Source organism: Tychonema sp. LEGE 06208 (assembly GCF_015207505.1).
GTDB lineage: Bacteria > Cyanobacteriota > Cyanobacteriia > Cyanobacteriales > Microcoleaceae > Microcoleus.
Genome location: NZ_JADEWT010000018.1, coordinates 1 through 57,671 on the forward strand (window position 1 = coordinate 1; position 57,671 = coordinate 57,671).

A 57,671-nucleotide genomic window follows, 5' to 3' on the forward strand; every position below is an offset into this window, starting at 1 on the left:
CCTCTCCCCCTCCCCCACTCTCCCCCTCTCCCTCGATCGACCTTTGCCTTGGGATCACTTAGACACGGGGATCGATAAAAACTGGCTGAAAATTGACTTGCTTCATGCTTTGGAAGCGGCGACGGTTCCTGACTGTTCCTTTGAAGGGTGTTCGCGCTGCGGGGTTTGCGGCACGGATTTCGGACACAATGTGGTAGTTGATGCGCTGCCAATTCCTGAGTTTGCTGGGGAGTTTGTGCCGAATACAGAACGGAAACAGCGGGTTCGGGTTTGGTTCGGGAAGGTGGGCGATATGGCTTTGGTTGGTCATCTGGATTTGCTGCGATTGTTCGATCGAGTTGTCCGCAGGGCCGATTTGCCGATTTCGTTTACTGGCGGCTTTCACCCGAATCCTCGGATTTCTGTGGCAAACGCTCTGCCTCTGGGTGTCACTAGCACAGGGGAAATTGCGGATTTTGAGCTTTCTCGGCCGATCGATATTGAGGTTTTTCGGGAAAAAATGGTAGCGACTCTGCCAGAAAATATCCCGATTTACAAGGTGGAACAGATCGACCTCAAAGCTCCTTCTGCTAACCAGTTGTTAGAAGCCGCTGAGTATATCGTTACTGTGGCAGCAACAGGCCCGCTGGCAGAAAATGGCGATTTTGAAGGTGAAAATTTGGCTGCTGTCTCTGTCGCTGTTAGCCCTAACTGGGAAGCTTGGGTAGGGGCGATCGCCGAAACAGAGGCTTTTTGGCGGGTACACACTACTAAGTCGGGCAAAACTAAGGATGTCAATTTGCGCGATCGGCTGCACAAACTAGAACTTGTAGAGCAGCTACCAGCAATCCGCGCCTCTGACTGTGGCGGTACATCCGAAGGTAGAGCAGTCTTGCGCTATACCGGCAGTTGTCGCAGCGATGGCAACTTGCTCAAGCCCGAACATCTTGTGTTCATGCTCGAACAAGTCAGCGGGCAGGAAATTCAGCTTCTGCAAGTTCAGCGCAGTCAGCTAATCCTAGGTTATTGTTAAGATAGGGAAGCCCTGGTGAAATATTTCACTAGGGCTATCGATCGGGATGTGTCGCTTAAGCTATAATTGTTTGTTATGGAAGCCGCAGCGGCTCGAGCGCTTTAGTCGCTCGTCGCTAAGAGTCAACCAGCAACGCGGGCTGGGTGAAACTGCTTCTGTTCAAGACTTTAAGCCTTTTTGTACGTTGACCGGCTAAATCTAGTGCCAAACCCGCAGGAGCCGGGCCTGAACCAAATTTAGCGATTAATTTCGATCGATCGACTCATGGTCGATTGTCGGCTTACTCACAAATCTCACGGTTCAAGCCGCTCTGCTGGTATTCAACAATAGATATTTTTGACCTCGATCGGAAAACAGAGACAAGCTCTCGACAAACGTCGTAAAGAAGCAAAAATTTGAGATTTTAGATTCTAGCTCCTGCTCCCTGATTCATCTGTGGAGTAAATCTAAAACTTGTACGGCGAAGTCGAAGTATCTCAAACTTCTACAGCGAAGTCGAAGTATCTAAAATCGAATCAAGAGGTTTTAGGGTTGGCACAGGCAAAAGTCGCAGTCGAAGAATGTCAAGCTGGGGTAAGTTGACCGCTATCCCGCAAGAATTCAACAAAAGTCTACGCGCTTTCAATCCTACTTAACTTTTGCTCAAAACCAGCCCTCAACCACGCAAGCGGAGTTATCAGTTCGTAGTGTTAAGTTGTGTGTTAAGAAATTGGTACGGAGTCACTGAATTTATTCACGCTCGTTCAAAGGAAGAGTTGGAAGTGTTGAAGATTGAGTGAGAGAGTTTGCAATTCACCAATCAAAATTCAATATTTATAACTCGGTAAAAACGTCCTTATTTCTATCTTCCAGCTCAGTCTGCGAAGCATAACTCATAACTTGCGATCGGGTGGATTCAAACACTGTATCTGTAACAGTTAACAGTCAACAGTCAACAGTCAGTAGGGGCGGTGGATGGTGCGGGCCCGCCCTCTTAACTTAACAGTTAACAGTTAACAGTTAACAGTCAACAGTCAACAGTTAACAGTCATTCCACCCTGAACCAACTCACAGCTAATAACTCTTCCTGCTACTACTAATAATTACAGTCAAAGTAAGAGGCACTATGAGCGTGCGTAAGTGTCTCTAATTTGCTGCCATTTTTTTGAGGAAATTGAATGACAAAGCAGATAGTTATAGCAGAGCAGCATCGCATTGCTGCCGTTTTTTCCGAAGATCAAATTCAAGAACTCGTGGTAGCCACAGGCAGCCACCAAGTCAGCGATATTTACTTGGGAATTGTCGAGAATGTACTCCCTGGGATAGATGCGGCCTTCGTCAATATTGGCGACCCAGAACGCAACGGGTTCATGCACGTCACAGACCTCGGCCCGCTGCGGCTCAAACGATCGGCAGGAGCAATTACAGAACTCCTCACCCCCCAGCAAAAAGTGCTGGTACAGGTGATGAAAGAACCGACGGGCAGTAAAGGCCCCCGGCTGACAGGCAATATCACCCTGCCCGGCCGCTATTTGGTACTGATGCCCTACGGCCGGGGAGTCAATCTGTCCCGCCGGATCAAGTCGGAAGCCGAGCGCAACCGCCTCAGAGCCCTAGCTATTTTGGTGAAACCGGCCGGGATGGGGCTGCTGGTACGCACCGAAGCCGAAGGCATGACCGAAGAAGCCATCATGGAAGATTTGGAAGTGCTGCAAAAACAGTGGGAATCCGTTCAACTCGAAGGCGGTACTTCCCGAGCGCCAGCACTGCTAAACCGCGACGACGATTTTATCCAGCGGGTACTCCGGGATATGTTCAGCGGTGACGTGAATCGGATTGTGGTGGACTCGCAAAATGGCATTAAGCGTGTCAAACAGCAGTTGATGAGCTGGAACGGCGGTAAACTTCCTGCAGGAGTTTTGATCGACCACCACCGAGAGCGCGCCTCGATTTTAGAATTTTTCCGCGTCAACGCTGCGATTCGAGAAGCCCTCAGACCGAGGGTAGATTTGCCTTCGGGCGGTTACGCGATCATCGAGCCGACTGAAGCCCTGACGGTGATTGATGTCAACTCAGGCTCGTTTACTCGATCGGCCACAGCTCGCGAAACTGTACTCTGGACAAATTGCGAAGCAGCAACCGAAATTGCCAGACAACTGCGGCTGCGGAATATTGCCGGGGTAATTATTGTTGACTTTATCGACATGGAATCCCGCCGCGATCAATTGCAAGTGCTGGAACATTTCAATAAAGCTCTCAAAGCAGACAAATCTCGGCCGCAAATCGCTCAACTGTCGGAATTGGGACTGGTAGAACTCACTCGCAAGCGCCAAGGTCAAAATATTTACGAGTTATTCGGCCACAGTTGCCCGACTTGCAGCGGGTTGGGGCATTTGGTACACCTCCCCGGCGAAGACGATATCGCCGGTGCCGTGCGGGAATCGCCCGATCGCACTGTGGGTTCCTCCAACCGCCTTTTGTTGAATTTGCCAGAAGGATTGGAACGCCGCAGCCTGACACCTACGGCGGCTGCAACTCCTGCACCAGTAAGAGAAGAACGTTCCGTCGAACCAGCTCGGGCTGCTTGGGAACCGTCTAGCGAAAGTTTGGATTTTGAGACCGGCAGCAACGCCTCGTCTTTGGACTTGCTCAACCATCCCAGCTATCAGGATTTGGGGAACGGAACCAGACGCCGCCGCCGTCGCCGAATTGGCGAAGAGCCTTTTGCTGTAGCCGAGGAGGAACCGGTACGCAACAAGTTGCGACTGCCGAATACCAACAGCGCGCCCGTCGTGGAGACGCGCTCTGAGTATCTCGCACCCCCCGGCATCCGCGCCGCTTCCGAGGGCTTCGGGCTGGTGAATATGGCTGCTGTTGGCAGGCGCGAGGATTTCGATCGCGTGCGTCCAACTAAGTCTGAGTTGATGAAGCCGATGGTGGAGCCTCCTGAAATGATTTCGGTGGAAATGACAGCCGAGGAGCAGGATGTTTATGCTCTGATGGGAGTTTCTCCTTTGGTGATGACGGATCGCGGTGTAAAAAATCCTAAGAATGCGATCGTTTCGGTGACACTCCCCGGAGAGCCGCCGAACAAGTCGTCTTTCGAGCAGCTCGAATTTGAATTTGAACCCCCCGCGCCAGCAGAGAAGGCTGAGGAAGCCGATTATTATGCAGAAATATCGGCAGTTGAGCCTGTATTTTCTGAGGGTGATGAGGATGATGAGGACGATCTCGATCTTGATGATGAGGTTGAAATTTACGGTGCAAGTTCGATCGACCTCATGGATGATTTTGCTGGCGACGTGGAGGAAACCAGCGATGGGATGGACGAATCGAATGAATGGGGAGCATCGGAGCCGTCGATCGAATTCGAGCAGTCGATCGAATTCCATGAGTCAAGCGAGTTGAATCAGCCTTTGACATCCAATGACTCAAACGAGTCGAATGAATCAAGTGAATCCAGCGAATCCAGCGAATCCAGCGAACCCGAAGAGCCAGCGATCAACCGCCGCCGCCGCCGTCGCTCGTCTGCTGTTGTAGATGACTGATCTCCAGTCAGAGGGAGGAGGAAAGAAGGAAGAAGGAAGAACAAAGAACAAAAAAGTAGAAATTTTTACTCTCTTCCCATCTTTCCATCTTTCCCCCTCCCCCAATCTCCCCCTCTCTAGCCTGAGCGAAGCCGAAGGCCAATCCCCCTCTCGGACTCAGATAATAGCTGGTGTGGACGAAGTAGGAAGGGGAGCTTTGTTCGGGCCCGTGGTGGCGGCCGCCTGCATTCTGCCCGACGAAGTTATCGATGAATTAGCAAGTTGCGGGGTGCGCGACAGCAAGCAGTTGAGTGCCGCAGCCCGGAGTCGGTTAGCACTGAAAATCCGGGCTGTGGCTGTTGACTGTCAAATTGGTGTGGCTTCGGTGCGGGAAATCGATCGCCTCAATATTTTGCAAGCTTCTTTGTTGGCGATGAAGCGGGCGATTTTGAAGTTGAAGGTTACTCCGGATTTGTGTTTGGTTGACGGGAATCAAAGAATCCCCAATTTGGCGATCGCACAAGAGACGATGATTAAAGGTGATTCGCGATCGATTCAGATAGCCGCTGCTAGTATTGTCGCCAAAGTTTGGCGCGATGAATTAATCGTGCGCTTGGCTGTTAAGTATCCCGAATATGACTTGACAAATAACAAAGGATATGGAACAGCTAAACATAAATTGGCTTTGGAACGCTACGGTGCGTCTGTCTTTCACCGCTTATCATTTAGCCCTTGTCAAAAATTTAACAATAACAACGAAAAACCTCTCTAACTCCAGCGCGATTATATAAAATTTGAAAAATCAATAATTTCCAATTAATAGTCCTGGGCGCATAAACTCTATTCTAGAGGGTGCGCGATGAGCACCTTATCGCTTCAGCCTCCGGTAGCATCTATTAAATTTTTATTTAACCTCTTGACCAGGACTGATAATATGTTAAAAATTCCCGGCTATCGCATCAATGAGCAAATCTACAATGGCTCTAGAACCAAGGTTTATCGAGGACTTTCTGAGTCAAACCAAAAAGTAATTATCAAACTGCTATTGAGCGAGTATCCCACTTTTAGCGAACTCGTGCAGTTTCGGAATCAGTACACCATTACCAAAAATCTTGACCTTCCGGGAATTGTCAAACCCATTGCACTCTTAAACTACCGCAATGCTTTTGCTCTGGTAATGCAGGATGTTGGCGGTGTTTCCCTTGCTGAGTATACTGTTAATCCAGAGCAATTAGATAATATCCTATCAAGTAATTCTGAGGTTTCCTGCCCCGATACTTCGCCCCTACCGCTAGATGAATTTCTGCCGATCGCGATTCAGATTGTCCAAACCATAGAAGGATTATACCACAACCGAATTATTCACAAAGATATCAAGCCCCAGAATATTATCATTAACCCGGAAACCAAAGAAGTAAAAATAATTGACTTCAGTATTTCCTCTCTTTTACCCAGAGAAAACCAGCAAATCCAAAATCCCAACGTCTTAGAAGGAACCCTAGCTTATATGTCTCCCGAACAGACGGGACGAATGAATCGAGGTATCGACTACCGCACTGATTTTTACTCGCTGGGAGTTACATTTTACGAGCTACTAACAGGGCAATTACCCTTTTACTCAACTGACCCAATGGAGGTAGTTCACTGTCATATTGCCAAGATGCCAAATCCTCCAATCGAGCTAGTTCCAGCTATTGGAGTAATGACCAATAAAATCATCATGAAATTGATGGCAAAAACTCCAGAGTTACGCTATCAAAGTGCTGCTGGATTGCGCTACGACTTGGAAAAATGCTGGCAGGAATGGCAAGACAACGGGAAAATTAGCGAATTTGATTTGGGAAATAGGGATATTTGCGATCGCTTCACCATTCCCGAAAAACTTTACGGTAGAGAAAACGAACTTAAGACGCTATTAGAGGCATTCGATCGCATCAGCGAAGGTACTTCCGAAATCATGCTGGTGGCGGGCTTTTCCGGGATTGGCAAAACCGCCGTGGTTAACGAAGTTCACAAACCCATTGTCCGCCAACGGGGTTACTTCATCAAAGGAAAATTTGACCAATTTAAGCGCGATATTCCCTTCTCGTCGTGGGTGCAGGCATTCCAGAATCTGATGCAGCAATTACTCACCGAAAGTGCTACTGAGGTGCATAAATGGCAAGTCAAAATTTTAGAGGCTTTGGGCGAAAATAGTCAAGTCATTATTGATGTTATCCCAGAATTAGAACGACTAATTGGCAAGCAGCCAAAAGTGCCAGAACTAGAAGGAACTGCCGCTCAAAATCGCTTCAATCTATTATTTCAAAAATTCATCCGACTGTTTGCAACAAAAGAACATCCTTTAGTGATTTTCGTAGATGATTTGCAGTGGGCCGACTCCGCTTCATTGAAGCTAATGCAATTGTTGATGAGTGAAATAGATACCCGCTATCTGTTGTTAATGGGAGCGTATCGCGATAACGAAGTGTTTCCCGCCCATCCACTGATGCTGACATTGGATGAGATTCGCAAAGACTCGGCAACACTCAACCAAATTACGTTAGCACCCTTAGACCAACCTTCCCTGAATCGCCTGATTGCTGATACCCTGATTTGTCCACTAGAAAGGGCAATTCCTCTGACAGAACTGGTTTTCACCAAAACTCAAGGCAATCCTTTCTTTGCTACTCAATTTCTCAAATCTCTGTACGCAGATGGGTTAATATCCTTTGATTTTAGCCTCATTCCCTCCCCTTACCAAGGGGGGGGAATGGGGGGGTGGCAATGCGATATTGCTCAAGTTAAGACCCTAGCTTTTACCAATGATGTGGTCGAGTTTATGGCTATTCAGTTGCAAAAGTTGCCGATAAATACCCAGAATGTTCTGAAACTTGCAGCTTGTATTGGCAACGAGTTTGACTTAGCAACTCTAGCAATTGTTCACGAAAAATCTCAGAGTGAGACAGCGGCTGATTTGTGGAAAGCTTTGCAAGAAGGGTTAGTTATACCGATTACTGAAGTTTACAAGTTTTTTCAGGACTCGGAATCTGTTAAAGTTGCACCAGCGTCGGAGTTATCGGTTCCCTACAAGTTTTTACATGACCGAGTGCAGCAAGCAGCATATCTTCTGATTCCCGAATCCCAAAAACAGTCCACCCACCTCGAAATTGGACAACTGCTGTTGAGGAAGGGCGGGCACGGCGGCACCGCTCCTACAGAAGCAGAAAAAGAAGAGAAGATTTTTGATATTGTCAACCAGTTGAATATTGGGATGGAGTTAATTACCCATCAAACAGAACGGGACGAACTCGCTCAATTAAATTTAAGAGCCGGACATAAAGCTAAAACTTCCACGGCTTACGAGGCTGCTAAAAAGTATTTAAATATTGGTATAGAACTCCTAGATATTGAGTGTTGGCAGACCCATTACAAGCTGACTTTGCAACTATATGAACAAGCCGCCGAGGCGATGTATTTGAACGGTGATTTTGAGCAAATGGAGCAATTAGCAGAAATAGTTATCCAAAATTCAAAGACGCTCTTAGATAAAATTAAAATTTATCAAATTCAAATTCAAGCTTTGAAAGCGCAGAACCAAATCAAACAATCTTTAAATTTTGGGTTAGACATTCTCGAACTCTTGGGGATATATCTACCTAAAGATCCGGAACCGACAGAAATTCCCCGGGCTTTTGCAGAGACGCAATTGGCTTTACAAGGAAAATCTATTCAGGACTTAATTGATTTACCCGACATGAGTGACCCCCAAAAACTGGCAGCAACTCAGATGCTGTTACAACTCTGTCCTGCTGCCTACATGGTGACTCCAGTTTTGTTGCCACTGATTACTTTTAAACAGATTCAGTTAGCCATTGAATATGGTAATGCACCAACTCATACTCATGCCTATGCAAATTATGCGCTCATTCTGTGCGGAGTTATGGGAGAGTTAGAAACGGGCTATCAATTTGGAGAACTGGCACTAAATTTGCTCGAAAAACTCGATGCTAAGCCTTTTAGAGCTATGACGCTCTTTGTAGTAAATTACTTTACAAAGCATTGGAAACATCATATCAAAACAACATTAAAGCCTCTGTTATCTGCTTACTTTAGTGGTTTAGAAACCGGGGATTTAGAACACGCTGGCTATTCCGCACAAAGGTACTGTTACCTTTTGTACTTTAGCGGTTCTGCCGAGCTATCAAGCGTGGAACTAGAGCTTGAAACCTACAGTGATGCCTTGGCAAAGATCAATCAGGATAGCATTCTTCAATTACATCAAATTCACCATCAAGCTGTATTAAACTTGCTGGGAAAGACAGAAAATCCTTGCCTTTTAATCGGTTCAGCTTGTGATGAATCTCAAATGTTGCCGGTTTACATTGCAAATAATTACAGAATAGCGTGTTACTACTTCTATTTAAATAAGTTAATCCTTTGTTATCTTTTTGATGACTACCAACAAGCAATTGAGTATTCTGCTGGAGCCGAAGAGTATTTAGATGCAGGAGTAGCTTCGATATTAGTACCTATTTTTTATACCTACAATTCTCTTTCTAAGTTGGCTGTGTATCCCGATGTAGAGATTTTTGAACAACAACAAATCCTCAAAACTGTAATGACCAATCAGGAGAAAATGAAAATATGGGTACATCATGCCCCCATGAATTATCTACATAAATTTTATCTAGTAGAAGCAGAAAGACATCGAGTTTTAGCGAAAAAATTAGAGGCGATGGAAATGTACGATCGCGCCATTTCCATCGCCAAAGAAAACGGTTATCTCAACGAAGAAGCCCTAGCCCACGAACTCGCTGCCAAATTCTATCTCGGCTGGGGAAAAGACAAAATCGCCCAACTATACCTAACAGAAGCCTATTACGCTTACGCGCGGTGGGGAGCTAAGGCAAAAATTGACGATTTAGAAAAACGCTATCCCCAATTACTTGCTAAGATTCTCAGTCAAAAAATCAGCTTCAACACAAGTGATACAATTTCCCCAATGATGACTGGAACTGTTGTTACAAATAGCAGTTCAGGTGTTTCCGAAATTCTGGATTTGGCAACAGTAATCAAAGCATCTCAATCACTGTCAGGAGAAATCAACCTCGATAAGTTGCTCTCCACTTTGATGCAAGTGATGATGGAGAATGCGGGAGCCGAAAAGGGCTCTATGATTTTGATAGAAGGAGATTCATTTTTCGTCGCTGCTCAATGTGTTAGTGGTAAATTTTGCAACCTAAAATCAACTCACGTTCTTGACTCTAACGAAATTCCGATCGCAATTATTAACTATGTCTGGCGCACCCAAGAAACCTGCGTAATAAACGATGCGACTACTGAGGCTATATTTGCTGCTGACTATTATATCATCCAGCATCAACCAAAGTCGGTTTTGTGTCTGCCGATTCAACATCAAGGAAAGCCGATCGCAATTCTGTACCTAGAAAATAACCTGACAACGGGTGCATTTACTCCCGACAGATTAGCCGTCTTAAAAATCTTGTCCTCGCAAGCGGCAATTTCCATAGAAAATGCCCAACTCTATGCCAACTTAGAAGCAAAAGTAGCAGAGCGCACCCAAGAACTCCAGCAGTCAGAAGCTCGCTTTCGACAACTTTACGAACAATCTGCCGATGCTATTTTGCTGTTAGATGGCAACACTTTTATTGACTGCAACCCCGCCACAGTCAAAATGATGCGTTGCACGAACAAACAACAGGTTCTTTCTCTGCATCCGGCTCAAATTTCCCCCGAGTTTCAACCTGACGGTAGAAACTCTTTTGAAAAAGCTGAAGCCATGACAGCCCTGGCTTTCGATCGAGGAAATCACCGCTTTGAATGGATGCACCGCCGCACTGATGGAGAAGATTTTTGGGTAGAAGTATTGCTGACAGTAATTCCTTTAGATGGAAAAGAAATTCTGCACGCGGTGTGCCGAGAAATTGGCGATCGCAAACAGGCAGAATTAGCTCTGCACCAAAAAAATCAGGAACTCAGCGATACTCTCCAACAACTCAAAGCCACCCAAGAAGGATTGATTCAATCAGAAAAAATGGCAGCTTTAGGACAACTTGTAGCCGGAGTTGCCCACGAAGTTAATACACCCCTAGGTGCAATTCGTTCCAGTGCGGGCAATGTTTCTAAGTTCTTGGATCGAGCTCTCGAACAATTGCCCGCAGTTTTTCAATCTCTCTCCCCAGAAGCTGGACAGAATTTTTTAGAATTACTTCAGTATTCTCTCCAACAATCTACAAACTTATCAACCAAAGAAGAACGCAAATTAAAGAGAGCTTTAAGAAGCCAACTCGAAATATTAGAGATTGAGAGTGCCGATACTGTGGCCGATAGATTAGTCATGATGGGGGTCTACGAGCGAATCGAAACTTTTCTACCACTGCTGCAAAGACCGGACAGTTTGCATCTTGTAGAAGCTGCATACAAACTGTCAGAATTAAAAAGAGGTATTGCCATTATTAACACAGCCACAGATAGAGCATCAAAAGTTGTTTTTGCTTTGAAAACCTATGCCCGCTACGAACAGTCTGGTACCAAGACAAGCGCCAGCATTGCAGAAGGGATAGAAACTATCTTAACTCTCTATCAAAATCAATTAAAACAAGGTATTGAGGTGGTTAGAAAATATGCCGAAATTCCGCCGATACTGTGCTATCCCGACGAACTGAATCAAGTGTGGACAAATCTGGTGCACAATGCTTTGCAAGCAATGGATTATCGGGGGACGCTAACTATTGATGTGACAACACAAGACGAGCAGGCTAAGATTAGTGTTAGTGACAGCGGTAAGGGCATACCAGAGGAGATAAAAGAGAAAATATTTGACCCATTTTTTACTACTAAGCCTCCGGGAGAAGGCAGCGGTTTGGGACTAGATATTGTCAAGAAGATTGTTGAAAAACATCAGGGAAAGATTGAAGTGGAATCGATTCCCGGTCAAACTACATTTAATGTTTTTCTACCAATAAGTGGTGTATAGCCTTTCAAGCGAAAGATTAGGTGCCGCTGGCCAAACCGGCCAAACCGGCCAAACCGGCCAAACCGGGCATACCTCACGACGCTTGAGAACCGCTGTATAAGGAGGTAAAGTATGTGGCAAACGATATAACGCAGTAAGTAGGTGGGGTTTTATTTAGTTCCATCCCATCTGCAATCTACCCCATTGGGAGGATGGCAAAAGTTAAAGCGTTTTGAGAACAATAACTCGGATTCTACCGGGAATCGAGGTAAAATCGCTGTACGGTGCGTTATGCTCGGCTAAGCTGCTACGCATTTAGATTTCTTGGTTTCGGTGACTGGGGAGGGGAGAGAACTTGGAGATCTGTTGTTTCGTGGCATTTAATTGGCGATCGCACTTAAACCAAGAAACGGGGTTTTGAACTCTGCCAAGAGGATTGTCAGCAAGTATTTTGGTAAAAAACCAAGGTAACGGTCGCCAGCGCGATCGCCAAGTAGCATCTTAAAATGTGATCGGGCATACTAATACACTTTACTACTTTTCCTACTAATAAAAACTTACGAAGTAGAAAAAATAAATGTCTAAACCAGTTATTTTATGCGTTGACGATGAGAGAATGGTGTTAGATAGTCTCAGTACACAGCTAGCAGCAGAATTTGGGGATACCTACACCTATGAAGGAGCCGAAGATGCTGAAGAGGCGTTAGAGGTTATCGGCGAACTATATGACGAAGAAACTAGCGTTATTGTGATTATTTCTGATTGGTTGATGCCTGGTATCAAGGGAGATGAGTTACTGATACGCATTCACAAACAATACCCCCATATTATTACAATTATGCTGACCGGTCAAGCTGACGAAGTAGCAGTTGACAGAGTAAAAAAGCAGGCTAATCTCCATCGCTGCTTATCTAAACCTTGGTCGGAAGCCGATTTACTGGAAACTATAAAATCTGGTTTGTTGAAGTTATGAAACAACAGGTAATAATCTGTGTAGATGATGACAACACTGTACTCAAGAGCCTCAAAGTAGAACTCCAAGAAACTGTCGGCAATGCTTATCTGGTCGAAATTGCCGAGGGTGGGGAGGAAGCATTAGAGTTGCTTGAAGAATTATTGTTAGATGGGTATGAAGTACCGTTAATTATTTCCGATCACATCATGCCTGAGATGAAGGGAGATGAACTATTAAGACAAGTCCACCTACTTTCGCCCCAAACTATCAAAATTATGCTGACAGGGCAAGCAGATATTGAGGCGGTGGGCAATGCCATCAAAAATGCAAATTTATATCGTTATCTAGCCAAACCCTGGCAACAAGAAGACTTGAGTTTGACGGTAAAAGAAGCAGTAAATAGTTATCGGCAAAATCAACTTCTGGCATCACAAAACGCGCAGCTTCAGCAAATGAATCAGGAATTGGCTGATTTAAACCGCGAGCAATCGCTACTGATTGCGACACTCCACGAGAACGAAAATCGTTTGATGCAGTTTTTGGAAGCAATACCGATCGGCGTAGGAGTGCTGAATGCTGATGGCCAAGTTTACTATATCAATAAAAAAGCAAAAGAGATATTTAACAAAGGAGTCGTGTCTGAACTCCCAGCCGAAAAACTGTCAGAGGTTTATCAAGTTTATCCAGCAGGAAGTCTTGAACCTTGCCCTGTGGAAAACTTGCCCGTCATTCGGGCATTGAGGGGCGAAACTTCGATGGCTGACGATTTAGAAGTCCGGCACGGAAATAAGATTATTCCCCTAGAAATTCATGCTTCCCCGATTTACGAGCAGCAGAACAAAATTGTATATGCTATCAACACTCTTTTAGATATCACAGAACGCAAAGAAGCTGAGGCTGAGCGCAAAAAGTTCATGGAGGAGCTTTTTGAGGTCAATAGCAGTTTGCAACTTTCACTGGAGGCAGAATTAGATATCGTTGAGGCGACAAGTCGTTTTGTACCCAATCAGTTGTTATCTTTTTTGGGATGTGACAGTATTGTTGATGTTAAATTGGGAGATGCGGTGGAGTTGGAAATGTCGGTGCTGTTTTCTGACATTCGCGATTTCACGACTCTTTCGGAACAGATGACACCAGAAGAAAATTTCAAATTTATCAATTCATATTTGAGTTATATGGGACCGCTGATTCTAGAAAATCAGGGGTTTATTGATAAATATATTGGCGATGCAATTATGGCTTTGTTTAGTGAGGGTGCGGATGATGCTGTGAAAGCGGGAATTGCGATGCTGCACAGTCTTGCTGAATACAATCGACAGCGCGCTGCTGCGGACGATGTGGCGATTAAGATTGGGGTGGGAATTAATACTGGTTCTTTGATGTTGGGTACTGTTGGCGGAAACAGCCGGATGGACGGTACTGTTATTGGTGATGCGGTTAATTTGGCTTCTAGAATTGAAAGCTTGACGAAGAATTATGGGGTGTCGCTGTTAATTACTCAACAGACTTTCGATCGCTTGACAAATCCTGCTGATTATGCAATTCGGGTAATTGATAAGGTTCAGGTTAAGGGGAAGTCTGAATGGGTGACTGTTTATGAAGTTTTTGAGGCGGATTTGCCGGAAGTTAAGGCGGGAAAGTTGGCTAATTTGCGGTTGTTTGCTGAGGCTTTGTTTTTATACAATATGAATAATTTTAGGGAAGCTGGGGAACTTTTTGCGGATTGTTGGCGACAAAATCCGGGGGATAAGGTGGCTCAAATTTATTGGGATAGGTGTCTTAGTTAGTTGTTAGTTGTTAGTTGTTAGTTGTTAGTTGTTAGTTGTTAGTTGTTAGTTGTTAGTTGTTAGTAACATACCCCGTTTATGATTCGGCGGTTGAAACCGCGCCTTGTCAAACAAAGTCGGCCTGCACCGACTGGTTCATAAAGGATATCCAAAACCCGGATTTGGTATCAATAACCAATAACCAATAACCAATAACCAATAACTAATAACTAATAACTATTTTGCTCGATCGGCATTTCTATGATAAATTCGGCTCCTTGACCGAGTGCAGACACGCAACTCAGCGTGCCTCCGTGTTCTCGGACAACTTTATAGGAAATTGACAGGCCCAAACCAGTGCCTTTATCGGCGGGTTTGGTGGTAAAAAAGGCCTCGAATAACTGCTGGCAAACTTCTTCCGGCATCCCTGGGCCGTTGTCAGAAATCCGAATTACAGCGTTGGAGTTTTGGACTTCTGTCCTAATTTTAATTTTGCTGCGGTTAGCTTGGGCTTCCTCTACTGAACGCCCTGCGTTGTATTCCTCGATCGCATCGATCGCATTTCCGATCAAATTCATAAATACCTGATTTATTTTACCCGAATAGCACTCAACCAAAGGCAAATTTCCATAGTCCTTAATTACTGCAATTTCGGGATAGTTGCCGCGCGCCCTCAACCGGCTTTGCAGGATTAGCAGTGTTCCTTCAATGCCTTCGTGCAGGTTGACTTTGCTCATTTGAGAATCGTCTTTGCGAGAGAAATTTCTGAGAGAGCGCACGATTTCCCGAATGCGATCGGCCCCAATCTGCATCGAGGACATCGCTTTTGGCAAATCTTCTAACAGAAACTCTAGCTCGATTTCCTCAATTTTATTTTGAATTGGTGCGGGCGGCTGCGGGCAGTGCTGCTGGTACATATCGATCAAATTTAGCAAATCTTCGGTGTAGTGGCCGACGTGGACGAGATTGCCGCAGACGCTGCTAACGGGATTGTTGATTTCGTGAGCGACACCTGCTACCATTTGACCGAGTGTAGACATTTTTTCGGTGTGAATCAATACCGCTTGAGTTTGCTGCAATTCGTGCAAAGTATGTTCTAGCTGAAGTTTTTGTTGAGTTAACTCTGTTTGCGACTGCAGCAAAGCTTCTTCACTGCGTTTCTGCTCGGAAATATCAGTAATTAACCCTTCTAAAGCTATCAATTCTCCAGAGTCGGAATACACTCCCAAACCTTGCTCCCAAACCCATTTTAATTCGCCGTTTTTACAAGTTATTCGATAATTTAGCTGATAGGGGCGATTTTCTGCCAAGGCTATTTGAATGGCATTCCACAAAATATCGCGATCGTCCGGGTGTGTTAATTCCGATACAGAAATTTGCATGGTGCCGATAAATTCTTCAGGAGAATAGCCGGATAATTGATAGCAACCTTCGCTGACAAACTCCATACTGCGATCGGCATCATTGCGAAAACGATAGGCCATCCCGGGCAAATTGCTCATCAGCGTCGCCAGTGCCCGCTGGCTTTCCCGCAGGGCTTCTTCTGCACGTTTGCGATCGGTAATATCCGTCATCACCCCCAGCATACAAAGTTCGCCCTCCAAATCAATCAACTCTGCTGAGAGCAAACACACCACCACCGATCCCGACTTCACCCGAAATTCGCATTCCTGGTTGCGAACAATATATTTTTCTTGCAATATTTTCCTAAAATTAACTCGTTCTTCTGGCTTCACCCAAATATTTAAATCATCTACTGTATGGTAAATAGTTTCTGCTAAACTGTAGCCTGTCATCGCTAAAAAGCTATCATTAACTTCAATAAAATTGCCTGAGAAAGTAGTAATAGTCATCGGATCTGGACTAGATCGAAAAGCTTTAGAAAATTTTTCCTCCGACAAACGCAACTGTTTAATAGCTGCTTCTAACTGACTTGTCCGCTCTTTAACCCGGCATTCCAAAACCTCGTTAGCCCGCTGCAAATTTTCCTGGGCTTGCACCCGATAAGTGATATCGCGCACCACAGCTTGCAGCCCAATTTTGCCGCCGATATCCATAGAAGTTAGCAGCACTTCCGCCGGAAACTCGGAACCGTCCAAACGTCGGTGCAGCCAGTCAAAACGGCAACTTCCTGTGGTGATTGCCGTATTAATTTGCTCTTGAGACAGACTCATAGAATCTTCTCCACTCGGTTGTAAAGGTGGGCTAAATGCCGAAGGATGCTTGCCGCAAAACTCCGATTCTGTGCTGCAGCCAAACAACTTTAAAGTTGCTGGATTGCAATCCAAAAATCCCTGTTCGTCTAACAGCATTACCGCATCAGTTGTCGATTCGTAGAGAGTGCGAAACTTCCTTTCCGATTCTTGCAAAGAAGCAATCAACTGCATTTTTTCTTCTGCAGTCCGCTTTTGCTCGGTAATGTCCTGCATGATTTGAGAAAAGCCTTGCAACTCTCCGCTTTCATCCCGCAAAGGAGTCACAATAATCTTCGCCCAAAATCGAGAGCCATCTTTGCGGAACCGCCAGCTTTCACTTTCATATCTACCTGCTGCGGTAGCTGTGGCTAATTTTTCTTGCTGTTTGCCAATTTTAATATCTTCAGGCGTATAAAAGCACTCCGAGTTTTTGCCTACTATTTCGCTGGCTTCATACCCCAAAATTCTTTTAGCGCCGGAATTCCAGCTAGCTACATATCCCTTAGTATCTAACATGAATATAGCATAATCTTTAACGCCTTCTATTACCATTCGCAGGCGTTCTTCACTCTCTCGCAGTGCAGTTTCTGCATTTTTGCGCTGAGTAACATCTTCGACAAACCCTTCGTAATAAAGCAATTTGCCGTCGGAATCGCGGACTGCTCGCGCATTTTCCGAAATCCAAATTACTGCGCCATCTCGGCGATAAATCTGCGATTCAAAATCCGATACGATGCCGCGCGCTTGTAAAGCCGAAACAAACTCGCTGCGGCGATCGGGATTGACGTAAAGCTGATCGCTGATATCGGTCAGGTTCCCCATCAATTCTGCTGGGGAATTGTACCCGTAAATCCGAGCCAAAGCGGGATTAGCGCTGAGGTAACGCCCTTCGGGTGTGGTCTGGAAAATGCCGGAAACAGCATTTTCAAACATACTGTAATATTTTGCTTCCATTTGCTGCAGCGCCTCCTGGACATTCAGGCATTCTATTGCTTTATTTTGTAATTGTTGATTTGCCACTATTGAATCCCCTGCTCTCATATTTGAGTTGATTTTTTTTAGGATATTCCTGTTAAGTATGAACCGTTAACTAGGCAGGAGAATACTGTGCCGTCCGATGGAAAAAAAAAAGCGATCGCCCACACAGCTTGGCGATTGGTTTGTGTCCGGGGCTGCAATTATACAAGTATGTTGATTCATTTCTCCTGCAGGGCTGTTAGATGTTAGATGTTAGATGTTATTGAGGCAAGTTTAGTTGACTGGGTTTGTCTTTTTTTAAGATTTGGCTGGCCTTCAGACGGGCGAGTTCCTCGATTACCAACCTGCTCCTTGAAATCTGTCTGAATATATTAGCAGTTAAGTACCCTGAAATAAGTTAGTGGCGATGCTGTTTTACTATAATCAGAGGCAGCTACTTCTACAACCGCAAGAGTTTATTTTTAAGGTTTGGGTCAAAGTTCGATCGACTCTCTCTCCTGTGACTAACCTGCGGGTATCAACTGAACGGCTGTGGGTGCTGTGCTGTCGATTGGGAGATTGAAGATTTTGGATCGAATCATTGACTTGCGGCGCAGTGAATCTGTGACTGTCGCTCTGACCTAAAATTTTGGGGTATCCACAACTTTTGTCGGAAACTTGTATCCGTTGGTGCTCTCGGTTACTGTTAATTATTTTTAGTGAGATATAATACAGCGGACTGCTGGTAGTTGCACGATCGCGCGTTTCCCTTTAAAGTTGCCATAACAAGAGGGCAATTGTTGTATCAAAAACTTCATATTCGGCTGCTGCGGGCGGACAAATGATGTAACGCTGCTAATATCAGGGGCCAAAATCCGATCCCTGGGTGCAAAATAGCGTGAGATTTGGGCAGTTTCCCAAACAAGATGTAATTTTAAGGACGCTCTAAACCATTGTGCAGTAAGTCATTGCCAATTCTAAAATCTCCCGCGCAAAAATTGAACATGGTGTAAGTCTGGTAAAATGCCGATCGATTCTCGGTTTGGCCGCTAAGCTCGATCGGGCTAAATTTGACTAACACGATAAATGACAGATTCTCCCGTACTCGCAACACTAGATATAGCCACAGCTTCAACTTTGACAGCGGATTCTCCTCTGTGGCCAGCCCTGCTACAACAACTGTTAGACAGACAATCTCTCTCGCGCGCCCAAGCCACCGACTTAATGCAGGGATGGCTAGCAGAAGCTATACCCCCGGCACTTTCCGGCGCGATTTTAGCAGCTCTCCAAGCTAAAGGCATTTCTGCTCAAGAATTGGCGGGAATGGCTCAGGTATTGCAGTTTGAGTCCCTCGCAGGCGAGTCAGAAAGTGTTTTCGATCGCCAATCTCGGAGTTCAAATCTTAAATTAATTGATACTTGCGGCACCGGCGGTGATGGCGCTTCCACATTTAACATTTCCACGGCTGTAGCTTTTGTTGCCGCCGCAGGCCTAGTGCGAGTCGCCAAACACGGAAATCGATCGGCATCGAGCAAAGTCGGTTCTGCTGACGTGCTAGAAGCACTCGGAGTCAACCTCAACGCCGATATGGAGAAGGTAAAAGCTGCTTTAGACTCGGTAGGGATCACTTTTTTATTTGCGCCAGGGTGGCATCCAGCACTCAAGGCTGTAGCATCGCTCCGGCGCACTTTGAAGGTGCGGACTGTTTTTAACCTTTTAGGGCCTCTCGTCAATCCTCTGCGCCCGGATGGGCAGGTAATCGGGGTGTTCGATCCCAGGATGGTATCAACTGTGGCGCAAGCTTTGGGCGAGTTGGGGACTGAGTTGGCGATAGTGGTGCACGGCCGAGAAAAGTTGGATGAGGCGGGTTTGGGTGATGTGACTGATTTGGCGATTTTGTCGGGCGGCAAGGTGGAACTTACTACTTTAAACCCGGAACAGGTAGGATTGACACCAAGTGCGATCGGCTCCTTGAAAGGTGGAAATGTTGAGGAAAACGCCGAGATTTTGCGGAATGTTTTGCAAGGCAAAGGTACAGCAGCGCAAATGGATGTTGTAGCTTTGAATGCGTCTTTAGCTTTTCAAGTGGGGGGTGCAATTCCTATGGGTTCCCACGCTGCAGGAGTTGATTTGGCTAAGGAGATTTTATCGAGCGGCGAATCTTGGTTGAAATTGCAGCAGTTAATTGAGTTTTTGCGGTGAAGGAAGAAGTTCGGCATCTGATGCAATTGGCTGATTTAACAGATGTTGAAAAAAGAGGTTAGAGGCCAGAGGAGGGAAGAATGAGATGCACAATTTGCGATCGTCTCTCGCTTCTGGCGATCGAGCAAACTCGAACCATTACGCAGGGATCAACTGTTTGCAAAACCCAGCGAACTCTTAAGGTATTCGCACGCTCGGACTAATGACCAATGACTAATGACCAATGACCAATGACCAATGACTAATGACTAATGACTAATGACTCCACTTTAAGAGCGCGATCGAAATTCAATCACATCTTGCTTAATAGTCACATCTTTATTACCAAAAAAATCGTGACCCAGCAGCCCGATGTCTAGTGCGGGCGATATCGGTACAACTACATTTGTAATCGCCAAACCGCCAGCTTCGATCGAAGTAAGATTGCCCAGAGGAAAAGTAGCCACTCCGTTGGGAGTTTTGGCTTGCACGCTTCCTTGAGGAACTATCTTCAAAGCAGTAGCCATTGCTGGCGTAATTACTGTGCGGCTTGCTCCAGAATCCACCATCATTTCAAACTTTTGCGTGCCGTTAAACGTGACTTCTATCACTGGGATATTAGCTTCTCGGCGTTTAATTTTGACCAGAAATACTCCCGATTTAGTATTAGCCTTAGTATCAGACGAACCTGCAGGAGCCAATTCTTGGGGCATAAAACCGCAGACAGAGCGGCTCAAGCTAATTGTTTGGCCGCGGTCGTTACGCATGAAGCATCCCTCGCTCTCTTGAGCAGTCGCTGGCGACGAGTTGACTGCAGTGTCAAGTAAAATTGAACTGCTCAGAGAAATAACTGCTGTTAAAAGCAGTAAAGGTTTGCGGAGTTTTTCGCTCAGCAGAGGCTTTTTTGAGTTGGAGAGTAAAGGCAAGGGAGATTTGCTGACCATAGTTTGTTTAAACGCTTGTTTGTCGATCGTAACAACGACAACCACCTTTGAGTATAGATTTAGCGCTGACAGTTTGGGGATTTCAGCTTGTATTTTTGTCTGATGAGGGCGGTATGTCACAAAATGCTTGACAAATGACAAACAATTTGTTTCAGTAATTGAGACTGGAAGGTTCCTAAGTCAAAAGTACCAAAGCACGTAATATAAATTTTTACGAGATTGAGCTATAAACCGTAAAAAAAAATACAGCAGGAAATTACTGTATGAAAATAAAATGAGATTTTTATGAGACATCTGCCAAAAAGACTGTTTTGAACGTGCAGGATGCCTGTTCCACAATCATTGTGGGAGAGGTCTATTTGGTCGATCGGCCAAAAGCCCCCAGTCGGGATAAAAATGAAATGAAACTAAACGTAAAGTAATTAAGGATGCCATGTCACTTTCAACAGCAAAACCCGCTCTCCTAGTCCTGGCTGACGGTACTGCTTACCGCGGCTGGTCGTTTGGCGCTGACGCCACCGTCGTCGGCGAGGTAGTTTTCAATACGGGAATGACAGGCTACCAAGAAGTCTTGACCGATCCTAGCTATTGCGGTCAAATTGTCACTTTTACTTATCCAGAATTGGGTAATACCGGGGTAAATCTCGAAGACGAAGAATCCTCGCGGCCGCAAATTCGAGGTGCGATCGCCCGTAACCTATGCAGCCGCCCCAGCAACTGGCGCTGCTCGCAATCCCTGCAAGACTACCTAAAACAGCACAATATCCCCGGCCTTTACGGCATCGACACCCGCGCCCTCACCCGCAAAATTCGCACTGTGGGAGCGATTAACGGCGGCATCTCGACAGTGATTCTCGACCAGGCAGAGCTGTTGGAGCAAGTCCAAAACGCTCCCAGTATGGCCGGGCTGAATCTGGTTCGGGAAGTGACCACCCGCAAGGTTTACGAGTGGTCGGAAGCCACGGACTCGGTGTGGGAGTTCAGTCCGACAGTCCAACCGGCCAGCGGCGAAATGTGGACGGTGGTGGCGATCGATTTTGGGATCAAGCGCAATATTCTGCGGCGTTTGGCGAGTTACGGCTGTCGGGTAATTGTTGTACCCGCTGACACGTCGGCGGAGGAAATTCTCAAATACAACCCGGACGGCATTTTTCTGTCCAACGGCCCGGGAGATCCCTCGGCGGTAACTGAAGGAATCGCGACGGCTAGAGCTTTGTTGAAGTCAGACAAACCCGTGTTCGGCATTTGCATGGGACACCAGGTACTGGGGATTTCCTTGGGTGCGGAAACTTTTAAACTCAAGTTCGGCCACCGGGGCTTGAATCATCCTGCGGGTTTAACCCAGCAAGTAGAAATTACTAGCCAAAATCACGGTTTTGCGATCGACCCGGATTCCCTAGTCCCGGAAGTAGAAATTACTCATCTCAATTTGAACGATCGCACCGTAGCCGGATTGAAGCACAAAACCTTGCCGATGTTCTCAGTCCAGTACCACCCGGAAGCCAGTCCGGGCCCGCACGACGCTGACTATTTGTTCGATCGATTCGTGCAGTCCATGCGAGACCATCAGAAAATCACAGCTTAGCCATCTTTGGGGAGTCATTAGTCATTAGTCATTAGTCATTAGTCATTAGTCATTAGTCATTAGTCATTAGTCATTAGTCATTAGTCATTAGTCATTAGTGCTGTCCCCCCTGGCTTTCGGTTATTGGTCATCAGTCCGCAGTCATCGGGCTGGAATTGCCTCAGTTGTTTTGAGCGAATTTTCCAGCAGGCGGGACGGCGAACCCTACTCCCCACAAGAAAAAATCATTTTTGTGGGACGATCCTCCTCGCCCGTCATAGCTATTTTTGCAATTGCTCGTCTCTCAAAGGCTCTTGGTGTAGAGAGCCTCTGACTAATGACTAACGACTCCTGACCGATCGCTGACCACCAAAAAACTGTAGACAAAAAACCAAAAAACTCCTATAATGAAGCCTCGACTTTTAGTCATATTTAGCTAGGAGGGTGTCATTTCTGAGCCATTGACCCTGACCGTTAGCCTCAGAGGCACTCGCGAAGTCAAGAATAACTATCAGTTATTTCGCCTGACTGGCCTGCTCGACGCTTTTTCTGAGGCCACTTTTCGGAAGGTAATAAGCAAATGTATAGACGATGGCCCAAAACACGTAATTTTGGACTTGTCTAAAATAGACTTTGTGGACAGTTCCGGCTTGGGCGCACTTGTACAACTTGTCAAGAAAGCCCAAACCTTGGAAGGAACATTGCAAATTGTCTCAAATCCCCGTGTAACTCAGACTGTTAAACTGGTTCGCTTAGAGAAATTTTTGTCTTTGCAGCCAACGGTTGATGATGCGGTAAAAAACGTCAAGGATACTTGATGCAAAGGTGGATTTAATTAGCTATCCGGTTCTCAACGCTGGATAGCAAATTTTTATAGTTTTACGGGCAAAAAAATACTAATTTTCCGAGAAGCTGCGACACGCGCAAGCTGCAAATTCCCCTGATACTTTGAGATCCGGTGGAGGAACAGCAAAATATGTGTGGCAAACAGACAGAAAAATGGTATAAGAAGGGGAGCGTTGCGATAAGTGTAAAAAGTGTTTTTGAGTCGGTGCGATCGCGATCGGCAAATTAGAGAGCTTTTTCGCGATCGAGATGCTCGCAATCCTGTGAAAGCTATAATTGCCTAGCGCGATCGAAGACAAAAATGTCAAAGGACTAGAACAACCAAGCTGTGCGGAAGTTTTATTTAAAAAAGTATGTCGCCTACCGCAGATGATGGACTCAAATTGAGCCTGACTGATATCAGTTTAAATCGACAGTATGCGGAGAGGGCGACACCAGCAGAAATAGAAAGGATATCGCCCTCCGCCTGGGCATATTTGGGAGATGCAGTATACGAACTCTACATTAGGAGCTCGTACTTAGTACCGCCGAAAAGATTGCAAGCTTATCACGAATTGGTGGTGGGACAAGTACGAGCCGAAACTCAAGCGCGTCACTTGCGATCGATCTCTCCTTATTTGAACAGTACAGAATTAGCAATTGTCAAGCGCGGGCGCAATGCCGTATCCGGCCGTTCCAAGCGAGCCGATCCAGAGATTTACCAACAAGCCAGCAGCTTAGAAACTTTGGTCGGATATTTGTACCTCACCGATTCCGAAAGATTGACGGAAATTTTGGGACTTTTAGAGCTAGAAACTGAAAGTATCTAGCAGTTAATAGTTGCGAAGGACAGCGGATTAATCATTAATTCCACCGCAAACCTACCTAAAAAAGCCCAAAAATCGATGGCGCAAACAGGATCGACCGGCGATCGATACGTAGCGACAGTTTCAGGGATTACGATCGAGCGGGGGCTAGAAACCCGGTTGTCGAGAAAATTTAGTGGCGCTTGACAATAAATATCGGAAGAAACCGGGTGTCTGAGGTCACGAATCGGCTTAGGACTTGCGTTTTGTGACTACCACCTAAAAACTGTCGCTACCGATGGAGTGATTAGACTTCAGTTGCACTGTGCATCCCAGACTCCAATGAATTATCTGCGTCCCTCTGTGTGTATCCGCTTGCAATCTGCGCTTAACAGATCGATCGAAATTTATGTATGCAGATCAAACTTATCAACTAGCAACTTTCACCAGAAAAATCTTTGATCCCAAACCTGCCAATCTCAAATCCCAAATTCCTAAGATTGGTTTCTCAAGCCAAAATCTCAAATCTCAAATCGCTCTAACTGCAATCATAAACCCATGAGAAAATTTACCAAACCAAACTCCTCGCGATCGAATTCCGACAGCAAGCCATTCAGAAGCGAAGGCCGCCGTCAAGACTCGCAATCCTCCTCTCCCCGCTTTGAACGCAAGCCCTCTCCCGACACTCGCGGAGTAGAAGCGCCTCAAAAGCGATCGACTTTCTCTCCCCAATCCCGAGAAATGCCCGTGCGAGCAATTTTCAAACGGAATGTCGATGGCGACGGCCAACCCTCCGCGCGCCGACAGTTCAAAGACAGAGACGCAGACAGCAGCCCGCAGGAATCCCGCGGCAATTTTTACAGAGACAGGGACAGAGACAGAGACGGAGAGAGAGACGGATACAGCAGCCCGCAGCCAGCCCGCAATAATTTCCGAGACAGAGACAGCAGCCCGCAGCCAGCCCGCAATAATTTCCGAGACAGAGACAGCAGCCCGCAGCCAGCCCGCAACAATTTCCGAGACAGAGACAGAGACGGATACAGCAGCCCGCAGCCAGCCCGCAACAATTTCCGAGACAGAGACAGAGACAGCAGCCCGCAGCCAGCCCGCAACAATTTCCGAGACAGAGACAGAGACAAAAACAGAGACAGCAGCCCGCAGGATTCCCGGGGCAATTTTTACAAAGACAGAGACAAAGACAAAAACAGAGACGGAGATAGCAGCCCGCGGGAATTCCGGGGCTATCATTTCAGAGACAGAGACAAAGAGACAGACACTCGCCCTGTGGACACTGCCTCAAATACCGTCGTGCAACCAGACGCAAACACAGACGACATGATTTACGGCCGCCATGCAGTGCAAGCGGCTTTAGAAAGCAACCAAGTGCTCAACCGGATCTGGGTTGTCCCGCACCTGCGCTACGATCCGCGCTTTCACAGCTTGCTAACCGAAGCCAAGGCCAACGGCAGCATCATCGATGAAGTTGATGATTTGCGCCTCGACTACATCACGCGGAAGGCAAACCATCAAGGTGTAGCCGCCCAAGTGTCAGCTTACGAATACTTGGATTTGACTGACCTGATCGCCAATGCTAAGGCCGCTTGCCAAGATCCAGTGATTGTGGTAGCAGAAGGACTTAACGATCCCCACAATTTAGGGGCGATCGTTCGCACCGCAGAAGCGTTAGGAACTCAGGGCATTGTGATTCCGCAGCGGCGGGCCGTCGGGATTACCTCGGCAGTGAGAAAAGTCGCAGCAGGGGCATTGGAAAACCTGCCAGTGGCGAGGGTTGTCAATCTTAACCGGGCGCTGGAAGAATTGAAAGAGGCTGGATTCTGGATTTACGGCACTGCAGCAGGGGTTGGTGACTCGGTAGAGACAATCAAGTTCTCCGGGCCGACTGTTTTAGTTGTGGGCGGTGAAGCTGATGGTTTGAGCCTTTTGATACAGCGCGGCTGCGACGGATTAGTTTCAATTCCTTTAAGGGGAAAGACTCCTAGCCTGAATGTGTCGGTAGCAACGGGGATGGCTTTATACGAAATTTACCGCCAGCGGGGGCCCAAAAAGTTTCACGTACACGGATCTTGAAGGTCGTTGAAAAAAAGTGTACAACAGAGTAATTGATGTAAGCAGCTCAATCCGGGCGATCGGTCTCTGTAGCTACTTACACATTACTAGGACAATGCCGGTACAATGTCATCTGGGAAAACACCATGTCGGGAATTGAATTAGAATTCAAGCTGAATAAACAACAGATAAATCTGATTACAACCCACTTTTGTTGTTCCCAGTCGATCGGCAGTTAAGGCGATAAAATAATAGGTGAATGCAGCCCCTCATTTTGGGGCTGCATTCCCTGAACAAGTAAGGATAGCAGATCGGCTTTCGTTAGTTGTTCCGGCGAAAGTAGAAGGGGCCTTTCCCCTACGTGCAAATCTATTTAGATATCGGCTTTAAATAGGTTTAAATGAGTTTTTAGTAGGAGTGGCACAGCCGAGTAAATAACAAAAGCGCAGGTGTTGCCCGCAGCACCGTGAAAACACCGTCAAATAAATTAAAAAAGCAGATGAAAGAATTCTTGATTAGCTTGCTCAATGTTTTCGGATTGGCTTGGTGGGTTGAAGTTAAAACTTCAACGCCGCGGTGCATTTACTATTTTGGCCCCTTCTTGACCGATGGAGAGGCGGAAGCTGCAAAAGCAGGTTATGTAGAAGACATAGAAAATGAAGGTGCAGAAGGTGTTGGTGTTTCGATTCAACGCTGCAAACCTATTAATTTGACTGTTGCAGATGATTTGGGAAAGTTTGGTGATGGAGGGTTGTTACCTGCTTTGATCAGTCAGTAGAAGCAGGGAAATTTTGAGTGCGCCAGTTGTAAATTAAGTTCCGGTAACATCGGAATTATACCACAGTACGATTCGGCGATCGCACTTTTTAATTCGGATGCAAACGCAAACGATAGACATAATATCGTGTCAGATCAAATCCTCTCTTCATCAGAATAGTAAATTCAGGCGTTGACTGTTGACTGTTGACTGTTGACTGTTAACAGTTAACATCATGTATGAGTGCAACCGGAATTGATGTCATGTCGATTGACAGCGATAAAATTGGTTAGCAGTGTTTTTGTGATGGTAATCGACTGGACATGATATAAGTTCATAACTTTAGCTAACTGCTTGGGGGTTACTCTCAATCCAGCGATCGATGTCTGCGATTACCCGATCGGGAATTTCCCAAGGAAACAAATGGGCTGTATTCCGATAACACTCCCACTGACAATCGCGGAGGTGGCGGGCTGTTTCTAAACTGGATGCGGAGGTGATGTGTCGATCGCCCTCAGCAGCCAGCACCAAGCAGGGACATTGAATGTCGCCGAGATGCTGCAGTCGATCGTATCCGGCTCTGAGAGCGGTATTTAAAGCCTTTGTAGCCGCCCCGGAAGTCTGGAGATAGGCGGGAGTACCTGCCCGTGCCAAGTAGCGGTAAGGCGTGGCTGTATGCTGCTGGATCAAGTAGCGAAAGAGCGATCGCCTGCCAAAAGTATCAATATTCCACTGCCAACCGGGAATCACCCAATTGATGATTCCGGCTAAACCAGTGTAAAGGTTATCTTGCCAAGATATCGGAGGGTGACTCCCTCGCGGTTTGGCAGCCGATGCCAGCACAATCAAACCTGTGACTCGCTGGGGATATTTCATAGCTAATTCCAGGGCTAAAATCCCTCCCAAAGACCATCCGACAACCAAACACCGATCGACTCCCAATCGGTCTAAAAGTGCTTCTAAATCGAGGAGGTGGTCGGTCATTTCAAAGGGATTGGAGGTGCGGCTGTTGCCGTAGCCGCGCAAGTCTGGGGCGATCGTCCGAAAGCGCTTTGAGAGGTGTTCTGTAAACACTGACATACAATCGCCGGAACCGGGATGTCCGTGCAAGCAAAGAATAGGAAATCCTTCGCCTTTGACAGAAACACTGAGTTTTTGATGCGGCATTTTTAAGAGAAGGAAGAAGTCATTAGTCATTAGTCATTAGTCATTAGTCATTAGTCATTAGTCATTAGTCATTAGTTATTAGTCATTAGTCATTAGTCATTAGTCATTAGTCATTAGTCATTAGTTATTAGTCATTAGTCATTAGTCATTAGTTATTAGTTATTAGTTATTAGTTTTTTATTTTTTGTTATTTGTTTTTTATTTTTTGTTTTTTGTTGTTGGTAACAACTGACAACTGACAACTGCTTTCCCTACAACGTCATTAGTCATCAGTCATCAGTCATGTTTTGCTGTCGCCTCCGAGCTTTCCGTACAACGTCATCAGGAAGAGAGAAGAGGGAAGAAGGAACTTCTCGATCGTGTTGGCGGTTGCTATAGCAATCAAAAGCAGGATTTGTGGGATGAGCTTTTAGCAGCGTCCAGGATTGATGCTTGAACCAAATTCGTATTGTGAACCTAGCTCCAGAGTGGTTAAAAACTGGGATTTTTGCTAATATAATCGGCAATTTTAGAAATAGAGTTGCGGATTTGTAAATCGCCGCTGCTGCGACTGTCTATCACAGTCATCACGTAGGCTTCGCCGTCAATATTCATCGCTAAAGTTGTGCCTAGCACCAGGGAATTTTCGCCAGTTTTTTCGCCCAACCACTGAACTTTAGTTCCTTGCAAGGCGGCAAATCCCAAAGCGCGATCGTACTGGCCGTTGAGAGTTTCTACTAATAGTTTAGCACCGGGTGTTTCGCCGTTGTAAATTTGCACCATCATTTCGGTGAGTTCGTTAGCCGTCAAGCGGTTTGGGCCGGAACCGGGGTTGGCTGGCATAATTTTTTCCCCCATTAATTTGAAGTTGACGCGGGTGACTTGGTAGCCGCGATTTTCCAAGAATTGATTGATGTAATCGGAACCGACATAATCGATCAGTTGATTGGTAGCAGTATTGCTGCTGCGATCGATCATTTCTTCTAACAGTGTCTTCAACGGGTAATTTTTAGCGGACACAATCTTCGTCGATGAGTCTTCGGTGAAGTTGCCCCGATTGACGAATACTTCCTGGTTTAGACTAATTTTTTCTTGTTCGACTTTTTGCATCAAGGCGACAGCAATCGGCAGTTTAATTAAGCTGGCCGGGCTGGCAGGAGGCACATCGCCCCGCAGGTTGACGCACTCTCTCGACAGGTGGCAAATGCCGATCGAAGCTCGATCGGACAAACCGCTTTCGCGAGCCACCTCAGCCAAAAAATCTGATTTTGCTTGCCGCACTTGAGAGGTGGCTGCTGTGAAGTTTTCCCGGTATTCTTGAGCTTTTGATGCTTTGAAAGGAGCTAAAAAGGAATTTTGGGGAACTTCCTGCAAGTTGTTGAGGGCCTGGTGCCACAAAAATTGAGTTTGTTGCGAAGATTCGATCGACTGATTTTGCTGTTTTCCAGTTTCTACGGCTCGGTTGGCTAAGCGGACTGCTTGCTGCAAATTGTCGTTAGCTCTCTGTTCTACTAATATTTGAACATCTACCGCTTGCAACTGTTGTATCAGTTTTTCTTGGGGATTGCCGCCGAGGGGAATTAAGCCGGAAAGCAGGGTTGGTTCTGGGGAGGGAGAGGCTGGTTGTTCTAATTCGGTGACGAGCCGATCGCGAATTTTGTAGAGTTCGTCTAGGGAACGCGGGTTAGATGATTGAGAGAATGAACTGGTGATGGTTAACACCTGAACCAGTCCGATGCCGGCGACTACTGCCGCCATCTTGTTTGCGATCGACAAAAAACGCCCGATTCCTCGCATATATTCGACATCCTCAACACAACCAAATTCAATCTAAGCAGCTATTGTTACAAGAGTCAAACGATTTTAGATTTTAGATTTGGGATTTGGGATTTTAGCCGTAGGGTGCGGATACATCGACAATCCTCAACAAAGAGCAACAATCGATCGAGCGGCGCACCTGTTCTTTTGCCCTGTTTGCCCAATTCCCAATGCCTAATGACTAATGACTAATGACTAATGACTGCTGACTAATGACTTCTGCCAAAATAAAGGGAATCGATCGCACTCAATGGCGATCGACTCCCTCTAAAATATTGCGAACAATCTACTTTTTGCGCCGCCGCCAGTCAACACCCAACCGCTTGAGGTAATCCCAGCCGCGTTGGGGCCAGACACGATCGATACCGATCTTTTCGGCAATCCAGAGAGCTACTTTAGGCCCTGTCCAGTCTCCGCCATCGGGGGCAGGGCCTTGCAGCGCTTGTCGCAGTTCTTCTTGCTGTTCTGGACTCAGCAAGGATTTTGCAGGAGGGGGCTTGCGGTCTCCGCTGCGGTTTCTCACAGAGGTAGGCCCTTCTCGGTTGTAGCGCTGGACAATTTCTTTGGCGTAGTCGTAGTTGAGACCTACGACTTGGGCTGCTTCTTTGATAGTCCAATTTCGGGAAACTAGCAGCAGCAAGTGCCAGCGGCGGGACTCTGTGGTGTTTTGTGCCTGCCGGTAGCGAAGTTTGAGTTCCTCTGCCGTCAGGTGAGATTCTAGGTGAGCTTTAGGTGGCATTCCTCCAACGGGGCATCGGGAACTTCTTAGCATATATCTCTAGTTTTGGGGACAATTCCGGATGAAATTTTTTTCCTGGGGATCGTGGTGGCAAATAGGTGGCTGTTTTTGACTGTAGATGCGCGCAGATAGACGCTGTTGAGGAAGGGCTGTAACCAGGTGCAATTGCCAGCTATATTGACTAAGTGGCCGAAAGTAGAAATGATAAAGGTACGAGCATGGCATCCATCCGCGAGTTGCACCGACAACTGGTCAATAAAGAACGCTCTGCTGTGGAAATTACTCAAGAAACATTAGACCGAATTACCCAGCTAGAGCCGAAGTTGAAAAGCTTTCTGTGCGTGACGGCAGACAGCGCAATGGCCCAGGCCCACAAAGTGGATGCCCAAATCGCCGCCGGTGAGGAAATTGGGCCCTTGGCCGGCATCCCGATCGCCGTTAAAGACAATATGTGTACCGATGGCGTTCCCACAACCTGCGCCTCTCGGATTTTGGAGAATTTTGTGCCTCCCTACGATGCAACCGTCGTCTCCAAACTCAAAGCCGCCGGTGCGGTGATTGTGGGTAAGGCGAATATGGACGAGTTTGCAATGGGGAGCTCGACGGAAACTTCTGCCTATCAAGTTACCGCGAATCCTTGGGACTTGGAGCGCGTACCCGGAGGGTCTTCTGGCGGTTCTGCCGCAGCGGTAGCCGCCGGAGAATGCGTCGCGAGCTTGGGTTCGGATACTGGGGGTTCGATCCGCCAACCTGCTGCTTTTTGTGGCTTGGTGGGGCTGAAACCGACCTATGGGTTGGTTTCTCGTTACGGTTTGGTGGCCTATGCTTCTTCTCTGGATCAAATCGGGCCCTTTGGTCGGACTGTTGAGGATGCGGCGATTTTGTTGGGGGCCGTCGCTGGTTACGATCCGAGAGATTCCACGAGTCTTAATGTCCCAATTCCTGACTACGCTCAAGCTTTAAGACCCAGTTTGCGACCGAAGGGTCAGATTAGAATTGGTGTAATTAAAGAAACTTTTGGTGTAGGGCTGGACTCTGGGGTTAAAGACGCTGTTACTAAGGCGATCGAGCAATTTCAACAATTGGGCGCAGAAATTCAAGTCGTTTCTTGTCCCCGCTTCCGCTACGGTTTACCCACTTACTACATTATTGCTCCCTCGGAAGCTTCGGCAAATTTGGCGCGGTATGATGGAGTAAAATACGGTTTCCGATCGCCCGATGCCGACAATCTTTTGGATATGTATGCCAAAACTCGCTCTCAAGGGTTCGGTGCGGAAGTTAAACGCCGGATTGCGATCGGCACTTACGTGCTGTCGGCTGGATATTACGACGCCTATTATCTCAAAGCTCAAAAAGTTCGGACTTTGATTAAAGAAGACTTTGAAAAAGCTTTTTCTCAAGTTGATGTTTTGGTCTGTCCCACTGCTCCGACTACGGCCTTTAAGGCCGGGGAAAAATTCAACGATCCCCTGAGTATGTATTTGTCAGATTTGATGACTATTCCGGTGAATCTGGCTGGTTTGCCAGCTTTGAGTTTGCCCTGCGGATTTGATGATAAAGGACTGCCGGTGGGCATACAACTGATTGGTAATGTTTTGCAAGAATCTCGGTTGTTTCAAGTAGCTCATGCTTACGAACAGTCTACGAATTGGCACTTGCACCGCCCTGATTTGGATTAATTTTTCAAACTTGGCGGAACTGGACGGTGGAAGTTAGTAATCGATCTTGGCTAATTGTTTGAATTAATCATTCGCCCTTAGCTGTTGACCGATCTCTAATTTCCAGCGTGCCCTATTTTCTATGAACAATTTTCTGGTATTGCTATTGTCTAAATCGCTAATAACTTTTGGGACAGTTTTGGCGATCGCTTATTCTGCTGTTTGTCTGTTTCTATGGGCCGCGCAAGGTAAGTTTATCTTTGTTCCAGCGCGGGCGATCGAAACTACGCCAGATGATTGGCAGTTGAAATATCAAGATGTTTTGCTGCCAATTCCTACTAAAACAGGTGCGGTGGAAACCGTGCACGGGTGGTGGATTCCTGCCTCGAAAAACCCCCGCAAGGTTCGGGGGGAAGTAAGTGAAGCCGCTCGGGTTAACCCATCGGTAGTTTTGTACCTGCACGGTAACGGTTCAAATGTGGGAGCAAATGTCGAACACGCTAATCGATTTCATCGCTTAGGTTTTTCGGTATTTTTGATAGATTATCGCGGTTACGGAAAAAGCCAGGGCGATTTTCCGAGCGAATCTGGGGTGTATGAGGATACTGAATTTGCTTGGGATTATTTGGTGAAACAGCGCGGGATTCACCCGAATCAAATTTATATCTACGGGCATTCTTTGGGAGGGGCAATTGCGATCGATCTGGCAGTGCGCCACCCGGAGGCGGCGGGGTTAATTGTGGAGAGCTCTTTTACTTCGGTGCGGGAAATGGTGGATTTCCGACAAGGGCTGTTTTGGATGTTTCCGATCGATTTTTTGCTGACTCAGCGGTTTGATTCTCTATCAAAAGTCGATCGCCTGCAAATGCCGGTGCTATTTATTCACGGGACTGCCGATACTGTAGTTCCATCCCCAATGAGCAAAAAACTGTTTGATGCAGCACCAGAGCCCAAACAGCTTTACATGGTTCCTGGTGGAGGTCACAATAATGTTGCAGAAATCGGCGGCGCAGAATATCTGCAAAGATTAAGCCAATTTTGGGATATTCCAAAATAGATAAAAGTTGTTGGCGCTAACAGTGATTCTAGTTATTGTAGGGTATGCGCGGCGCACCAGTTGAGTTGGTAATAGTTAGCGACGCATGGGGGGTGAGAAACCGGGTGTCTTATAATTTTAGGTTTGGTAACGAGAAATATAGCAAGAAACCAGGTTGTTAGGTTTTCAAGCGCGATCGCCAATCAGGAAAAAGGAATATCTAGAGATTCTACCGCTTAATTCAACCTTAAAACATTCAGCCACCAATCCTTGATAGGATAGCAGTAATTACAGTAATTGTTTGTAATAATCGGTTGTTGTTGATTAATTTCGCAGCCTTTCCGAGAGGTTTTTCGATTCGGCATCTTTGCGCCGCAAAGATTGGCATCTGTGAGATTAGTTTTGTTCAATCTCGCATCAGTTAAATCGGCGGCTCTGAGGTCAGCACCGCTGAGATTTGCACCACTTAAATCGGCTTCTTGGAGGTTGGCACCGCTGAGATTTGCACCACTTAAATCAGCATTTCTCAAGTCTGTTCGACTTAGTTTAGCGGCGCTCAAATTACTGCATTTTAAGTTAGCCATCATGAGGGATGCTTCTTGAATAGAACTATTGCTAAGGTTGGCATTTTCTAAGCTTGCTCCCCTGATGTCGGCCCTGCTCATGTCGGCTTTGCTGAGGTCAGCGTAGGCCAAAAAGGCATTTCTCATGTTGGCGTTGTTTAAATTAGCTTCAATTAAATCAGCCGCAGTTAAGTCGGCATCAACTAAGTCGGCCCTGCTGAGAGTGGCACGGCTCAAGGAAGCGCCGAACAAATCTGCACGGCTCAAGGAAGCACCAAATAAGTCGCATCCGGGACATCCTCTGGTTGCTAGCAGCCGCTTGACTAAAGACAGATTTTGAGCTTGTAAGGGAACGGCTGCACAAAATGGAAGTAGTAATATAGCTGCTAGAATTGTCAGTTTGATTTTGGTCATAAGGTGTAGCGCATTTAAATTGTATATTTCAATTCCCAATCAAACGTTGTCAAATCCTTTTTCTTTTTCCCTCTTTCACCTTCTAAGCTGTTGTGCAAATAAACATTGTATATTTCGACGATCGATCAAAAATCTTTTCTCCCTATCCCCTTCTCCCCGTCTTTACCCGATCGCGAAGCCGAAGGGAGCCGAAGCAAGCCGAAGCAAGCCCCTCTCTCCCTCAATCACCATACACAATTGGGATGCACAACAGCTCATCTCTTTCTCTCTCGAACATAACAGACTATCTTTGGCTTGGCCCAAGTCTGGTAAGTCTTGGAGATCGCGCGCCGAGTCGTCTGCTAGAATGACGCGCGGGCTAAAAATAGGGTTTATCGGTTGATTTGGCGCTGTCAAACCCAATATTTCTCACAGAAACCGGGTTGTTGGTGCCAGTCCTAGTCTAGTGCGCTGACGGTGTAAGATTGGTCGGCGCGATCGCACTTGCGGATATTACCTAGGCTTTTAGGATGAGCTCGCGCACAGCTACACTCCCTTGCAACTTCCACAGGAGCGTAGCTGTGCGGGCGCTGAATGCGTTGCATTTTTGAGCTGGCGACGGCTGGGACAAATAGCTGGCGGGGGGCATTGCATAAATATTGGTACTCGCGGCAGCAAGATTTTGCTCAGGGGGGCGAACTTTCTCCGTACAGGCGATCGGTAAATAAGCCAATTGGCTTAGACTCTTAAGACATATTGCTGATGCCTTACGTTCTATAAAAAAGATAGCATTCTGGTGTGAGCGCGAAATAATACCGAGCAAGCAAGTATAAAATACAACAACTTGGCTCACCCGGTCTGAAAATCGCTAAAAATTAATACTTTTACACAGGGAAAATAAATGTTGAACAACATAGACGAACTGGCCGAAAGTGGCAGAGGCATCAAACTGATGTGGCAGATTGCAGACGAGTTAAGCTACACCCGGACTCTCGACGGTCAAAATTGTTTGTCACTCAGCAAAAGTTACGAAGTAGAAGGTCGCAATAAAGAGCCAAATAAAAAAAATTCTAAAGCTTTAGATGGATTAATGAATTTATTAAATAGATGGGATTGGCAGAATGAAACAGACCAGGAAGCAGAGCTTTACGAAACTTCTGTTCAAAACATGAGCCTGCAAGTCAACACAGATGTCAATGCTTTAACTATAGTTATGGATTGGTTTGAGCAATTAAAAGATTTATCGCTACCCAATGAAGTTTGGTTCCAGCTTCAGTTAGCTTTAGCTGAAGGTTTTATTAATGCAGTTCGCCACGCTCACAAAAATCTGCCAGTAGAAACTCCCGTTCAACTAGAAATTACCGTGTTTGACGGACACTTGGAACTCAAAGTTTGGGATTGCGGCCCGAGTTTTGATTTTGATGCTAAGCTCAAGGAAATTATTGCAGCAGATAGAAAACCAAGCTTGGATTTAGAAGTTTTGAACTATCTTTGCTTGATTCCTAGCAGAGCAAAAAGTTTGGATATGTATCGGCTTTTAATTGCTGGGTAGTGGGGTAGAGGGACAATTAAAAGATTGGAACAATTGAAGATGTGTTATGCTAAAAACGGTGTCAGGGGAAGAGTTACGGGTTTTGTCTTCGCGTAGGTGAAGGGTCTTGAATACTGACGACCTGCTGCAACTTTGGTTTTCAGCTAGGAGCTTGGGTGAGTCTGTAGCAGTTCTAGAGCAACGGGTCGATATGTCAGTATATTTTAGATTAAAGAATTGAAGAATGAGAGATTTACTTGCAGCGCCGCGAATCACCAAGTCGGGAACTTGAGTCTAAAATTTGGGAAAATTCACGACCGTCCTATGCAGCACGGTATCGGTTTTGGGGCTGGTCAAGTTAAAGATGAAAAATTAAAAATTATTGTGAATATTTTTTAATTCGATCGCAATATCTGGCTCATGACAAAAAATAATTGATTGAAAGCCTCTCCCTTTTAGGGATAAATTTAAAAAACACTATTGATTGCGACCATTCTCTGCATTCCAGGTAAGTCGCCCTCATCTGTCAGATCGTATCCGGTCGATTACCACAATAAAAACGGTTCGTAGTGCGTCATGGTGTCCGCATTACGAACTTTGTTGATTGCGCGACGGTACATGATATAAACTATCAATATTCAACTGAACGAACAATTACTAATGATTTCCAAAGAAACTTTATTTGTACTGTCTCTATTTCCCTACTTGGGATTTCTCTGGTTTTTGACTCGCTCGGGAAAAACACCTCGCTTAGCTTTGATAGGGTTTTACGGGACTCTGGTTTTTGTGGCTGTGACTATTCCCGCCGCAATTTATGCAAAAGTTGCCTACAACGAGTCACTAGCAAATGTCGATTGGCTGCACGGTTCTGCGGAATTATTCTTGACACTTGCCAATATTTTACTGGTTTTAGGCTTTCGGGAAGCGGTGATTAAAGCAAAAGCATCTTCACAGAATGAGAGCGAAAAGCAAGAGTCTATTGTAGAGGGAGAAAATAGTTGCGGTTAATACCATTTTAGATCCTTCGACTTCGCGATGGTACAATTTTGAGATTGAAGAATTGCGAAGGGCTGATGAATTAAGGGTTAGGAAGTTATTCTGCCGCTGCATTCTTTGGGGAAACTTCTATAGCACTTATCACTCTCTCAATTCCTCAATTCCTCAATCTAAAATCTAAAATCTAAAACTTGTTCGCTTGCGAAGTCGAAGAATCTAAAATCTGAACCTGTACCTCATCGAGAGTGAAAAAGGCTATATATAGTGCTGTCTCTCAGAGCGAGTTGTACAATACGCGAGCTATTGAGGTGCTCGCTCAAATGCAAAACACAGATGTTTGTGTTGGCGATCGGTTTGCCCTGCAAAATTTTAGGAAAGTATTAGAATATATAAAAACTCACCTCAAGCACTTCTAGTCACTGACTCAACCTGAGATGCGAGCTAGATTTTGGGTCGATCAACCCGATTAGTCAGGTCCGATTGACTTTAATCTCGCGCCATGAGTTGAAACAGACTACCATATTTGCTAAGTTTAGCCGTGGTGGGACTCTCCAGGCAGGAAAAAAGATGAGCTATTGCCTCAATCCCCATTGCCAGAAGCCGCAAAATCCTGACTCAAGTAAGTTTTGTCTGGCGTGCGGCTCAAAATTGCTGCTGAAAGAGCGTTACCGCGCCCTTCAACCTATCGGTGAAGGAACATTTGGCAGAACTTTTTTAGCTGTCGATGAAGATAGGTTAAAAACTCGCTGCGCCATCAAACAATTTTTTCCGCAGGTTCAAGAAAAGGCAGAGTTAGAAAAGGCAACTGCACTGTTTAAACAAGAAGCTCAGCGGCTGTACGAACTCGGAGAACACCCACAAATTCCAAGTTTGTTGGCTTCTCTTGAACAAGGAACACATCTGTATCTTGTGGAAGAGTTAATTGAGGGAAATAATTTATTTCAGGAGTTGCAGCAGCGGGGAGCTTTTAGTGAGGAACAGATTTGGGAATTGTTGATTAATTTGTTGCCTGTTTTGCAGTTTGTTCACGAGCAGCAGGTGATTCATCGGGATATTAAGCCGGAAAATATTCTGCGGAGAAATCCCCAAAATCTCAGGGCTGCCCGATATTGCAACTCGACTGCAGCGAAAGGAAAAAAAGGGATAATTATGCCTGAATCTGCTGCTGTACAGGGTGCGGCGAGGGGTGGTCAGTTTGTGCTGGTAGATTTTGGGGTGGCTAAGCAGATTAGCGTCATTTCTGAGGCGAAAACTGGTACGATAACTGGAACTGCTGGCTATGCGCCGATCGAACAAATTCGCAGCGGCAAGGCTTATCCGGCGAGCGACCTTTACAGTTTGGGCGTTACGTGCATTCACCTGCTGACTGGGGCGGTGCTGAATGATTTGTTTGATGCTTTGGAATGCAAATGGATTTGGCGATCGCACTTAGCGCAAAAAGGCATCAAAGTCAGCAAAAAATTAACAAGTATTTTAAACAAATTGCTCAAAGATTCAGTAAGAGAGCGATATCAATCCGCTGCTGAAGTGCTGCAAGACCTAGTACATTTTGGGCAATATCCCCGCTCTCAAATCGCTTATAATTATCGACCCAAAATAGCTATCAATTCGGCAGTAACTAACTTGCAGCAAAATAGATCGACCGCTGTCTCTGTCGCGCCGATCCACAAGATTCACGTTGCAACTGCTTCCCCTAGCAACCAGAAATTATTGTCTCGTAACTGGCGCTGCGCCTGCATTCTTCGCGGTCATTCAGGCTCGGTTAATGCTGTTGTAATTAATCCTCAAGGCAATATTATTGCTAGCGCCAGCGACGATAAAACAATTAAGCTGTGGAACCTGCACACAGGTGAATTAATTCATACTTTTTTCGGCCATTCTGCAACGGTTGATGCTGTGGCTATCAGCCCGGACGGAAGAATGCTGGTTAGTGGCAGTTTTGACAGAAAAGTTATTGAGTGGAAGCTGGATAAAAAGGCGATGATTCGCGAGTTTTACAGCGATTACGGTTCGCCCTACAGTCACCGGTACGGCTCGGTGTATTCGGTGGCTTTTAGCTGTGATGGAGGCGCAATTGCGAGTGCTAGCGGCGACAAGAGTATTAAACTGTGGAACCAGCACAACGGAGCCTTGGTGCAAAAACTTTCGGGACATTCTGACAAGGTTTTATCTGTGAGTTTCCGCCCTCAAAGTATGATTCTGGCGAGCGGTAGTGCGGACAAAACTATTAAGATTTGGCGTGTAGGTATTGCGGAGAGTGTACGGACTTTTGTGGGTCATTCGGATTGGGTTTATGCGATCGCCTTTAGTCAAGATGGCAAGACGATTGTCAGCGGTAGTGCGGACGCTACGCTAAAATTGTGGAATGTCGATACAGGGGAATTAATTAATACTTTGAACGGGCATTCTGACGCAATTATTTCGGTGGCGATTAGTCCCGATCGCTCTATTGTGGCTAGCGGCAGCCGAGATGGTACGGTTAAACTGTGGAACTTGCAAACAGGGGTATGTTTGTGCAGTCTGGTTGGGTGTAATCCGGTGGCTTTTAGTCCTGACGGTCAAACTTTAGTCACCGGTGGGGATGGCTACGAGGTGTTAGTTTGGCGGGCGTTTGTTTAGTTGGGCGAGATAGTTGAGATACTGAGAAATGCGATCGGCATCCGCGTCAAGTAAACGACTGGCCCAAGAATGTATGTTAACTTGCGATCGCACTTCTCGAAACACCGCAGCATCCCCGCGATTGTCGAGAGGAAAAACCCAAGCATCAAATCCCGCAGACTTGAGGCGGCTAACAGCACCACCGCCATCTTGTACCCATAACTTAGGGTTAATCCGAAGCGGCTGACAGCAATATTTACCCACAACAATTCCGCCCACAGAAGCCCTAGCATCCTCTCGGCGATAGGAAAGTTCTTCCAAAAGAGCTTTGAGATAATTGAGTTTTTCTGCATCTTGTACTTGCTGCGGTGTAAACTTGACAATCACCATTTCTATAACTTCCACAGGTTTTGTCGATCGGGCAAAGTTAACCGGTTCCGTCGCCAAATAATTTTGTCTTTCCGGTTGCGCCGCCCAAGAACTTTGTGTTTCCGATTCCCTCGCCCAAGAATTTTGTATTTCCGGTTGGGCTACCTCGATCTCCTCTGCAACTTGTGAATTTTCTACAGGCTTTGCAGTGTCTACAATTATCTGAATTTCTTCGCCATCTTTCTCTATTTTTCCACCAATTAGCAAAATCGCATTATCTACAATGTAAGGTTTCACTTGTTCGTAAGCCTTGGGAAATACAACAGCTTTGATTTGATTAGTCAAATCTTCTAATTGCAAAATTGCCATCGCATCGCCCTTTTTTGTCACTACAAGTTTGATAGCGTTGATCGTTACAATAACCGAAACTTTCCCTTTTTTCTCCGCCAACTCTGCCAGAGTCACAACATCTGGATCTTGATTAGATTCAAGCAGAAACTTGAGGGGATGTTCTGATACATAAAAACCCAGCAATTCTTTTTCTAAACGCAATTTTTCCTGTGTATCAAAATCTTTGACAGTCTTTGATTTTGGTGCAGACTCAAATTTATTCGCCGAGTTCCCAAAGCTATTCCCACCTAACAAGTCAAACAGATTACCTTGACCACTTTCCCGGTCTTTCTTGCGGTCTTGAGCCCATTTCATCACCCCTTCGAGGTCGTTTACCAATTGCTGGCGGTTGGGATCGATTTTGTCAAAAGCACCACACTGAATTAAGGCTTCTAGGGCGCGGCGGTTGACAGAATGTAGATTTACGCGATCGCACAAATCCGGCAGCGACTTAAACTTACCCCCTTCTTGGCGCGCCTCCAAAATATTTTCAATAGCCCCCTCACCCACATTTTTAACCGCCGAAATTCCAAACAAAATTTTATGTCTTTCGGCCTTTGTCATCTCTATAGGAAGCGGCGTAAAAATAAGTTCAGAGCTATTAATATCAGGTGGCTCAACGTCAATCTTCAGCTTGAGACAATTAGCAATATATCTCTGTACCTTCTCCTGATCGCCGCTATTAGCAGTCAGCAGTGCAGCCATGTATTCTACAGGAAAATTTGCCTTTAAATAAGCAGTTTGGTAAGTGATATAGGCATAGGCCATTGAATGGGATTTATTAAAGCAATATTCTGCGAATTGTAGCATTTGTCCGAACAACTCTTCGGCAACTCTTTGAGTGACACCATTCTTAGTTGCCCCATCAATAAATGTTTCCTTTTGCTTCTGCATTTCATCAGCCTTCTTCTTGCCCATTGCGCGGCGCAGCAAGTCAGCTTGACCTAAAGAATAGCCCGCCAAATCTTGAGCCATCCGCATAATTTGCTCTTGGAAACAAAGCGTTCCATAGGTTTCTTTTAAAATTGGTTCTAACAACGGATGGTCATATTTAACCACCTCTCTACCGTGTTTGCGATCGATAAATTGTGGAATCAAACCAGCATCCAGCGGGCCGGGACGATAAAGCGCCAGAATAGAAGAAATATCATCCAGACAGGAAGGTTTAATTTTTTTTACTACATCCAGCATCCCAGAAGATTCTAGCTGAAAAATACCTTCCAAATCTCCTTTTTCTAATAGTTGATAAGTTTTTGCTACATCACCGGGTAACTTGTTATTCCTAGTAAATGTCTCTTGAGCTCTGCGTTCTATATCAGAAGGTAAGGCTTCGGCATCGATAGTTATATCTTGCGTTTGCTTAACATACTCGACTGTTTTTTGGAGAGTTGTTAAATTTTTAAGTCCCAGAAAATCCATCTTCAGCAACCCCAAAAATTCCAAGTCTTCCATGAAATATTGGGTAATCACAGCACCATTGTCATTCTTTTGCAACGGTACAATTTCATCAAGGGGTTGGGAAGAAATGACCACACCGGCCGCGTGAACGCCATAGGTTTTGTTAGTTCCTTCAATGCGAATTGCCATGTCAATCCACTGACGCACTGGAACTTCGGTGCCAGTTTCTGCATTTATGCAAATTGTATTTTCGTAGTTGTCTTTAAAATCCTGTGCCGGTGTTCCCTCGGAAATCATCACTTTGAGTTTTTCCGGTTTCCCCCGCGACACGGGAATCATTTTTGCCATTTCGTCGGCTTTTTTGTAGGGAATTCCTAGCACTCTAGCAACATCTTTCAAGACAGCTTTTGATGTCATTCTGTTGAAAGTAATAATTTGTGCTACGCGGTCTGTACCATATTTTTCCGTAACATATTTAATCATATCGTCGCGTCTTTCTATGCAAAAATCGCTATCGATATCTGGCATAGATTTACGTTCGGGATTGAGAAATCTCTCGAACAACAATCCGTGGTGTACGGGGTCTATGTTGGTAATGTTGAGGACGTAAGCAACTAAAGAACCGGCCGCAGAACCACGTCCTGGCCCGACGGGAATATTGTTGTCTCTAGCATATTTCATGTAGTCCCAAACTACTAAAAAATATTCAGAAAAACCCATCTGCTGAATCATTTTTAGCTCATATTCTAGTCTTTGTTTGTAGACTGGGGGGATTTCGTTTCGGGTGCGGCTTTTGAGGCGTTCTAATAGTCCCAGCCAAGATATTTCTTCTACATAGGTATCGGCGGTATGTTCTGGGGGAATTGGAATTGTGGGAATCCGAGCTTCTCCTGTTAGCTCGTATCTTGATACTTTGTTTGCTACTTCTAGGGTAGTTTCGATCGCCTCTTTGATGGTTTCGTCGTCCAAATGGTCTCGAAATAGTTGCGCCATTTCGTCAGCGGACTTAAGATATTCAGTACCGCTGTAGCGCATCCGCTTGTCTTCTTCAATCAGTTTGTTGGTGTTGATGCACAGCAAAGCATCGTGGGCTTCTACGTCGTTGCAAGAAATATAGTGAGAATCGTTAGTGGCGATTATTTTTATATTGAATTCGCGGGCAATTTTGACGATTTCCACATTCACCATCCGGTCTTCTTGGGAACCGTGGTCTTGAATTTCTATATAGTAGTCATCCCCAAATACTTCTTTATACCATTTGGCAACTTCGCGCGCTGTATCTAGCTTGTTTTGGAGAATCATTTGGGGAACTTCGCCACCCAAACAAGCACTGGTGACAATTAAACCTTCGGAGTATTGTTTGAGCAGGTCTTTGTTGATGCAGGGGCGGGCAAAAATACCTCGTTCTGGCATTCCCTGTAAGTGAGAAATTGTGGTGAGTTTGACGAGGTTTTTATAGCCTTGGGTATTTTTGGCTAAGACAACTTGATGGTATTTTCTTCTACCTCTAACTTTGACTTCGATGTCGCCGTTGACGACGTACATTTCGTTGCCAATTATGGGCTTGATGTTTTTATTTCGGCAAACTTTGATGAGTTCGATCGCGCCGTACATCACTCCGTGGTCCGTAAGGGCGATCGCGGGCATCCCCAATTCCACCGCCCGTTCGGCGAGCTGCTGTAGCTGAGAAGCGCCATCTAGGAGGCTGTAATCGCTGTGAATGTGCAAACCAACGAAGGACATGGCGATTTGAGATTTTAGCTTTTAGTTTTTAGACTTTCGATTGTACACTATTGCCGTTGAGAAAGATAAATTGATTTTTTATTTTACAGCATCGGCAACGTACAAAAACTGGTTTTTTGAACGAAATATATAGGTTTGAATGCTATATTTTATGTCAAAAAACCGATTTTTACCACAGGTGCAACATCTCACAGAAGAAGTCGGTAATTTAATAGCTAATTCTGTAGATTTGCTTACAAATTTGCTTGTTTCAAATAATCTTCTAAATCTTTAACGCGCTGCTGTGTAACTTTTGCTCTGCAAGAAATGTATACAGGAGCCGCCAAAGTACCGCCTTCAAAGTGTCCGGCTTCATAGCTGCAAGTTTCATCGCGAAACTTGAGCCAACTACGCTGTGCAACCGTCAATCTTTGCTGCTGTTTGCTGTTGAGTTTAGCCCGAAGTTGCTGATATAATTGATTGAGCTTGGTGTCTGCTGCTTTGAACTCTTGACTAGAACACATATTCATGTCTAGCGTGGTTTGAGGACTTTTACAGTTAGGCTGTTGGGCGACTTCCTGGAAATTATTGCTGGCTTTGCTCTCCTGCAATAATCCGCCTGCTAATACGAGGGAAATTGTTGTAAATGTTGCCCAAAAAGTGCTATTTTTCATTGACTTGACACCTCTTTTAATCTTGAATTTTCTCTACTGGTTGAGCCGATCGCCAAATCCACCAAGCCGCCGCCCACAGAGTAAAATTGCCGATGAGAGTCATCGCCGCTTGCAGGGTAACGATCCATTCTAGGGCTGGGGAGTTGTCAAAATAGTGCCAAGTGCAAGCACACATGGCGCTGACTAGGGCGGGCAGCATTCCGGCGGAAAGGGCCCACCAAGCTCGGTTTTGAGTGACTTCGCCGTAAGTCCAAATTAACCAGATGGCCGCAATCCACTCGACGACGCTAGAGATGTGAATAATCCAGGTGGGAATTGACAAAACGTGCATTTTTTGTATTCTAAAATAACAGAGAACGGGGAAGATAAAATATGTATTTATTTGTTTAAGACTGTTAACTGTTGACTGCTGACTGTTGACTGTTAACTGTTGACTGTTGACTGTTGACTGTTGACTGCTGACTGTTAACTGTTGACTGTTAACTGTTAACTGTTAAAATATTTTACGGATCGACCGCAACAATTAGATATTGTAATACTTAGATTCCCCATTATAAACCAAGAGTAGAAATGCGAGCAATTTTGTGCGGCTATTACGGTAAAGGCAACGGTGGCGACGAGGCGCTGTTGGCATCGCTACTGCAAATGTTACCAGATGGGGTGACGCCGATCGTCCTGTCTGGCAATCCTGTCGAGACAAATCAGCGGTACGGGGTAGCTGCGCGCGATCGTATGAATGCGTTTCAAGTTCTCGAAGCACTCCGCACCTCCGACGCGCTAATCTGGGGAGGCGGCAGTTTGATCCAAGACGCTACCAGCATTGTCAGCCCTTTCTATTATGGGGGTTTGATGGGAATAGCGCAACAAATGGGCTTAAAAACAGTTGCTTGGGCCCAGGGAATTGGGCCTTTAAATCGAGAGATTACCCGCAAATTATCTCAGCGGTGTTTTGCTGGATGCACCGCCGTCAGCGTGCGGGATAAAGGCTCAGCTACCTTACTTGCAGATTGGCAAATTCCGTTCACTTTAGCGCCCGATCCCGTGTGGGCTTTAGAAAATTCCCCCGTCTCCGGTTTATGGAATTTACCAGCGCCCAGAGTTGCAGTTTGTTTGCGCTCCCATCCTACATTAACTCCCGCCAGATTGTCAATTCTAACTCAAGCTTTAGTTGACTTTCAAAAAGCAACCAGAACCTTAATTTTACTGCTACCTTTTCAAGCATCTCGCGACTTAGAAATTGCCAAGCATTTGCACGAAGCTCTGCCGAAACGAAGTGAGATACTTAGTTTAGACGATCCGAGAAAATTGAAAGGACTATTCCGGGGAGTCGAAATGGCGATCGGGATGCGCTACCACAGTTTAATTATGGCAGCATCGGAAGAATGCCGCTGTTTTGCCCTCAGCTACGATCCCAAAGTAACTCAATTGATGGATGAGTTAGAAATGCCGGGATATGTATTATCAGAATTGCCCGAAGATCCCTATTTAATCAGCAAAACCTGGATCGAACACTACGCCAACGGCGACGCACTATCGCCAGAAAGGATAAAATTTATTGTAGGGCGATCGCTCTTTCACCAGCAAGTATTGCAAACCGCACTCCAGCAGTCTCAGTAAGAGGTAAAATACCGTGACAGCCAGTACAGCCGACTTAAAAATTACCTGGGAAAAATTGCCAGAAGACTTCATTTTAGACGAGGAACCTGTGGAAAATATCGACCAACCCTTGCTCGCTGCGGCCTTGCGCGAAATCTTAGAAATCCCAGGGCTAATTGTAACAGGAATATTAGTTGCCCCCAACATGGGAATTTGTGCGACAGTAGATAGCAAGCTAGTTATCAAAGCTCCAGATTGGTTTTATGCCCGCAACGTACAAACGCTTGAGAGTAAAGAAATTCGCCGCAGTTACACTCCCAACTTAGAAGGAGACATTCCGGCGATCGTGATGGAGTTTTTGTCAGCTACTCCCTGGGACGAATACTCTAGCAAACCAACTTATCCCCCCGGCAAATGGTATTTTTACGAACAAGTATTGCGAGTACCAATCTATGCAATTTTTGAACCTGCTACTGGATTGCTAGAAATCTACCAGTTGGATTCATCAGGAAAGTATCAAGTACAGCAACCCGATCTAAACAATCATTATTGGATTGCCGGAGTTGGGTTATTTCTAGGTGTTTGGCAAGGAACAAAAGCCGAAAGAACCGGATATTGGTTGCGGTGGTGGGATGAAAGCGGACAGATGTTATTGTGGGGAGCAGAAATGGTAGAAAGAGAAAGGCAGGAAAAAGCAAATGTTCAACAGCGGGCCGATCGACTAGCCGCGCAATTAAGAGCAGCAGGAATAGAACCAGAATCATAATACAATAATTTAGAAATAAAAAATCGTAGTGTTAGGATTTTTTATTTCTAAATTCATCTGCGTTAATCCGCGTTAATCTGCCTCGATCGGCAATTAAAAATCACATTCAGGAGACAGCAAAATTGGCAAGAGTTAGAGTTCGGGAACACGTCAATCCCCTATCAATTAGATATCAAGCATCCGCAAGTCCCCCAGATTGGACTAAAATCTATGCCGACTTAAATTTACCGCTGCATCTAGATATCGGCTGCGGTAGAGGAAGGTTTTTGTGGCATATGGCGCAAATCCAAACAGATTGGAATTTTCTCGGATTAGAAATTCGGGAACCTCTGGTAGATGAGGCGAATCTGTGGCGCGATGAAAAAGGCTTGACAAATTTGCACTATTTATTTTGCAATGCGAATAGTTCCCTGAAGCCAATTTTAGAAACTTTGTCCGCTGGTATTTTGCAGCGAGTCAGCATTCAATTTCCCGATCCGTGGTTCAAGAAAAAGCACCACAAACGGCGGGTAGTACAGCAGGAATTAGTCAGCGAGTTGGCTACTTATCTGGCTGTTGGCGGTGAAGTGTTTATTCAATCGGATATTGAGGAAGTAGAAGTCGAAATGTGCGATCGCTTTTCATCTCATCCCAGTTTTCAGCGTCAAAATAGCGGGGAATGGCTAGCAGAAAATCCCCTACCCGTTGCTACGGAAAGAGAAATTGCTACTCAAAAACGAGGCGAACCAGTTTATCGAGCACTGTATCAAAAATAATGCTCGCTTTTGCAAACTCACCTTTGTTATATAGACTTTCTCAGTAACATGAGGTGCTCTCCTGGTGATAGGGCATAGGCCAAACCGGGCATAGGCAGGAGTGCAAAAAGGCCGCATACCTCACCAAGCTTGAGAACCGTTATAAATGTTATAACTTACATCTTAGACCTTTGTTAGGAACAGGCTTTCCGGCCTGTTCCACACAACTTAATTTTCTGGTGGAACGGGATATTCGGCCCGTTTATAAAGGAATTATTTCTAACTTAAACCCAAGAACGAAGCCACATCCGAAGATTCCATTCCCACTGCGACAAAGGTAGTCCCAAATAGATAGGCATCCAGAAAATAAAAGCAGCCAAAACCAGAAAAATAATTGTTACCCCCATCCCTCGGAGTCGAGTTTGAGGGCTGTGCAGCCACCTGTCAACCCACCAAGCAAGTGTTAAGGCTCCAAACACAGAACAGCCCATATAATGATACAAAAATACGCAGCGACTCACCTTCATCCAAGGCAGCAAATTAGCAGCCCAATTAACTATCAAATATAACACCATCCACATTTGGGCCGTCGGCGGAAACAAAATCGGCTGCTGCTGTTCGAGGCTGTCAACAGAAGCCACTTGGCGCGTTTGAAACCACACCACAATCCGGTGAATTAAAACTCCTGCTACTAATATTAAAGCTAAAGTGGAAAACCACCAAAGGAAAGGATTTCCCATCGCGTGAACGTCAAAAATCGTCTCAGTTGCACCGCTGGGTAAAGGTGGCAAAACCGGATCTGGTTGTGCATTGTTGCTAGCAGTTTTGTAGAAGTAAACTATGGGGCGGAGCATCAAAGGCCAACTGTACCAAGTGGAACAGTAAGGATGCACGCTAGGGCCACTTTTAATGCGTTCGTGATAAGTCAAAATTTCCGTTTGCATCTGCCAGAAATTGGGAGTTGGATTCAGATGCAGGTGAGGAATCCAGCAGATGCTGTAAACTAAAATAGGAATTACAGCTAGACTCCAGCATACTTCCACAAAAGTTAGCTCTGTCAATTTTTGTACTGGACTTTCGGGCGGAAGCAGAGCAGAATTTATATCGCGGATTGGTTCTTCATTTCCTCTGTTTCCCTGAATTAAACGCACGGCCCAAGCGCAGATTAAAATGAGATAAGCCCCAAACAAAAACCACAATCCGTTCCATTTGACAGCGGCAGATGCACCGAATCCTATCCCAGCTAATACTAGCCAAAGCAAGCGCTTTTTGCCTTCAGCTTCTACGGTTTTGAGCAGAAATAATTGACCAAGTATTCCGAATAAAACTAGATAAATGTTATTGAGTGCGTAGCGAGATTCAACTAAAAATAAACCGTCGCAGGCGATAAATAAAGCCGCAAGAAAAGCAAAGGTGCGGCGGCGAAGGAGCTGATAGGCGAGGGCTCCGACAACTAAGGGAATAAAGGAACCTGTGAGAGCATTTAGCCAGCGATAATCCCAAGGGGAAAGCATTGAGCCTGTTAGGCCGTTGACGGCGGTTTTTCCGAAGGGCAGGTGAGTGCCGATCGCAATTCCGATCGCAATTATATACTGGCTTAGGGGCGGGTGAGCGTTGAAAAAAGGCGTTCTGGTGAGATAATCGTTGGCAAATTTGGCGTAATAAACCTCGTCAAATACTAGAGTGTTAAATCGCTCTAATTGCCAAAATCGGAGAGTTAAGGATAGGAGGAATACGGCGAACATTCCTAGGTAAAAAACCCAAGTAGATCTGTTGAATTGTTTTTTGTGGAGTTTCATAAAGTGCACCGGAATATCGTAGATTTGAGAACCTTAATTTTAAAATACTGAGTTAAGAATTGAGAATAGCGTAAAAATTACCAAGTTGCTAAAAATATTTTTTTACGTTTCTACTGCCATTCTCTTCATTGCCTTTGAATATCTTCTAGTTCAAAATAGGTGCGTCTTGCGGTACTCGTATTACTCACTTTTCATCTCACAATTAACTGCTGCATCAATTTTCTGAGTTGAATTTGAAATGCGATCGCCCATTTAAACTAATTTCACATCATACCAAAAAAAAGCGGCTCCGCTTCCTGCAGAACCGCCGTAATAGAGGATGAAAAATCAAAACCTAACGCACTGCACCTTCAACAGAAGGCGATTCGATCGTCTTCATCAAATACAGTTTCAACAACTGCCAGCCGTTCGACAAATACAGAGGTAATTTTTGGAAGAATTGCAAGAATTTTGGAGTTTCAGAAGCAACAATTGCGGTCAACTGCTGATTGTTTTGGAGACAAACATCCAACCGTTCGTAAAACTCAGGATTGTTCACGTCTAGCATGACGGGGAATACGCGGCCTGCTGTTTCGTTGGTTTTTTTGATCACTTCAATGTCGTATTCGCGAGCATCGAGTCCGAGCGATCGATAAAAACCCGCGCGCTGGATATCATTGAGATACATTGTCGCGAATACCGACAGCAAGAAGAAACGGCACCAAAGCTTAGCGCGCCAATCGTTCAGCATTTGAGGCTGAGCTCTCATCACCGCATCGAAGAAATCTCCGTGGCGGTTTTCATCCTGGCACCAATTTTCAAAGAATCGGAAAATTGGATAAATCTGGTCTTCAGGATGCGCTTTCAAGTGCTGGTAAATCGTGATGTAGCGCCAATAACCGATTTTTTCGGATAAGTAAGTGGCGTAGAAAATAAACTTCGGCTTAAAGAATGTGTAACTGCGGCTCTTTGTCAAGAAACCCAAATCTAGGGACAAACCAAAGTCCGACAGCGCTTTATTCAAGAATCCGGCGTGCCGCGCTTCATCGCGGGACATCAGCAAGAAACCTTCGGCGAGTACCGGATTTTTGTCTTTGAGCTTGCGTGCTAATTCTTTGTAGAGCAAGAAGCCAGAAAACTCAGCGGTGCAAGAGCGTTCGAGGAATTCAATGAACAACTTGCGCTTTTCGCCGTCGATGTGTTCCCAAGATTGATCGAACTCGGCATCCCGCACGAAGTGGGTTTTGTTGTAGTCAACGCGGAACTCTTTGATAATTGCTTCGAGTTCGGCTTCATTTACCGAGATGTCCATTTTGGCCATCTCGTCAAAGTCTGTTGTGTAAAATCTCGGCGTGAGAATAGTTTCTTTGGCTGGGGTTTTCCCTTCTTGCTGTTGAGCAAAAGCGGGTTTTTTGAGAGAATCTACCATATGTTTATTGGATTTTTTGCTTATAACAACTTGCTTGTTTCGGGTGTCGGGCGGGTGAGGTCGATCGCTCTCGGTTAGTTTGGCCAGCACCGGTAGCCCGAACCGCGTGGAATCCAACTCAAAGCTGGTGTAATTTCCACGCCCTCCAGTGTACCAAGTTCTCGACCCCGAAAATATGTTGTTGGCGTTAAGAATTGCTACGCACAATTACTTATGGGCATGGAGCATGGGGCATGGAGCATGGGGCATGGAGCATGGGGAATTGGTAGTAAATAACCCATAACTTCGGACAATGCACAAATATCCGCTGGTGTCAAACTGTTCAAACGCCAGATAGAAAGTACAAAATGTATAAAGGGACTCCAATTATTAGAATAACCAGACAGGACGGTCATAAAATGAGCAATTTAGGTGTTAGTTACCTGTTATGGGCTGCTTGTTTTTTCGGCCCCTTCGGACTCCACCGTCTCTACAACGGCAAGATTGGCACGGGTTTGCTGTGGCTGTGTACCTTTGGCTTGTTTGGGTTCGGGCAATTGTTTGACTTGCTGCTGCTACCGAACATGGTGGACGAACACAATGCCAGTCTCAGGGGCAAACTCGGCGTATCTCCCCAAGGTATACCGCTATCTTCCACCAGCGGGGCGATCGCCTCGACATACACCAAGCAAACCCCCGAACAGTTAGGGATTAAACTCCTGAAGGCAGCTTATACCAAGAACGGCCGATTATCTGTTACCCAAGGCGTGATGGCAACCGGCGCTACTTTTGCCGAAGTGGAAGAAGCTTTCACCGCCATGCTCAAAACTGGTTATGTCAGCATTGAGAACGACCCAGTTACTGGTGTCGTGCTCTACCACTTTCACGAACTCTAAGCAGCAAACAGGCGGAGATTTAAATGTAGGGAGCGTCAGCAGGGGGATTTGGCGTGTTGTTGGAGAAGCTAACGGCTGACGCACCCTACGGGAATTTGGCTGCTGCGAGTGCGCCAGCCGGGGGATTTGGCGTGTTATTGGAGAAGCTAGCGGCTGACGCACCCTACTAATGAAACATTTGTTCTCACAGAGTCGAGCAAGCGAGCAAGGCAAAATCGGCTAGAATGTTTGTTTGTCTATACAATCTCAAAGTATTTAGCGTCATGGCAGTCCCTAAGAAGAAAACCTCCAAATCCAAAAAGAATATGCGTAAGGCCACATGGAAGCGCAAAGCTACTGTGGCAGCTCAGAAAGCTCTGTCCCTAGGCAAATCGGTTCTGACTGGACGTTCCAACAGCTTCGTGTATCCCGGCAATGAAGAAGAGGAGGAAGAGTAAAGCGACTAAAAATTAACAACTGGCATTTCTGATATTTTGCACCATTCTCGGTTAACAGGCCCGATGGCTGTCCCACAACACATAAATTGGGTTGTGGGGTAGCCGCGGATGGCCCGCCCCTCAAGGAAAAGTTGAGAATGGTGCCAGATATAAGTTAATCCTTCTTTGCAGCCGGTAAAATCAGCATGGCATCGCCAAAGGAATAAAAGCGGTACTGATGCTCGATCGCTCTTAGGTACAAATCCAACAGCCGAGGCCTTCCAATCATCGCGCTTACCATCATCATCAAAGTAGAGCGCGGCAAATGAAAATTGGTAATTATCCCGTCTACAACCCGCCACTTATAGCCCGGATAAATAAACAGATTTGTCGGGCCGCAAAAAGGCTGCAACGAAAAATCGCCGCTCGCGGCGGCCGCTCCCTCTAAAGCTCGCACTGCTGTTGTACCTACGGCAAAAATCCGCCCGCCTCTAGCTTTAGTTTCGCGGATTTTCTCCACAGTAGCGGCGGATACTTCCACCCATTCGTTGTGCATTTGGTGAGTCGTCACGTCTTCCACCTCCACCGGGCGAAATGTCCCTACCCCGACGTGGAGGGTAACAAAAGTTTTTTCGATGCCCCGCTGCTGCAAGCGGCCAAACAATTCTTCGGTGAAGTGCAAGCCGGCTGTGGGGGCTGCCACTGCCCCCGGCCGATCGGCATACACAGTCTGATACTGTTCCGGCGCAGCTTGGGAGTTGTCGATGTAGGGCGGCAGGGGTACGTAGCCGTATTCGTCAAAAAACTTCGCCAGAGTCGCATCTGTGGGGATGTCAAACTCCAACAGCCGTCCCCCGGTTGCCTCGTCCCTCTCTATAACTGTCGCAGTCAATCGCCTCGCGAGGTCATCCCCGTGGGGAAGGCAACAACAAGGGCCTGCTGCTGCGGAGTCATTACAATGCGGATCGAACTCAATTTTTGCTCCCAACTTTAAGCGTTTCCCCGGTTTAACCAAAGCCAGCCAGCAGTTGTGCTGCCGTTCTTCCATCAACAATATCTCCACAGCCGGGCCGTTGGGTTTGTGCCCGTAGAGCCTCGCCGGCAACACGCGGGTGTTATTGAGTACCAGCAAGTCTCCCGGTTCCAACAAGTCGGGCAAATCCCGGAAAATCCGGTGTTGGTGGCTGCTGGGAGAATCTACAGCCAGCAAGCGAGAACTATCCCTCGGTACTGCGGGATTTTGGGCAATGTACTCGGGCGGAAGTTCGTAGTCGTAGCCGTCCAAAGACCAGTCAATCTCTGTCATCGGGTAAATTCCTGTACGATCGATCTGTCAACTGGGTAACAAATTGGGTAAAAACCCCCATCCAAAGTCGGGTGCTTTTCCCCTTGTGGTCGCGGGTAAAGCCCGCGAGGATAGAGGTGTAGCATCAGCTTTGCTCGAAGGATAGTTATGGAATACCTCTACTACATCGCCAATACTAGCCTCACTCTGAGAGTGGTGGATTACCTGCGCGCGGCTAGTCATCTTCCCTTGCAATTTATCACTGTTATTCACCAAATTGACGGCTGGGTGGTGAAGGTAAAAATGAGCCAATATCTAACTCCCCAAATGCACGGGGATTTTCGGGCTTTTATGAACGAACTCGGGATTCCTTACGATCCAGAAATTCGGTTGCAAATGGCACTGTGGAGTTTGGAAACAGGACAGTCGCCACTAGGCGTGATGCGCCGCTACCAGGTGGCGGTGGTTTGTCACGGCAGCCCCGACCGTAAAGAAATTGAAGCGTTTCGCCAGCAATTTGTCAAGGGTCTGGGATATTGCCCGGAGACTCTCGCCTAGACTTCTGTGCCGATCGATATAACCGTGACGAGACAGCCGGGGGGAGGAGATGGGGAGATGGGGAAAAGATTTAACCCTGTTTCCATGTCCATCAAAGATCGAAATCGAGATGCGTGAAAATAGAGATAAGTTAATAATTTAAAATTACCAACAGCCCTGAATTTTTAATTTTCAGTGGTAATTTTTAAGTGACTAAAATTGAATAACTTAAACATATCCTACAGTCCTATAAGTGGTGAGGTAAAAAGAGGCATAGCCTCTGAATCTGTGTTACCAGGCAGAGCATGGTAACAAGCTAATTTTCAATTGTAATGTAATTTTTAAGGATATTTCTAGTTACTAAAAGCCGCTCGAATGTATTCTTGTAGGGTGAGCCGGTAGTTTCCTGTAAGGGCGGATTTAGAATTTGCTGCGGTTAATAGTGGTAATTTTTGCTTAATATTTTGCCCTGAAGGTTCGCACCTGACGAGGGCGACATCAAAGCGACAAGAATTATTTGCTAAATCTGGACGAGTGCTTAAAAATATTTCGGCGGTTTGCCAAAGTTTGGCTTGTTTTGCAGCACTAACAGCCAGCATTCCACCGAGATCCCAATTTCCCCGGCGGCGAGTTTTGACCTCGACAAATGCTAATGTTGGGAATTGGTGATGGGGAATGCCTCGGTTTTGATAGCTGGCTTCATCTCTTCCAAGGGCGATGATGTCAATCTCTCCCCAACGACAGTGATACTGTCGGTGCAAAATTTCCCAACCTTGCTGCAGCAGCCACTCGGCGACTAAGTTTTCTCCCAATGTGCCCAGATCCCGATAGTTGGGGGATTGGGAAGAATTGGGGTCAGCAGGCGCGCGCTTTCTGCTAGAATTCAATTGTGAACTGTCATCGCTGCCCATTCGCTTTAACTTGTATGACTTCTACAATTCGCCAACATATTTATACTTTCTTGCTGAGTTTTGTTATTTTAGCAGTAATTGCTGCTGGGGCGATCGCGATCGCGCCCGCACCTGCTTTCGCCTTGGATCGTGACAAAGAAATCCTCATTGGCGCTGATTTTGCTGGACAAGTTTTGACTAACGACAGTTTTAATAAAGCCAATCTTCGCAACAGCAATTTTACCAACGCAGATTTGCGCGGCGTGAGCTTTTTTGCCGCCAATCTGGAAGATGCAAATTTAGAAGGTGCTAATTTTAGCGGTGCAACTTTGGATTTGGCTCGCATGATGAACGCAAATTTAACAAATGCTATCCTTGAGGGTGCTTTTGCTTACAATACCAGACTGGAAGGAGCGATTATTGACGGTGCTGATTTTACTGAGACACTGCTGCGAGACGATACGATCAAAAAACTTTGTGAAGTTGCAAAAGGTACTAATTCAGTAACGGGTAGAGATACTCGCGAAACTCTGTTTTGCGATTACTAAAAAGTTTGTGGTAGAAAGGACTGAAGTCAGAACTTTAGTCCTTCACCTCAAGCCCAAGGTACGGAGGTTAAATCGTAAAAATTAACTTGACGCAGCCTCTCTAATTCTTCTATCCATTCTTGTTCGGCGCAGAGTTGTTGATAATATTCGATAGCAGCATCGGTTTTTTTCCACATATCTAGTGCAATTTTCCGCCGCTTGATGCTGATAATTTGCTCGATACAAGCTATGGTCGATCTAATTACTAAAGGTGCGCGATAAACATTTTTTTCGGAAAACTCGTTTAAGTGAAATAAATGGGAGATTTGATCGAGTTGAGTGGGATATTCTATCAAAATATCTTGCAATTTCAAAACTAACTCAGACGGCGCTATTTGTAAATAAGCTTTGTGCAATATTTCTGTATTCACAATCTGATGCCACAAAAATCTGTGGTGAGAAAGACTAAACTGCACGTCTCTAGCTTCTATTGCTTCTCTGACTTCTTGGCGGTATTCGGGACAGTGCAAATAAATCTGCAATAATTGCGCTTCTGCTTCTTCTAACAGACTGCGGGCTGCTGCTGAAAAGCCTGGTTTTGAGCTTTGGTTTTGGTCGGTGGCGCGCTGCTTTTTATATTGTTTGTTCGGCCTCAGCTTGTTTCTAATCAATAGAGGCATTGTCAAAGATTCGTCTTGATTTTGCCGCTTTGCCCAATCGCTTACTACTTGATTGAGTAAGTTTTCGGTTAGCATTTTGGTGAGTCGAGAATCTCCTTTACTGAGGATTTCCGCGCCTTTTTGTAAATAATGCGTTAGCTGATTGTCGTCGGTAATATTGGTTAGTAATTTGATAATTTTTGAGGTAATTTGCTGGTAAGTATCTGCTTGTTTCAAGTCTCGATCTACTAGCATTTGTTGTAGTTGCCAGTCGAGCCATAATGGTGCATTTTCAAGCAATTCTCGATACTGTTGCGGGGAGTATGTTTTGAGGTATTCGTCGGCATCTTTGCCGTCGGGAATGTTGAGCACTCGCAGTTGTACTTCTCCTTGATAGGCGAGTTTTTCTATTTCTCCAATGGCGCGCGCTGCTGCTTGATTTCCTGCTTTGTCTGCGTCGAAGTTGAGGATAATTTGTTTGGAGTCTGTGTACCGCAATAACTGCCGCACTTGGTTTAAACTCAGGGCGGTGCCGAGGGATGCTACGGCGTTGGAGATGCCTGCTGCGTGCAGTGCGATCGCATCAAAGTACCCTTCTACGACGATCGCGCGATCGGCTTTGCTAATGGCTGTTTTGGCTGTATCTAGAGCATATAAGGTTTTGCCTTTGTCGAAAAGTTCTGTTTCGGGAGAATTGAGGTATTTTGGTTGTTCGTCGCCCAGAGCTCTGCCGCCGAAACCGATGACTCTGCCTTGGGTGTCGCGAATGGGAATCATGATGCGGTTGCGGAAGCGATCGTAATAGCCGCTACCGCCTGATTTGCGCGGTACAATTAATCCAGCTTGTTCTACTAATTGCGCTGGATAGTTTTTTTGTTCTACTAAATAACTGTAAAGTGCTTCCCAACCTTGGGGCGCATAACCTAGTTGAAATTGTTGGATAGTTTCTTCACTGAGTTGGCGATCGGATTTGAGATATGCTAAAGGTTCTTCTCCTTGGGTTTGTCGCAAGGCGTGTTCGTAAAAGTTGGCTGTTAGTGCTGAGATTTCATAGAGTTGTTCGCGCAGGGAAATTTGGCGCTGCAATTCTTGTCGGTGTTCTGGTTCGACTGTTTTGACTGGTACTTGATAATTTTTAGCAAGTTCTAATACGACTTCGCTGAAGGATCTTTTCTCTAATTCCATGAGAAATTTAAAGGCATTTCCTCCTGCGCCACAGCCGAAACAATAGTACATTTGTTTGGCTTGGTTGACGGTAAAACTGGGAGATTTTTCGTCGTGAAAGGGACATAATCCGACGAATTCTTTGCCGCGTTTCCGCAGGATGACGCGACCGGAAATAACGTCTACTATGTCGGCTCTTTGTTTGACTTCTTCGATGGTTTCTGGGTGCAGCCGGGGAATTTGCATAGGGCTTTTTTAGGGGGTTTCAAAGTATGTTTATTTCGGGGGATCGCACCATCGGAGTTAGTCGCAGGCGCAGCAACCGGATTTTTCGGGAAAATATAGAGGTGGCGGCCCGGATCTTCGGTTGAAAAACCGGGTTTCTTTGGCTTAGATGCGATCGCGAACTGTTAGTAAAGCAAGATACTGATTTTATTGTAAAATATTTGAACTAACTGTAAGGAGCATCGGAAATAATGCGAATTTTGATGATGGGCGGTACTCGGTTTATTGGGGTTTATCTTACTAAAATTTTAGCAGCACAAGGGCATGAGGTGGTGTTGTTTAACCGGGGCAATAAGCCTGTGCCGGTTGCGGGCGTGCAACAGATTTTGGGCGATCGCACAAATCTTGACCAACTTAAAGACAAGTTATCTACAGAGGAGTTTGACGCTGTTTTTGACAACAACGGTCGGGAACTGAGCGATACAAAGCCTTTAGCTGAGATATTTAAAGGGCGGGTGCAGCACTTTGTTTACATGAGCTCTGCGGGGGTTTATTTGAAGTCGGATCAAATGCCTCACGTGGAAGGGGATGCTACCGATCCCAAAAGCCGGCATTTGGGTAAGTGCGAAACGGAAAATTACTTGGCCGAGTCCGGTTTGCCTTGGACTTCGATCCGTCCGACTTACATTTATGGGCCTCAAAATTATAACGATTTGGAGGCTTGGTTTTTCGATCGCATTGCGCGCGATCGCCCGATTCCGATTCCGGGTAACGGTATGCACTTCACGCAGTTGGGGCACTGTCAGGATTTGGCGAGGGCGATGGCGGCGGTTTTGGGGAATGAAAGGGCTCGAGGGCAAATTTACAACGTTTCGGGCGATCGATTTGTCACCTTTGACGGTTTAGCCCGCGCCTGCATTCAGGCGATCGGCAAATCGCCCGATGCTATCAAAATTGTACACTACGATCCGAAACAATTTGACTTCGGTAAAAAGAAAGCTTTTCCGATGCGGGTGCAGCACTTTTTTGCCTCAGTTAATAAAGCTGTTACCGAGCTTAACTGGCAACCAGAATTTGACTTAGTTTCGGGATTGAAAGATTCTTTTCAGAATGATTATGTAGTTTCGGGAAGGGACAAAGCCGAGATAGATTTTTCGGTTGATGATGAAATTTTGAAAGCTGTTTAAGGTAAAATCAAACTGGCGCGCGCTGACATCAGAAACCCGGTTTCTTCGTAAATTTATCGTTATTGTTCGTAAAAATCGT

Annotated in this window: 45 protein-coding genes; 26 read left to right on the top strand and 19 right to left on the bottom strand. The window is 45.8% G+C overall.

Features of this window, described 5'->3' with window-relative positions; all coding sequences use genetic code 11:
* The 6 genes from IQ263_RS07175 to IQ263_RS07200 form a co-directional block, all read left to right on the top strand.
* Positions 1-1,012, top strand: a 1,012-nt coding sequence (locus tag IQ263_RS07175) for a TIGR03936 family radical SAM-associated protein (RefSeq protein ID WP_194066824.1), incomplete at its 5' end; no start/stop codon positions are given.
* Positions 1,013-2,169: 1,157 nt separating this feature from the next.
* On the top strand, positions 2,170-4,539 hold the full coding sequence (rne, locus tag IQ263_RS07180) for a ribonuclease E (RefSeq protein ID WP_194066825.1): 2,370 nt from the start codon (positions 2,170-2,172) through the stop codon (positions 4,537-4,539).
* Complete coding sequence (locus IQ263_RS07185; protein ID WP_194066826.1) at positions 4,532-5,290, top strand: ribonuclease HII; 759 nt, start codon at positions 4,532-4,534, stop codon at positions 5,288-5,290. Before rne ends, IQ263_RS07185 begins: the two co-directional genes overlap by 8 nt.
* A 162-nt stretch (positions 5,291-5,452) precedes the next feature.
* Entirely contained in the window at positions 5,453-11,497 is a 6,045-nt protein-coding gene (locus IQ263_RS07190) for an ATP-binding sensor histidine kinase (protein ID WP_194066827.1), read from the top strand.
* 556 nt (positions 11,498-12,053) lie between these two features.
* Positions 12,054-12,449: a response regulator gene (locus IQ263_RS07195; protein ID WP_194066828.1), complete on the top strand. Its 396-nt coding sequence runs from the start codon at positions 12,054-12,056 to the stop codon at positions 12,447-12,449.
* Positions 12,446-14,218: an adenylate/guanylate cyclase domain-containing protein gene (locus tag IQ263_RS07200; RefSeq protein ID WP_194066829.1), complete on the top strand. Its 1,773-nt coding sequence runs from the start codon at positions 12,446-12,448 to the stop codon at positions 14,216-14,218. The genes IQ263_RS07195 and IQ263_RS07200 overlap by 4 nt, the downstream gene beginning before the upstream one ends.
* A 209-nt stretch (positions 14,219-14,427) precedes the next feature.
* Here the strand turns inward: IQ263_RS07200 and IQ263_RS07205 are convergent, their stop codons facing one another.
* Together IQ263_RS07205 and IQ263_RS07210 are read right to left on the bottom strand one after the other, a co-directional pair.
* Positions 14,428-17,412, bottom strand: coding sequence for a PAS domain-containing sensor histidine kinase (locus IQ263_RS07205; RefSeq protein ID WP_194066830.1), 2,985 nt, complete (start codon positions 17,410-17,412; stop codon positions 14,428-14,430).
* Between the two features lie 871 nt (positions 17,413-18,283).
* A complete protein-coding gene (locus IQ263_RS07210) occupies positions 18,284-18,430 on the bottom strand; it encodes a hypothetical protein (protein WP_194066831.1) in 147 nt (48 codons plus the stop codon).
* A 5-nt stretch (positions 18,431-18,435) separates the two neighbouring features.
* Here IQ263_RS07210 and trpD point away from each other — a divergent pair, with 5 nt between their 5' ends.
* Positions 18,436-19,551 carry an anthranilate phosphoribosyltransferase gene (gene trpD / locus IQ263_RS07215; RefSeq protein ID WP_194066832.1) on the top strand — a complete coding sequence of 372 codons (1,116 nt, stop codon included), beginning with the start codon at positions 18,436-18,438 and terminating at the stop codon, positions 19,549-19,551.
* A gap of 269 nt (positions 19,552-19,820) precedes the next feature.
* Here trpD and IQ263_RS07220 read toward each other — a convergent pair whose 3' ends face one another.
* The gene (locus IQ263_RS07220; protein ID WP_370589023.1) at positions 19,821-20,519 is read right to left on the bottom strand and encodes a retropepsin-like aspartic protease family protein; all 699 of its coding nucleotides are present in this window, start codon (positions 20,517-20,519) and stop codon (positions 19,821-19,823) included.
* 388 nt (positions 20,520-20,907) lie between these two features.
* On the opposite strand from IQ263_RS07220, the gene carA reads away from it, so the two are divergent.
* Together carA and IQ263_RS07230 are read left to right on the top strand one after the other, a co-directional pair.
* Positions 20,908-22,059, top strand: a complete 1,152-nt coding sequence (gene carA, locus IQ263_RS07225) for a glutamine-hydrolyzing carbamoyl-phosphate synthase small subunit (RefSeq protein WP_194066833.1) — start codon at positions 20,908-20,910, stop codon at positions 22,057-22,059.
* 440 nt (positions 22,060-22,499) lie between these two features.
* Positions 22,500-22,856 (top strand): STAS domain-containing protein, encoded by a 357-nt coding sequence (locus IQ263_RS07230; protein WP_194010594.1) that lies wholly within the window; start codon positions 22,500-22,502, stop codon positions 22,854-22,856.
* A 78-nt stretch (positions 22,857-22,934) separates the two neighbouring features.
* Here the strand turns inward: IQ263_RS07230 and IQ263_RS28290 are convergent, their stop codons facing one another.
* Complete coding sequence (locus IQ263_RS28290; RefSeq protein WP_228049864.1) at positions 22,935-23,192, bottom strand: hypothetical protein; 258 nt, start codon at positions 23,190-23,192, stop codon at positions 22,935-22,937.
* Between the two features lie 45 nt (positions 23,193-23,237).
* Between IQ263_RS28290 and IQ263_RS07235 the strand changes: the two genes are divergently transcribed.
* From IQ263_RS07235 to IQ263_RS07245, 3 genes are all read left to right on the top strand, one after another.
* Positions 23,238-23,693, top strand: coding sequence for a Mini-ribonuclease 3 (locus IQ263_RS07235; RefSeq protein ID WP_194010595.1), 456 nt, complete (start codon positions 23,238-23,240; stop codon positions 23,691-23,693).
* Positions 23,694-24,227: 534 nt separating this feature from the next.
* Positions 24,228-25,757: a 23S rRNA (guanosine(2251)-2'-O)-methyltransferase RlmB gene (gene rlmB, locus IQ263_RS07240; RefSeq protein WP_194066834.1), complete on the top strand. Its 1,530-nt coding sequence runs from the start codon at positions 24,228-24,230 to the stop codon at positions 25,755-25,757.
* Between the two features lie 478 nt (positions 25,758-26,235).
* A complete protein-coding gene (locus IQ263_RS07245; RefSeq protein WP_194066835.1) occupies positions 26,236-26,514 on the top strand; it encodes a DUF1816 domain-containing protein in 279 nt (92 codons plus the stop codon).
* Positions 26,515-26,835: 321 nt separating this feature from the next.
* On the opposite strand, the gene IQ263_RS07250 is transcribed toward IQ263_RS07245, so the two are convergent.
* The 4 genes from IQ263_RS07250 to IQ263_RS07265 form a co-directional block, all read right to left on the bottom strand.
* The gene (locus IQ263_RS07250) at positions 26,836-27,660 is read right to left on the bottom strand and encodes an alpha/beta fold hydrolase (protein WP_194066873.1); all 825 of its coding nucleotides are present in this window, start codon (positions 27,658-27,660) and stop codon (positions 26,836-26,838) included.
* A gap of 269 nt (positions 27,661-27,929) precedes the next feature.
* Positions 27,930-28,166, bottom strand: a complete 237-nt coding sequence (locus tag IQ263_RS07255; RefSeq protein ID WP_194066836.1) for a hypothetical protein — start codon at positions 28,164-28,166, stop codon at positions 27,930-27,932.
* On the bottom strand, positions 28,132-29,436 hold the full coding sequence (locus IQ263_RS07260; RefSeq protein ID WP_194066837.1) for a serine hydrolase: 1,305 nt from the start codon (positions 29,434-29,436) through the stop codon (positions 28,132-28,134). Before IQ263_RS07260 ends, IQ263_RS07255 begins: the two co-directional genes overlap by 35 nt.
* A 307-nt stretch (positions 29,437-29,743) precedes the next feature.
* Positions 29,744-30,196, bottom strand: a complete 453-nt coding sequence (locus IQ263_RS07265; protein WP_194010600.1) for a helix-turn-helix domain-containing protein — start codon at positions 30,194-30,196, stop codon at positions 29,744-29,746.
* Between the two features lie 218 nt (positions 30,197-30,414).
* Between IQ263_RS07265 and gatA the strand changes: the two genes are divergently transcribed.
* A complete protein-coding gene (gene gatA, locus IQ263_RS07270; RefSeq protein WP_194010601.1) occupies positions 30,415-31,875 on the top strand; it encodes an Asp-tRNA(Asn)/Glu-tRNA(Gln) amidotransferase subunit GatA in 1,461 nt (486 codons plus the stop codon).
* A gap of 121 nt (positions 31,876-31,996) precedes the next feature.
* A complete protein-coding gene (locus tag IQ263_RS07275; RefSeq protein WP_194066838.1) occupies positions 31,997-32,911 on the top strand; it encodes an alpha/beta hydrolase in 915 nt (304 codons plus the stop codon).
* Positions 32,912-33,126: 215 nt separating this feature from the next.
* Here the strand turns inward: IQ263_RS07275 and IQ263_RS07280 are convergent, their stop codons facing one another.
* The 3 genes from IQ263_RS07280 to IQ263_RS07290 form a co-directional block, all read right to left on the bottom strand.
* Positions 33,127-33,867, bottom strand: a complete 741-nt coding sequence (locus IQ263_RS07280; RefSeq protein WP_194066839.1) for a pentapeptide repeat-containing protein — start codon at positions 33,865-33,867, stop codon at positions 33,127-33,129.
* 162 nt (positions 33,868-34,029) lie between these two features.
* Positions 34,030-34,263 (bottom strand): hypothetical protein, encoded by a 234-nt coding sequence (locus tag IQ263_RS07285; protein WP_194066840.1) that lies wholly within the window; start codon positions 34,261-34,263, stop codon positions 34,030-34,032.
* A 41-nt stretch (positions 34,264-34,304) separates the two neighbouring features.
* Positions 34,305-34,451, bottom strand: coding sequence for a hypothetical protein (locus tag IQ263_RS07290; RefSeq protein ID WP_194066841.1), 147 nt, complete (start codon positions 34,449-34,451; stop codon positions 34,305-34,307).
* 296 nt (positions 34,452-34,747) lie between these two features.
* Here IQ263_RS07290 and IQ263_RS07295 point away from each other — a divergent pair, with 296 nt between their 5' ends.
* The 4 genes from IQ263_RS07295 to IQ263_RS07310 all read left to right on the top strand — a co-directional run bounded on the left by IQ263_RS07295 (position 34,748) and on the right by IQ263_RS07310 (position 38,992).
* Entirely contained in the window at positions 34,748-35,398 is a 651-nt protein-coding gene (locus IQ263_RS07295; RefSeq protein WP_194066842.1) for an ATP-binding protein, read from the top strand.
* A 639-nt stretch (positions 35,399-36,037) separates the two neighbouring features.
* On the top strand, positions 36,038-36,385 hold the full coding sequence (locus tag IQ263_RS07300; protein WP_194011872.1) for a DUF3593 domain-containing protein: 348 nt from the start codon (positions 36,038-36,040) through the stop codon (positions 36,383-36,385).
* Between the two features lie 233 nt (positions 36,386-36,618).
* A complete protein-coding gene (locus IQ263_RS07305; protein WP_194066843.1) occupies positions 36,619-36,789 on the top strand; it encodes a hypothetical protein in 171 nt (56 codons plus the stop codon).
* Positions 36,790-36,940: 151 nt separating this feature from the next.
* Positions 36,941-38,992, top strand: a complete 2,052-nt coding sequence (locus IQ263_RS07310) for a WD40 repeat domain-containing serine/threonine-protein kinase (protein WP_194066844.1) — start codon at positions 36,941-36,943, stop codon at positions 38,990-38,992.
* On the opposite strand, the gene IQ263_RS07315 is transcribed toward IQ263_RS07310, so the two are convergent.
* The 3 genes from IQ263_RS07315 to IQ263_RS07325 all read right to left on the bottom strand — a co-directional run bounded on the left by IQ263_RS07315 (position 38,969) and on the right by IQ263_RS07325 (position 43,855).
* Positions 38,969-42,871: a DNA polymerase III subunit alpha gene (locus IQ263_RS07315; RefSeq protein ID WP_194066845.1), complete on the bottom strand. Its 3,903-nt coding sequence runs from the start codon at positions 42,869-42,871 to the stop codon at positions 38,969-38,971. The genes IQ263_RS07310 and IQ263_RS07315 overlap by 24 nt on opposite strands.
* 233 nt (positions 42,872-43,104) lie before the next feature.
* Complete coding sequence (locus tag IQ263_RS07320; protein ID WP_194066846.1) at positions 43,105-43,524, bottom strand: lysozyme inhibitor LprI family protein; 420 nt, start codon at positions 43,522-43,524, stop codon at positions 43,105-43,107.
* 16 nt (positions 43,525-43,540) lie between these two features.
* Complete coding sequence (locus IQ263_RS07325; protein ID WP_194066847.1) at positions 43,541-43,855, bottom strand: DUF2499 domain-containing protein; 315 nt, start codon at positions 43,853-43,855, stop codon at positions 43,541-43,543.
* Between the two features lie 239 nt (positions 43,856-44,094).
* On the opposite strand from IQ263_RS07325, the gene csaB reads away from it, so the two are divergent.
* The 3 genes from csaB to trmB all read left to right on the top strand — a co-directional run bounded on the left by csaB (position 44,095) and on the right by trmB (position 46,641).
* Positions 44,095-45,141 (top strand): polysaccharide pyruvyl transferase CsaB, encoded by a 1,047-nt coding sequence (gene csaB / locus IQ263_RS07330; RefSeq protein WP_194066848.1) that lies wholly within the window; start codon positions 44,095-44,097, stop codon positions 45,139-45,141.
* Between the two features lie 13 nt (positions 45,142-45,154).
* Positions 45,155-45,886, top strand: a complete 732-nt coding sequence (locus IQ263_RS07335; protein ID WP_194066849.1) for a Uma2 family endonuclease — start codon at positions 45,155-45,157, stop codon at positions 45,884-45,886.
* Between the two features lie 122 nt (positions 45,887-46,008).
* Positions 46,009-46,641, top strand: coding sequence for a tRNA (guanosine(46)-N7)-methyltransferase TrmB (gene trmB / locus IQ263_RS07340; RefSeq protein ID WP_194066850.1), 633 nt, complete (start codon positions 46,009-46,011; stop codon positions 46,639-46,641).
* A 263-nt stretch (positions 46,642-46,904) separates the two neighbouring features.
* On the opposite strand, the gene IQ263_RS07345 is transcribed toward trmB, so the two are convergent.
* Both IQ263_RS07345 and acsF read right to left on the bottom strand, forming a co-directional pair.
* Positions 46,905-48,419, bottom strand: coding sequence for a dolichyl-phosphate-mannose--protein mannosyltransferase (locus tag IQ263_RS07345; RefSeq protein WP_194066851.1), 1,515 nt, complete (start codon positions 48,417-48,419; stop codon positions 46,905-46,907).
* Positions 48,420-48,753: 334 nt separating this feature from the next.
* On the bottom strand, positions 48,754-49,827 hold the full coding sequence (gene acsF, locus IQ263_RS07350) for a magnesium-protoporphyrin IX monomethyl ester (oxidative) cyclase (RefSeq protein ID WP_194066852.1): 1,074 nt from the start codon (positions 49,825-49,827) through the stop codon (positions 48,754-48,756).
* Positions 49,828-50,225: 398 nt separating this feature from the next.
* Between acsF and IQ263_RS07355 the strand changes: the two genes are divergently transcribed.
* Positions 50,226-50,702, top strand: coding sequence for a TM2 domain-containing protein (locus IQ263_RS07355; RefSeq protein WP_194066853.1), 477 nt, complete (start codon positions 50,226-50,228; stop codon positions 50,700-50,702).
* Positions 50,703-50,965: 263 nt separating this feature from the next.
* A complete protein-coding gene (rpmF, locus tag IQ263_RS07360) occupies positions 50,966-51,139 on the top strand; it encodes a 50S ribosomal protein L32 (RefSeq protein WP_194011875.1) in 174 nt (57 codons plus the stop codon).
* Positions 51,140-51,293: 154 nt separating this feature from the next.
* On the opposite strand, the gene queA is transcribed toward rpmF, so the two are convergent.
* Entirely contained in the window at positions 51,294-52,424 is a 1,131-nt protein-coding gene (queA, locus tag IQ263_RS07365; RefSeq protein ID WP_194066854.1) for a tRNA preQ1(34) S-adenosylmethionine ribosyltransferase-isomerase QueA, read from the bottom strand.
* Positions 52,425-52,571: 147 nt separating this feature from the next.
* Here queA and IQ263_RS07370 point away from each other — a divergent pair, with 147 nt between their 5' ends.
* Entirely contained in the window at positions 52,572-52,961 is a 390-nt protein-coding gene (locus IQ263_RS07370; RefSeq protein WP_194012871.1) for a hypothetical protein, read from the top strand.
* 332 nt (positions 52,962-53,293) lie between these two features.
* On the opposite strand, the gene IQ263_RS07375 is transcribed toward IQ263_RS07370, so the two are convergent.
* The gene (locus IQ263_RS07375; protein WP_442921932.1) at positions 53,294-53,827 is read right to left on the bottom strand and encodes a YraN family protein; all 534 of its coding nucleotides are present in this window, start codon (positions 53,825-53,827) and stop codon (positions 53,294-53,296) included.
* A gap of 38 nt (positions 53,828-53,865) precedes the next feature.
* On the opposite strand from IQ263_RS07375, the gene IQ263_RS07380 reads away from it, so the two are divergent.
* A complete protein-coding gene (locus tag IQ263_RS07380; RefSeq protein WP_194066856.1) occupies positions 53,866-54,378 on the top strand; it encodes a pentapeptide repeat-containing protein in 513 nt (170 codons plus the stop codon).
* 47 nt (positions 54,379-54,425) lie between these two features.
* On the opposite strand, the gene dnaG is transcribed toward IQ263_RS07380, so the two are convergent.
* Complete coding sequence (dnaG, locus tag IQ263_RS07385) at positions 54,426-56,426, bottom strand: DNA primase (protein WP_194066857.1); 2,001 nt, start codon at positions 56,424-56,426, stop codon at positions 54,426-54,428.
* Between the two features lie 230 nt (positions 56,427-56,656).
* Between dnaG and IQ263_RS07390 the strand changes: the two genes are divergently transcribed.
* Positions 56,657-57,592: an NAD-dependent epimerase/dehydratase family protein gene (locus IQ263_RS07390; RefSeq protein ID WP_194066858.1), complete on the top strand. Its 936-nt coding sequence runs from the start codon at positions 56,657-56,659 to the stop codon at positions 57,590-57,592.
* Positions 57,593-57,671: the final 79 nt, after the last annotated feature.

Excerpts from the sequence above, each read along its gene's own strand:
- rne (WP_194066825.1), top strand. The coding sequence starts at position 2,170 with ATGACAAAGCAGATAGTTATAGCAGAGCAGCATCGCATTGCTGCCGTT.
- IQ263_RS07185 (WP_194066826.1), top strand. The coding sequence starts at position 4,532 with ATGACTGATCTCCAGTCAGAGGGAGGAGGAAAGAAGGAAGAAGGAAGA.
- IQ263_RS07190 (WP_194066827.1), top strand. The coding sequence starts at position 5,453 with ATGTTAAAAATTCCCGGCTATCGCATCAATGAGCAAATCTACAATGGC.
- IQ263_RS07195 (WP_194066828.1), top strand. The coding sequence starts at position 12,054 with ATGTCTAAACCAGTTATTTTATGCGTTGACGATGAGAGAATGGTGTTA.
- IQ263_RS07200 (WP_194066829.1), top strand. The coding sequence starts at position 12,446 with ATGAAACAACAGGTAATAATCTGTGTAGATGATGACAACACTGTACTC.
- trpD (WP_194066832.1), top strand. The coding sequence starts at position 18,436 with ATGACAGATTCTCCCGTACTCGCAACACTAGATATAGCCACAGCTTCA.
- carA (WP_194066833.1), top strand. The coding sequence starts at position 20,908 with ATGTCACTTTCAACAGCAAAACCCGCTCTCCTAGTCCTGGCTGACGGT.
- IQ263_RS07235 (WP_194010595.1), top strand. The coding sequence starts at position 23,238 with ATGTCGCCTACCGCAGATGATGGACTCAAATTGAGCCTGACTGATATC.
- rlmB (WP_194066834.1), top strand. The coding sequence starts at position 24,228 with ATGAGAAAATTTACCAAACCAAACTCCTCGCGATCGAATTCCGACAGC.
- IQ263_RS07245 (WP_194066835.1), top strand. The coding sequence starts at position 26,236 with ATGAAAGAATTCTTGATTAGCTTGCTCAATGTTTTCGGATTGGCTTGG.
- IQ263_RS07250 (WP_194066873.1), bottom strand. The coding sequence starts at position 27,660 with ATGCCGCATCAAAAACTCAGTGTTTCTGTCAAAGGCGAAGGATTTCCT.
- IQ263_RS07260 (WP_194066837.1), bottom strand. The coding sequence starts at position 29,436 with ATGCGAGGAATCGGGCGTTTTTTGTCGATCGCAAACAAGATGGCGGCA.
- IQ263_RS07265 (WP_194010600.1), bottom strand. The coding sequence starts at position 30,196 with ATGCCACCTAAAGCTCACCTAGAATCTCACCTGACGGCAGAGGAACTC.
- gatA (WP_194010601.1), top strand. The coding sequence starts at position 30,415 with ATGGCATCCATCCGCGAGTTGCACCGACAACTGGTCAATAAAGAACGC.
- IQ263_RS07275 (WP_194066838.1), top strand. The coding sequence starts at position 31,997 with ATGAACAATTTTCTGGTATTGCTATTGTCTAAATCGCTAATAACTTTT.
- IQ263_RS07280 (WP_194066839.1), bottom strand. The coding sequence starts at position 33,867 with ATGACCAAAATCAAACTGACAATTCTAGCAGCTATATTACTACTTCCA.
- IQ263_RS07290 (WP_194066841.1), bottom strand. The coding sequence starts at position 34,451 with ATGCAACGCATTCAGCGCCCGCACAGCTACGCTCCTGTGGAAGTTGCA.
- IQ263_RS07295 (WP_194066842.1), top strand. The coding sequence starts at position 34,748 with ATGTTGAACAACATAGACGAACTGGCCGAAAGTGGCAGAGGCATCAAA.
- IQ263_RS07300 (WP_194011872.1), top strand. The coding sequence starts at position 36,038 with ATGATTTCCAAAGAAACTTTATTTGTACTGTCTCTATTTCCCTACTTG.
- IQ263_RS07310 (WP_194066844.1), top strand. The coding sequence starts at position 36,941 with ATGAGCTATTGCCTCAATCCCCATTGCCAGAAGCCGCAAAATCCTGAC.
- IQ263_RS07315 (WP_194066845.1), bottom strand. The coding sequence starts at position 42,871 with ATGTCCTTCGTTGGTTTGCACATTCACAGCGATTACAGCCTCCTAGAT.
- IQ263_RS07320 (WP_194066846.1), bottom strand. The coding sequence starts at position 43,524 with ATGAAAAATAGCACTTTTTGGGCAACATTTACAACAATTTCCCTCGTA.
- IQ263_RS07325 (WP_194066847.1), bottom strand. The coding sequence starts at position 43,855 with ATGCACGTTTTGTCAATTCCCACCTGGATTATTCACATCTCTAGCGTC.
- csaB (WP_194066848.1), top strand. The coding sequence starts at position 44,095 with ATGCGAGCAATTTTGTGCGGCTATTACGGTAAAGGCAACGGTGGCGAC.
- IQ263_RS07345 (WP_194066851.1), bottom strand. The coding sequence starts at position 48,419 with ATGAAACTCCACAAAAAACAATTCAACAGATCTACTTGGGTTTTTTAC.
- acsF (WP_194066852.1), bottom strand. The coding sequence starts at position 49,827 with ATGGTAGATTCTCTCAAAAAACCCGCTTTTGCTCAACAGCAAGAAGGG.
- IQ263_RS07355 (WP_194066853.1), top strand. The coding sequence starts at position 50,226 with ATGAGCAATTTAGGTGTTAGTTACCTGTTATGGGCTGCTTGTTTTTTC.
- rpmF (WP_194011875.1), top strand. The coding sequence starts at position 50,966 with ATGGCAGTCCCTAAGAAGAAAACCTCCAAATCCAAAAAGAATATGCGT.
- queA (WP_194066854.1), bottom strand. The coding sequence starts at position 52,424 with ATGACAGAGATTGACTGGTCTTTGGACGGCTACGACTACGAACTTCCG.
- IQ263_RS07370 (WP_194012871.1), top strand. The coding sequence starts at position 52,572 with ATGGAATACCTCTACTACATCGCCAATACTAGCCTCACTCTGAGAGTG.
- IQ263_RS07380 (WP_194066856.1), top strand. The coding sequence starts at position 53,866 with ATGACTTCTACAATTCGCCAACATATTTATACTTTCTTGCTGAGTTTT.
- dnaG (WP_194066857.1), bottom strand. The coding sequence starts at position 56,426 with ATGCAAATTCCCCGGCTGCACCCAGAAACCATCGAAGAAGTCAAACAA.
- IQ263_RS07390 (WP_194066858.1), top strand. The coding sequence starts at position 56,657 with ATGCGAATTTTGATGATGGGCGGTACTCGGTTTATTGGGGTTTATCTT.